The sequence below is a fragment of the Exiguobacterium sp. RM11 genome (assembly GCF_059821525.1).
In genome coordinates, this window is record NZ_CM187558.1 from 2165001 (window position 1) to 2222671 (window position 57671).

General features: G+C 47.5%; 62 protein-coding genes (1 of these 62 only partly in view). 30 read left to right on the forward strand and 32 right to left on the reverse strand.

Annotated features, from left to right (window positions below; all coding sequences use genetic code 11):
* Positions 1-22: the start of a nucleotidyltransferase-like protein gene (locus tag AC5LIL_RS11290; RefSeq protein ID WP_251125700.1), read on the reverse strand. 917 nt of this gene lie to the left of the window's left edge; 22 of the gene's 939 nt are visible here — the first part of the coding sequence; its start codon is at positions 20-22; the stop codon falls past the left edge of the window.
* 103 nt (positions 23-125) lie between these two features.
* On the opposite strand from AC5LIL_RS11290, the gene AC5LIL_RS11295 reads away from it, so the two are divergent.
* Positions 126-485, forward strand: coding sequence for a YgzB family protein (locus tag AC5LIL_RS11295; RefSeq protein WP_015880902.1), 360 nt, complete (start codon positions 126-128; stop codon positions 483-485).
* A 36-nt stretch (positions 486-521) separates the two neighbouring features.
* Here AC5LIL_RS11295 and perR read toward each other — a convergent pair whose 3' ends face one another.
* The gene (gene perR / locus AC5LIL_RS11300) at positions 522-953 is read right to left on the reverse strand and encodes a peroxide-responsive transcriptional repressor PerR (RefSeq protein WP_031421138.1); all 432 of its coding nucleotides are present in this window, start codon (positions 951-953) and stop codon (positions 522-524) included.
* A gap of 191 nt (positions 954-1144) precedes the next feature.
* On the opposite strand from perR, the gene AC5LIL_RS11305 reads away from it, so the two are divergent.
* The 3 genes from AC5LIL_RS11305 (at position 1145) to AC5LIL_RS11315 (ending at position 4243) form a co-directional block, all read left to right on the forward strand.
* Entirely contained in the window at positions 1145-2443 is a 1299-nt protein-coding gene (locus AC5LIL_RS11305; protein WP_214697372.1) for a glutamate-1-semialdehyde 2,1-aminomutase, read from the forward strand.
* A gap of 118 nt (positions 2444-2561) precedes the next feature.
* Entirely contained in the window at positions 2562-3794 is a 1233-nt protein-coding gene (locus AC5LIL_RS11310) for an MFS transporter (protein WP_499824161.1), read from the forward strand.
* A gap of 53 nt (positions 3795-3847) precedes the next feature.
* Positions 3848-4243, forward strand: coding sequence for a thiol-disulfide oxidoreductase DCC family protein (locus tag AC5LIL_RS11315; protein WP_214696299.1), 396 nt, complete (start codon positions 3848-3850; stop codon positions 4241-4243).
* 34 nt (positions 4244-4277) lie between these two features.
* Here AC5LIL_RS11315 and AC5LIL_RS11320 read toward each other — a convergent pair whose 3' ends face one another.
* The 4 genes from AC5LIL_RS11320 to mutY all read right to left on the reverse strand — a co-directional run bounded on the left by AC5LIL_RS11320 (position 4278) and on the right by mutY (position 8144).
* Positions 4278-6026 (reverse strand): ABC transporter ATP-binding protein, encoded by a 1749-nt coding sequence (locus AC5LIL_RS11320; protein WP_499824162.1) that lies wholly within the window; start codon positions 6024-6026, stop codon positions 4278-4280.
* Positions 6027-6065: 39 nt separating this feature from the next.
* The gene (gene ntdP, locus AC5LIL_RS11325) at positions 6066-6608 is read right to left on the reverse strand and encodes a nucleoside tri-diphosphate phosphatase (protein WP_015880896.1); all 543 of its coding nucleotides are present in this window, start codon (positions 6606-6608) and stop codon (positions 6066-6068) included.
* An 89-nt stretch (positions 6609-6697) separates the two neighbouring features.
* Positions 6698-7123: a hypothetical protein gene (locus tag AC5LIL_RS11330; RefSeq protein WP_339963449.1), complete on the reverse strand. Its 426-nt coding sequence runs from the start codon at positions 7121-7123 to the stop codon at positions 6698-6700.
* Positions 7110-8144 (reverse strand): A/G-specific adenine glycosylase, encoded by a 1035-nt coding sequence (gene mutY / locus AC5LIL_RS11335; protein WP_499824163.1) that lies wholly within the window; start codon positions 8142-8144, stop codon positions 7110-7112. The genes AC5LIL_RS11330 and mutY overlap by 14 nt, the downstream gene beginning before the upstream one ends.
* 88 nt (positions 8145-8232) lie before the next feature.
* Between mutY and AC5LIL_RS11340 the strand changes: the two genes are divergently transcribed.
* Positions 8233-9216, forward strand: coding sequence for a metal-dependent hydrolase (locus AC5LIL_RS11340; protein WP_026826711.1), 984 nt, complete (start codon positions 8233-8235; stop codon positions 9214-9216).
* Between the two features lie 26 nt (positions 9217-9242).
* Here AC5LIL_RS11340 and AC5LIL_RS11345 read toward each other — a convergent pair whose 3' ends face one another.
* Positions 9243-9776: a YceI family protein gene (locus tag AC5LIL_RS11345; RefSeq protein WP_214696307.1), complete on the reverse strand. Its 534-nt coding sequence runs from the start codon at positions 9774-9776 to the stop codon at positions 9243-9245.
* Between the two features lie 223 nt (positions 9777-9999).
* On the opposite strand from AC5LIL_RS11345, the gene adh reads away from it, so the two are divergent.
* The 3 genes from adh to AC5LIL_RS11360 all read left to right on the forward strand — a co-directional run bounded on the left by adh (position 10000) and on the right by AC5LIL_RS11360 (position 12730).
* Positions 10000-11520, forward strand: a complete 1521-nt coding sequence (gene adh / locus AC5LIL_RS11350) for an aldehyde dehydrogenase (protein ID WP_214761149.1) — start codon at positions 10000-10002, stop codon at positions 11518-11520.
* A 1-nt stretch (position 11521) separates the two neighbouring features.
* Positions 11522-11884 (forward strand): DUF779 domain-containing protein, encoded by a 363-nt coding sequence (locus AC5LIL_RS11355; RefSeq protein ID WP_214747124.1) that lies wholly within the window; start codon positions 11522-11524, stop codon positions 11882-11884.
* A gap of 120 nt (positions 11885-12004) precedes the next feature.
* Positions 12005-12730, forward strand: coding sequence for a nuclease-related domain-containing protein (locus AC5LIL_RS11360; RefSeq protein WP_224863232.1), 726 nt, complete (start codon positions 12005-12007; stop codon positions 12728-12730).
* Between the two features lie 39 nt (positions 12731-12769).
* Here the strand turns inward: AC5LIL_RS11360 and AC5LIL_RS11365 are convergent, their stop codons facing one another.
* The 12 genes from AC5LIL_RS11365 to recX form a co-directional block, all read right to left on the reverse strand.
* Complete coding sequence (locus AC5LIL_RS11365) at positions 12770-13840, reverse strand: ABC transporter substrate-binding protein (protein WP_499824164.1); 1071 nt, start codon at positions 13838-13840, stop codon at positions 12770-12772.
* Entirely contained in the window at positions 13837-14631 is a 795-nt protein-coding gene (locus tag AC5LIL_RS11370) for an ABC transporter permease (RefSeq protein WP_074033109.1), read from the reverse strand. Before AC5LIL_RS11370 ends, AC5LIL_RS11365 begins: the two co-directional genes overlap by 4 nt.
* A complete protein-coding gene (locus AC5LIL_RS11375) occupies positions 14628-15449 on the reverse strand; it encodes an ABC transporter permease (RefSeq protein ID WP_074033108.1) in 822 nt (273 codons plus the stop codon). Before AC5LIL_RS11375 ends, AC5LIL_RS11370 begins: the two co-directional genes overlap by 4 nt.
* Entirely contained in the window at positions 15436-16542 is a 1107-nt protein-coding gene (locus AC5LIL_RS11380; RefSeq protein WP_214696317.1) for an ABC transporter ATP-binding protein, read from the reverse strand. The genes AC5LIL_RS11375 and AC5LIL_RS11380 overlap by 14 nt, the downstream gene beginning before the upstream one ends.
* 21 nt (positions 16543-16563) lie before the next feature.
* Complete coding sequence (locus AC5LIL_RS11385) at positions 16564-17103, reverse strand: helix-turn-helix domain-containing protein (protein ID WP_074033106.1); 540 nt, start codon at positions 17101-17103, stop codon at positions 16564-16566.
* A gap of 151 nt (positions 17104-17254) precedes the next feature.
* The gene (locus AC5LIL_RS11390; RefSeq protein ID WP_074033105.1) at positions 17255-17524 is read right to left on the reverse strand and encodes a YfhJ family protein; all 270 of its coding nucleotides are present in this window, start codon (positions 17522-17524) and stop codon (positions 17255-17257) included.
* Positions 17521-17835 (reverse strand): YfhH family protein, encoded by a 315-nt coding sequence (locus tag AC5LIL_RS11395; protein ID WP_074033104.1) that lies wholly within the window; start codon positions 17833-17835, stop codon positions 17521-17523. Before AC5LIL_RS11395 ends, AC5LIL_RS11390 begins: the two co-directional genes overlap by 4 nt.
* Before the next feature lie 71 nt (positions 17836-17906).
* Positions 17907-19085: an RtcB family protein gene (locus AC5LIL_RS11400; protein ID WP_499824165.1), complete on the reverse strand. Its 1179-nt coding sequence runs from the start codon at positions 19083-19085 to the stop codon at positions 17907-17909.
* 9 nt (positions 19086-19094) lie between these two features.
* Positions 19095-21140, reverse strand: coding sequence for an ABC transporter ATP-binding protein (locus AC5LIL_RS11405; protein WP_499824166.1), 2046 nt, complete (start codon positions 21138-21140; stop codon positions 19095-19097).
* Positions 21141-21162: 22 nt separating this feature from the next.
* The gene (locus tag AC5LIL_RS11410) at positions 21163-22887 is read right to left on the reverse strand and encodes an ABC transporter ATP-binding protein (RefSeq protein WP_214747145.1); all 1725 of its coding nucleotides are present in this window, start codon (positions 22885-22887) and stop codon (positions 21163-21165) included.
* Positions 22888-23207: 320 nt separating this feature from the next.
* Positions 23208-24848 (reverse strand): L-lactate permease, encoded by a 1641-nt coding sequence (locus AC5LIL_RS11415; RefSeq protein WP_499824167.1) that lies wholly within the window; start codon positions 24846-24848, stop codon positions 23208-23210.
* Between the two features lie 48 nt (positions 24849-24896).
* Positions 24897-25709 carry a recombination regulator RecX gene (gene recX / locus AC5LIL_RS11420; RefSeq protein WP_214785672.1) on the reverse strand — a complete coding sequence of 271 codons (813 nt, stop codon included), beginning with the start codon at positions 25707-25709 and terminating at the stop codon, positions 24897-24899.
* A gap of 145 nt (positions 25710-25854) precedes the next feature.
* On the opposite strand from recX, the gene AC5LIL_RS11425 reads away from it, so the two are divergent.
* From AC5LIL_RS11425 to AC5LIL_RS11445, 5 genes are all read left to right on the forward strand, one after another.
* Complete coding sequence (locus tag AC5LIL_RS11425) at positions 25855-26763, forward strand: TIGR01777 family oxidoreductase (protein ID WP_499824168.1); 909 nt, start codon at positions 25855-25857, stop codon at positions 26761-26763.
* A gap of 12 nt (positions 26764-26775) precedes the next feature.
* Positions 26776-27930 (forward strand): amidohydrolase, encoded by a 1155-nt coding sequence (locus tag AC5LIL_RS11430; RefSeq protein ID WP_214785674.1) that lies wholly within the window; start codon positions 26776-26778, stop codon positions 27928-27930.
* Positions 27931-28106: 176 nt separating this feature from the next.
* Positions 28107-28673 (forward strand): GNAT family N-acetyltransferase, encoded by a 567-nt coding sequence (locus AC5LIL_RS11435; protein ID WP_074033096.1) that lies wholly within the window; start codon positions 28107-28109, stop codon positions 28671-28673.
* Positions 28674-28841: 168 nt separating this feature from the next.
* Entirely contained in the window at positions 28842-29531 is a 690-nt protein-coding gene (locus AC5LIL_RS11440; RefSeq protein ID WP_015880873.1) for a response regulator transcription factor, read from the forward strand.
* The gene (locus AC5LIL_RS11445) at positions 29528-30919 is read left to right on the forward strand and encodes a sensor histidine kinase (protein WP_214747166.1); all 1392 of its coding nucleotides are present in this window, start codon (positions 29528-29530) and stop codon (positions 30917-30919) included. The genes AC5LIL_RS11440 and AC5LIL_RS11445 overlap by 4 nt, the downstream gene beginning before the upstream one ends.
* 23 nt (positions 30920-30942) lie before the next feature.
* Here the strand turns inward: AC5LIL_RS11445 and AC5LIL_RS11450 are convergent, their stop codons facing one another.
* Positions 30943-31230, reverse strand: coding sequence for a hypothetical protein (locus AC5LIL_RS11450; RefSeq protein ID WP_214696335.1), 288 nt, complete (start codon positions 31228-31230; stop codon positions 30943-30945).
* A 118-nt stretch (positions 31231-31348) separates the two neighbouring features.
* Here AC5LIL_RS11450 and AC5LIL_RS11455 point away from each other — a divergent pair, with 118 nt between their 5' ends.
* Complete coding sequence (locus AC5LIL_RS11455) at positions 31349-31555, forward strand: YczO family protein (RefSeq protein ID WP_214785675.1); 207 nt, start codon at positions 31349-31351, stop codon at positions 31553-31555.
* Between the two features lie 29 nt (positions 31556-31584).
* On the opposite strand, the gene AC5LIL_RS11460 is transcribed toward AC5LIL_RS11455, so the two are convergent.
* From AC5LIL_RS11460 to AC5LIL_RS11470, 3 genes are read right to left on the reverse strand one after another with little or no spacing between them, the layout of a single operon-like run.
* Complete coding sequence (locus AC5LIL_RS11460; RefSeq protein ID WP_214747524.1) at positions 31585-32034, reverse strand: cytidine deaminase; 450 nt, start codon at positions 32032-32034, stop codon at positions 31585-31587.
* A gap of 50 nt (positions 32035-32084) precedes the next feature.
* Positions 32085-33461 carry a 23S rRNA (uracil(1939)-C(5))-methyltransferase RlmD gene (rlmD, locus tag AC5LIL_RS11465; protein WP_214785676.1) on the reverse strand — a complete coding sequence of 459 codons (1377 nt, stop codon included), beginning with the start codon at positions 33459-33461 and terminating at the stop codon, positions 32085-32087.
* A complete protein-coding gene (locus AC5LIL_RS11470; RefSeq protein ID WP_015880867.1) occupies positions 33458-33667 on the reverse strand; it encodes a hypothetical protein in 210 nt (69 codons plus the stop codon). The genes rlmD and AC5LIL_RS11470 overlap by 4 nt, the downstream gene beginning before the upstream one ends.
* 85 nt (positions 33668-33752) lie before the next feature.
* On the opposite strand from AC5LIL_RS11470, the gene yfkAB reads away from it, so the two are divergent.
* From yfkAB to AC5LIL_RS11485, 3 genes are read left to right on the forward strand one after another with little or no spacing between them, the layout of a single operon-like run.
* Positions 33753-34859 carry a radical SAM/CxCxxxxC motif protein YfkAB gene (gene yfkAB, locus AC5LIL_RS11475; RefSeq protein WP_499824169.1) on the forward strand — a complete coding sequence of 369 codons (1107 nt, stop codon included), beginning with the start codon at positions 33753-33755 and terminating at the stop codon, positions 34857-34859.
* Positions 34860-34912: 53 nt separating this feature from the next.
* A complete protein-coding gene (locus tag AC5LIL_RS11480) occupies positions 34913-35107 on the forward strand; it encodes a hypothetical protein (RefSeq protein ID WP_074033088.1) in 195 nt (64 codons plus the stop codon).
* 42 nt (positions 35108-35149) lie between these two features.
* Positions 35150-36292 carry an MFS transporter gene (locus tag AC5LIL_RS11485; protein WP_499824170.1) on the forward strand — a complete coding sequence of 381 codons (1143 nt, stop codon included), beginning with the start codon at positions 35150-35152 and terminating at the stop codon, positions 36290-36292.
* A 35-nt stretch (positions 36293-36327) separates the two neighbouring features.
* On the opposite strand, the gene AC5LIL_RS11490 is transcribed toward AC5LIL_RS11485, so the two are convergent.
* Together AC5LIL_RS11490 and AC5LIL_RS11495 are read right to left on the reverse strand one after the other, a co-directional pair.
* Complete coding sequence (locus AC5LIL_RS11490) at positions 36328-36630, reverse strand: hypothetical protein (RefSeq protein ID WP_214696351.1); 303 nt, start codon at positions 36628-36630, stop codon at positions 36328-36330.
* A gap of 133 nt (positions 36631-36763) precedes the next feature.
* Complete coding sequence (locus tag AC5LIL_RS11495) at positions 36764-37708, reverse strand: DMT family transporter (protein WP_499824171.1); 945 nt, start codon at positions 37706-37708, stop codon at positions 36764-36766.
* 199 nt (positions 37709-37907) lie between these two features.
* Here AC5LIL_RS11495 and AC5LIL_RS11500 point away from each other — a divergent pair, with 199 nt between their 5' ends.
* From AC5LIL_RS11500 to AC5LIL_RS11515, 4 genes are all read left to right on the forward strand, one after another.
* Entirely contained in the window at positions 37908-39815 is a 1908-nt protein-coding gene (locus tag AC5LIL_RS11500; RefSeq protein WP_499824172.1) for a heavy metal translocating P-type ATPase, read from the forward strand.
* Positions 39816-39932: 117 nt separating this feature from the next.
* The gene (locus AC5LIL_RS11505) at positions 39933-40859 is read left to right on the forward strand and encodes a carbohydrate kinase family protein (protein WP_074033083.1); all 927 of its coding nucleotides are present in this window, start codon (positions 39933-39935) and stop codon (positions 40857-40859) included.
* A 67-nt stretch (positions 40860-40926) separates the two neighbouring features.
* The gene (locus tag AC5LIL_RS11510; protein WP_214696358.1) at positions 40927-41364 is read left to right on the forward strand and encodes an NUDIX domain-containing protein; all 438 of its coding nucleotides are present in this window, start codon (positions 40927-40929) and stop codon (positions 41362-41364) included.
* Between the two features lie 65 nt (positions 41365-41429).
* The gene (locus AC5LIL_RS11515) at positions 41430-42383 is read left to right on the forward strand and encodes a YihY/virulence factor BrkB family protein (protein ID WP_499824173.1); all 954 of its coding nucleotides are present in this window, start codon (positions 41430-41432) and stop codon (positions 42381-42383) included.
* A gap of 39 nt (positions 42384-42422) precedes the next feature.
* Here the strand turns inward: AC5LIL_RS11515 and AC5LIL_RS11520 are convergent, their stop codons facing one another.
* Positions 42423-42956 carry a beta-class carbonic anhydrase gene (locus AC5LIL_RS11520; protein WP_074033130.1) on the reverse strand — a complete coding sequence of 178 codons (534 nt, stop codon included), beginning with the start codon at positions 42954-42956 and terminating at the stop codon, positions 42423-42425.
* A 37-nt stretch (positions 42957-42993) separates the two neighbouring features.
* Complete coding sequence (locus AC5LIL_RS11525) at positions 42994-43893, reverse strand: 1,4-dihydroxy-2-naphthoate polyprenyltransferase (RefSeq protein WP_214696362.1); 900 nt, start codon at positions 43891-43893, stop codon at positions 42994-42996.
* Positions 43894-44061: 168 nt separating this feature from the next.
* Between AC5LIL_RS11525 and AC5LIL_RS11530 the strand changes: the two genes are divergently transcribed.
* The 7 genes from AC5LIL_RS11530 to AC5LIL_RS11560 are packed head-to-tail and all read left to right on the forward strand — an operon-like array spanning position 44062 to position 51885.
* Positions 44062-45429, forward strand: a complete 1368-nt coding sequence (locus AC5LIL_RS11530; RefSeq protein WP_499824174.1) for an isochorismate synthase — start codon at positions 44062-44064, stop codon at positions 45427-45429.
* 13 nt (positions 45430-45442) lie between these two features.
* The gene (gene menD / locus AC5LIL_RS11535) at positions 45443-47092 is read left to right on the forward strand and encodes a 2-succinyl-5-enolpyruvyl-6-hydroxy-3-cyclohexene-1-carboxylic-acid synthase (RefSeq protein WP_499824175.1); all 1650 of its coding nucleotides are present in this window, start codon (positions 45443-45445) and stop codon (positions 47090-47092) included.
* Positions 47089-47868, forward strand: coding sequence for an alpha/beta fold hydrolase (locus AC5LIL_RS11540; RefSeq protein ID WP_499824176.1), 780 nt, complete (start codon positions 47089-47091; stop codon positions 47866-47868). Before menD ends, AC5LIL_RS11540 begins: the two co-directional genes overlap by 4 nt.
* 1 nt (position 47869) lies before the next feature.
* On the forward strand, positions 47870-48694 hold the full coding sequence (gene menB / locus AC5LIL_RS11545) for a 1,4-dihydroxy-2-naphthoyl-CoA synthase (RefSeq protein WP_214696369.1): 825 nt from the start codon (positions 47870-47872) through the stop codon (positions 48692-48694).
* Between the two features lie 51 nt (positions 48695-48745).
* Positions 48746-50104 (forward strand): o-succinylbenzoate--CoA ligase, encoded by a 1359-nt coding sequence (gene menE, locus AC5LIL_RS11550; protein WP_499824177.1) that lies wholly within the window; start codon positions 48746-48748, stop codon positions 50102-50104.
* Positions 50101-51168, forward strand: a complete 1068-nt coding sequence (gene menC, locus AC5LIL_RS11555; protein ID WP_214696373.1) for an o-succinylbenzoate synthase — start codon at positions 50101-50103, stop codon at positions 51166-51168. Before menE ends, menC begins: the two co-directional genes overlap by 4 nt.
* 21 nt (positions 51169-51189) lie before the next feature.
* Positions 51190-51885, forward strand: coding sequence for an aspartate/glutamate racemase family protein (locus AC5LIL_RS11560; protein ID WP_499824178.1), 696 nt, complete (start codon positions 51190-51192; stop codon positions 51883-51885).
* A 43-nt stretch (positions 51886-51928) separates the two neighbouring features.
* On the opposite strand, the gene map is transcribed toward AC5LIL_RS11560, so the two are convergent.
* The 5 genes from map to AC5LIL_RS11585 form a co-directional block, all read right to left on the reverse strand.
* Positions 51929-52678, reverse strand: coding sequence for a type I methionyl aminopeptidase (map, locus tag AC5LIL_RS11565; RefSeq protein WP_499824179.1), 750 nt, complete (start codon positions 52676-52678; stop codon positions 51929-51931).
* 14 nt (positions 52679-52692) lie between these two features.
* Positions 52693-53877 (reverse strand): EAL-associated domain-containing protein, encoded by a 1185-nt coding sequence (locus tag AC5LIL_RS11570; protein ID WP_499824180.1) that lies wholly within the window; start codon positions 53875-53877, stop codon positions 52693-52695.
* A gap of 40 nt (positions 53878-53917) precedes the next feature.
* Positions 53918-54169: a hypothetical protein gene (locus tag AC5LIL_RS11575; RefSeq protein WP_214747211.1), complete on the reverse strand. Its 252-nt coding sequence runs from the start codon at positions 54167-54169 to the stop codon at positions 53918-53920.
* Between the two features lie 100 nt (positions 54170-54269).
* The gene (cshA, locus tag AC5LIL_RS11580; RefSeq protein WP_224863260.1) at positions 54270-55799 is read right to left on the reverse strand and encodes a degradosome RNA helicase CshA; all 1530 of its coding nucleotides are present in this window, start codon (positions 55797-55799) and stop codon (positions 54270-54272) included.
* A 170-nt stretch (positions 55800-55969) separates the two neighbouring features.
* The gene (locus AC5LIL_RS11585; RefSeq protein WP_499824181.1) at positions 55970-56821 is read right to left on the reverse strand and encodes a CvfB family protein; all 852 of its coding nucleotides are present in this window, start codon (positions 56819-56821) and stop codon (positions 55970-55972) included.
* Between the two features lie 288 nt (positions 56822-57109).
* On the opposite strand from AC5LIL_RS11585, the gene AC5LIL_RS11590 reads away from it, so the two are divergent.
* Complete coding sequence (locus AC5LIL_RS11590) at positions 57110-57262, forward strand: hypothetical protein (RefSeq protein ID WP_015880844.1); 153 nt, start codon at positions 57110-57112, stop codon at positions 57260-57262.
* 129 nt (positions 57263-57391) lie between these two features.
* On the forward strand, positions 57392-57634 hold the full coding sequence (locus AC5LIL_RS11595) for a hypothetical protein (RefSeq protein ID WP_074033069.1): 243 nt from the start codon (positions 57392-57394) through the stop codon (positions 57632-57634).
* Positions 57635-57671: the final 37 nt, after the last annotated feature.

Sequence of the window (57671 nt, forward strand, 5' to 3'; positions counted from 1 at the left end):
TTGTCATTTTCGATACGAACAAGATTCGCCCTCTTTTCAAAAAACTCCTGCCGAAAAAGTGCAGGAACTTCTCACCCGTTTGAAGATGAGCTATGATAGAGACAGACTATTGGAGGGATTCACTTATGAAAAAACGGGGGAACAAAATCAACCGTGCACGTAATATAGCGTTACTCCTGATTTTTGGCGGAATCGGTGTCATGTATCTCGGACTTCTCGCCAAATCCATTACTTGGCTCATGATTATTTTTATGCTCCTTGGATTTATCATGGTGCTCGCAAGCTCTGCCCTTTACTTCATCGTCGGGATGGCCTCGACAAAAGCAATCATCGTCACGTGTCCGAACTGTGAGAAAGAGACGAAAATGCTCGGGCGCGTCGACTTATGTATGCATTGTGATGAACCGCTCACAATTGACCGCTCACTTGAAGGTAAAGAGTTTGATGAAAAATATAACAAGCGTCAGTCGCAACAAACTGACTGATACAAAAAACCACATCCGAATATTCGGATGTGGTTTTTAATGTGTTTGTGATTGCTCAGATTGGCAAGACGGGCACGTTCCGTACACTTCAAGGCGGTGACGATCGACTTTGAACCCAGTCAATTGAGATGCGACCGATTCGATTTCATCTAACACTGGATAGTTGAAGTCGACGACTTTTCCACACGTGTCACAAATGATGTGATAGTGTTTCGACGTCACAAAATCAAAGCGACTAGAGGCGTCCCCATAGTTCATCTCTTGAACGAGACCCACTTCTTTAAAGACGCGCAAGTTGTTATATACAGTGGCCACACTCATGTTTGGAAACCGTGCGGCAAGTGCCTTATAAATGTCATCCGCTGTCGGGTGACTGTGCTCCGTGACGAGGTACTCCAAAATGGCCTGGCGCTGAGGCGTCATTCTGACTCCATGTTCCCGGAGCGACTGAACAGCATGGTCAAGCATTTCGCTTCCCACGTCAATCCCTCATTTCTTCTATAAAATTCATGCGAAATAGTTTTGAACATTAACTTATTTCTTACATAGTAATCTTTATAAATAGTGTACTGATTTCTCAACTACTCGTCAAACACTGAGCTTATGCGGTTGACGGCTATGATACAATAAGTGCGAATTTGAATAAGGAGGCAATACATATGACTACTTCATCAAATCGTCAGTCATCCGATGCATTATACCAAGATGCACTCACTCACATCGTCGGAGGTGTCAACAGTCCATCCCGTTCATTTAAAGCGGTCGGTGGCGGCGCCCCTGTTTATATGGAACGAGGCGAAGGTGCCTATTTTTATGATGTAGACGGCAACCGTTACATCGATTATTTGGCGGCATACGGTCCAATCATTACCGGCCATGCCCATCCACACATTCATGAAGCGCTTATGAACGCTTCTTCAAAGGGTTTATTATACGGAACACCTCACCGTCTCGAGGTCGAGTTTGCCAAGAAACTAAAACAAGCCATCCCTTCTATGGATAAGGTACGATTCACCAACTCTGGAACAGAAGCCGTGATGACGACAGTTCGAGTCGCCCGTGCTTATACCGGTCGTGAACTCGTTGTGAAATTCAGCGGTTGCTACCACGGACATTCGGATCTCATGCTGATTGCAGCAGGTAGTGGTCCAGCAACACTCGGTTCTCCAGACTCAGCAGGTGTGACAAAAGCCACAGCTAAAGAAGTCATCACCGTCCCATTCAACGACATCGAAGCGTATCGCGAGATGATGAAGGAATGGGGAGACCAGGTCGCATGTGTTCTCGTCGAGCCGATTGTCGGGAACTTCGGAATCGTAGAACCGAAGCCAGGTTTCCTCCAGGCTGTTAATGACATCACGCACGAACATGGCGCTCTCGTCATCTATGATGAAGTCATCACAGCATTCCGCTTCACATATGGAAGTGCCCAACAAGTATACGGAATCGAACCGGATATGACGGCACTTGGGAAGATTATTGGTGGTGGTCTACCAATTGGCGCTTATGGCGGAAAAGCCGAAATCATGGAGACGGTCGCACCACTCGGACCTGCGTATCAAGCCGGCACAATGGCAGGAAACCCGGCCTCGATGGCGACAGGAATCGCGTGTCTCGAGGTACTTGAACAACCTGGCGTTTATGAAAAGTTAGACAAGCTCGGTGCACGACTTGAGGCAGGGATCCGTGAAGCGGCAGAGAAACATGACGTGACCATCACGCTCAACCGTTTGAAGGGAGCGCTCACGGTATACTTCACGGATGAAATCGTCACTGATTATGAGGGTGCTGAAAAATCGGACGGTGAGAAGTTCGGACGCTTCTTCAAGTTGATGCTTGAAAACGGCGTGAACTTGGCCCCATCGAAATATGAGGCATGGTTCCTCACAACAGAACATACGGAACAAGATATCGACGAGACAATCGAAGCGGTCAACCGCTCGTTTGCACAGTTGTGAGAAAGAGATGCGTGAGCATCTCTTTTTTATTGCCTAAAAGGGGACACCTTCACCAAAAGTGTCTCTTTTTATTGAGTACCGTCTCCCATTACAGTAGAACCAAGGAGGTGCTCATAATATGAAATTCAAGAATTTTCCATTAAACGTCCGTTTGCGACTCGTTTGTGGATTTTGCATTCGAATCGTCGGCTCTGCCATTTTCCCATTCATGGCGCTCTACTTTTCAGAAGAACTTGGCAAAGTGCCCGCTGGAATTATCATGACGTCATTCGTGATCGTCGGCTACTTGACCGGCCTATTCGGTGGGTACTTCTCCGATCGTTTCAATCGGAAAGTTATCTTACAAATTGGTCAGGTGATTCAAATCATCTGTTTTCTTGGTATGACCGTCGCCATTCACCCATCGAACAACTGGGCACTCGTCGTTGCCATCCTTTACTTCGGGCATGCCGTGTCGAACGGATTGAACTATCCGGCACTCGAGGCGATTGTCATCGATTCCATGGAAGAGTCGAATCGAAAAGCCATCTATGTATATGACTATTGGCTCGTCAATTTGGCCATCGCAGGAGGCGTCATGCTTGGAGGTGCCTTTTATCGAGACCATCGCTTCGCTCTCTTCATCGGCATGACAATCGTTCTTACAATCACGACGATTGTACTTCAACGTTATTTGGTCGATACGTATACTGGGAACCGTTCGACTCCGTCAAATCCGATTCACGGGGTCATCGAAAACTATAAAATCGCGTTGCGCGATCGTCGTTGGATCACCTTCGTCCTCGGAAGTATGCTCGTCTTTTCGACCGAGTTTCATATGGCGAATTACATCGGTGTCCATTTAGCCGAGTCATTTGAAAGTCGACAAATTTTCGGAATACCATTTGACGGAGTACGCATGATGGCTTTTATGCAACTTGAAAACACGTTGCTCGTCGTCGCCATCACGTTCGCCGTCACCGCATTCGTCAAGCGGTTTAAAGAGAAAGCCGTCTTCTTCGTCGGATTATCGTTGTACGTGACGGCCTATGCCGCCATCACATCAATGAATTCCTTCATCGTTCTCGCCGCACTTGCGATCATCTTTACGCTTGGTGAACTTCTTTACTCTCCGATTCGACAAGTGAAACAAGTCGATTTGCTCGACCCTGAGCGACGCGCTTCTTATCTTGCATTCGGTGGCCTGACGTTCCATGGTGCCAAACTCGTCGCGGCAGCCGGTATCGTCGTCGGTGCGTTCATCGGTCCTATCTTCATGAGCGGGTATATCTTTATCTTTGGTGCCCTCGGTGCTTACTTGTATTATGTATCGCTATATAAGATGCAACCCGCTCGCCAACTCGCGGCTTGACGTTTAACATGAAGACAAAACGGTAAAACAGTACGATGAAGGAGGCGAAGCACTTGCCTGCGATTGTGTTATTCGATGGAGACTGTAACTTTTGCGATGCCAGTGTCCAGTTCATTATTCGTCACGACCGACATGCCTCGATTCACTTTGCATCGCTCCAAAGCGAAGTCGGTCATTCGTATCGAGCACGACACCGAATCCCAGAAGCAGTCGACAGTATCGTCTACATTGAAGAAGGTGTTCCTTACTTGAAATCAGACGCAGCGATTCGGATTGCCGAGCACCTTGATGGCCGTTGGCGCCTGCTCCGATTCATCCGATTCGTACCCAAATGGATTCGTGATCGCGGATATGATCTCTTCGCCAAACATCGAACACGTCTATTCGGGAAGAAGGAAGTGTGCACGCTCCCTTCCCCCGATGTGCGTAAACGATTTTTAGACCACTAAAAAAGTCGAGCCCTATACGGACTCGACTTTTTCGTTATTCAACTACGGCTAAATCTTGAATCATATACAAATCATAATAGGCACCACGACGACGCATCAGTTCTTCGTGTGTTCCTGTCTCCATGATTTGTCCGTTCTCGACAACGACGATTTGATCGGCGTCGGTGATCGTCGACAAGCGATGGGCAACGATTAACGTCGTCCGCCCTTTCGTCAGACGAGCAAGCGAGTCTTGAATCATCGCTTCACTCTCTAAGTCGAGCGCACTCGTCGCCTCATCTAGAATCAAAATCGGAGGGTTCTTCAAGAACACACGCGCGATTGCAAGTCGTTGCTTTTGTCCCCCGGAGAGCTTGACACCTTTCTCCCCGACCGGTGTCGCATATCCGTCTTGCAGTTTCGAGATAAACTCATGGGCGTTAGCCGCCTTCGCCGCTGCGATGACTTCTTCATCCGTCGCATCCGGATTCCCCATGCGGATGTTCATCGCGACCGATTCACTGAAGAGGACGGAGTCCTGCATAACCATTCCAATCTGGTCACGGAGCGCACGCAATTTGAAATCACGTACATCGACCCCGTCGATTTTGATACTTCCATCCGTCACGTCATAGAAGCGTGGAATCAGACTGACCAGTGTGGACTTTCCGCCACCGGACATCCCGACGAATGCTACGCGTTCCCCAGAACGAATTTGAAGGTTCACATCGTTCAATGCTCGTGTTCCGTCTTGCTCATATGAAAAGCTCACATGCTCAAGATCGATTTTACCCGCTGTCGACAGTGGGACGAATCCGTTCGGTTTCTCCTCGATATCATATGTCTCATCCAAGAATTCAAAGACACGGTCCATCGAAGCGACCGACTGCGTGAGTGTCGTCGCCGAGTTGACGAGACGTCCGAGCGGCGCATAGAGACGGTCAATATAAGCAATGAACGCAACGAGCGTACCGAGCGTTACCTGTTCTTGAATAACGAGCCACGACGCCGTTGTGAAGATGAGGATCGGCGCGATATCAGTGATGGTTGAAACGACGACATACGTTTTGGCGTTCCAACTCGTATGTTTAAGCGCCGCATTCAAGAAACCGCCGTTCTGTTGTTCGAATGCCTTGTTTTCATAAGGCTCTAGCGCAAAACTCCGAATGACCGCCATCCCGTTCACACGTTCCGTCAAATGCCCCTGCAAATCAGCGAGCGCTGCCGAGCGTTCACGCGTCAAACGACGCAACCGTCCATAGAAATAACGGACCGCAAATGCATAAAACGGAAGTGGTAAGATGGCAATCAGTGTGAGTTGTGGATCAATCGTGTACATGATTCCAATAGCGATGAAAATCGTAATCATATCGAGCCAAATATTCATCAAGCCGGTGATGACGAAGTCTTTCGTCTGTTCGACGTCGTTGATGATCCGCGAAATGATTTGCCCCGTCTTATTGTTTGAATAAAAGCGAAGCGACAACTTCTGGACGTGATCGAACAGTCTGTTCCGCACATCGAACAAGACACGGGTCGCGGCCCACTGTGCCAAATATTGACGCAAGTATTCAATTGGTGGCTTGAAAACTAGGAAGACGAAGAAGACGATACTGAATAACCAGACAAGCGTCGTATAGTCCTGTCTCGGCGCATCGTCACCTAAATAATTATCAATGACATATTTATAAAGTAACGGTAATCCGAGCGGGATGGAAAACTTTAAAATCCCGACGAAAATCGTCAGGGCAATTTGTTTTTTATAAGGCTTAACAAATTGCAGATAACGTTTAATACTACCCATAGTTCCTCCTTCATTAAGAAAAAAAGCGGAGATGAGGAATCATCTCCGGTAACGTGCTTCGTATTCGCGATACCATTCATCGACGAATGTTGGGTTGAACGGCCCTTTCCGTCCTCGAATCCAGTTGATCAGTTCTTGCACGTTCTGCTTCAAGATTCGATCAATCGCTTTCGGATAATTCATCTCGCGACGATGCCGCTCATATTCATCTTCATCTAAAATCGTATACGACATATCCGGGAACACCTTGATGTCCAAATCGTAATCGATGTATTTGATGGCACGTTCATCCCCATCAAATGTAGTCGGCGAACCTAGATTACAGTAGTAGTAAATCCCGTCTTCGCGAATCATACAGATGACATTGAACCAATACTCAGATGAAAAGTAGCAAATTGCCGGCTCACGCGTTCTCCATTGCCGACCGTCTGATTCACTGACCATGATGCGGTCGTTGAATCCGATCATATCCGTTTTTGACGACTGAAGGACGAGCGTTTCTTCCCAAACGCGATGCAAAGTTCCGTTGTGCTTGTAGCTCTGTATCTCGATTTTGCTACCTGCTTTGGGAAATAAGCTCATAAGCTCCTCCTTTCCGCTGTGATGCTATACAATTCTCATATTTAATTATAGCGACTTTCAGAACCAATGAAAAAGGAAATCTCTTATTTTCATGAATTTAGTGTTTTTTGGAAGGCCCGTGCCCGTTCCTGAAACATCGGACGAAGCACGAAATATTCGACGAGTATGTTCGGAACATAGCTATCGAACGTCACTTCGTCAATCATGACCGCCTTTCCGTCACGCGACTCGACTCGGTGCACGTGCGTGAACCGTTTGAACGGAAACGGCAGTGTCTTCCCTTGATCACAGAACGCCCTGTTTCCTGAAATCGTGATGGCACTATTCCAGGGCAATTCTATTGGACCGACCCCTATTAACAACTTCACTTCATTGCCTTCGACCGAGGCACCATCCCCCATTAGACGTACTTTAGGAAACTTTGTCAGCTTCGTCAAAAGCGAAGCATCCTGTAATAGATCCCATAGCGTATCAACCGCCGTATCGTATGTCGACTCTACATCAAATCGTCTCACTTTCACCACCTGCCAATCGTTCTAGTTTTTGTTGAGCCACAGAAACCGTCTTCACCTCGCGCTCTGAGGCGTCTAACCAAACGACATCATCGGTCGGGAGCGTATCGACTCGATATAAATCGATATACCAAACGATATGGGAGAAGACGTGTTTCACTTGCCCGAGATAAGTTCCGTTTACCTGTTCCCCCGTTCCTCGTTCGGTAAGCGGATATTGCCACATCCCAGCGAGCAGTCCTTTTTCTGGTCGTTGTTCATAGGCGACTTTCCCATCTTTTTCGATACATAGCGCGTCATACATTTCGACACGTGCCGCTCCTTTTTTCGTTTTCACCGGCAGCTCATCTTGAACGTGGTGGGCATACGCATAACAGGTGTCTTGGACCGGACAAAGCGAGCACATCGGATTTTTCGGTGTACAGACCGTCGCCCCTAACTCCATGACGCCCTCATTAAAATCGGACGCATATGTCGGGTTCATCAAACGACGAACGACTTGTTCAAACAGTTTACGCGTCTTCGGTACGGCGATATCGTCATAGATCCCGAATTGTCGCGACATGACGCGCATGACGTTCCCATCGACTGCTGGTTCCGGTTGGTTGTAAGCAATCGACAACACCGCTCCCGTCGTATAAGGGCCGACTCCCTTCAATTTTTCGAAACGTTCCTTCTCTTCGGGGACGATGCCATCATAAACAGAAGCGACTTCTTTGACTGCCTCGTGTAAGTTTCGGATGCGTGAGTAATACCCGAGACCTTCCCAATATTTAACGACTTCGTCTATTTCAGCAGAAGCGAGCGCTTCAAGTGTCGGGAAGCGTTCCATGAAACGGTTGTAATACGGAATGACCGTATCGACTCTCGTCTGTTGTAACATGACCTCACTCACCCAAACACGATATGGATTTTTCGCATGACGCCAAGGTAAATCACGCTTTTCACGATTGAACCATGTGACCAATTCCTCATTGAATTGATGAATATTATAATTTGTGAACAATTTATCAAGATTAAGCATTGTGTTTCCCCTCGTTTTAAAAATATTGTATGATAAATAAGAATAGATGACGTTATATTGTGTTTATTGATGGAGGTGCTGAAGCACATTGGATACTGCGACACACATTGGTATGGGACTTGGTTTAAGTGCCATCGCGACGCTCAGCCCGGAAGTGTCAGGTGATGCACAGATGTTTCTGGCCATGACAGCCACGGCTCTCGTCGGCTCGCATGCCCCAGACTTCGACACCGTCTTTAAGTTAAAAGGAAATAGTACGTATTTACGCCAACATCGCGGTCGTTCACATGGAATCACCGCACTGCTTGCTTGGCCGATTATCGTCAGTGCCGTCATCGGTACGGTGCTTGGCGTCAATCCCGCCTCCCTATGGGTAATGGCACAAATCGCTGTGTTGTTACACGTCACGGTCGACTTGTTCAACGCTTACGGGACGCAAGCACTACAGCCATTTTCGAAAAAATGGATCGGCTGGGGTGTCATCGGAACGTTTGATCCGTACTTGTTCTCTGCTTATTACGGTGCATATGCATTATGGATGATTACCGGTGCGACTGTCCCTATTTTTGCATTGCTCATTGCGCTTGTCATTAGTTACTATGCAATTCAGTTTAAATTGCGTAACCGTGCGCTCGCTACTGTAGCAAGACACTTTGCAGGTGCACATGAATTATTCATCTCACCAGGAATCGGTTGGGATGATTGGCACGTCGCCGTCCGTTTCCGCGATGGTCTCGGAGCCGTGAAAGTGAAAAAAGGGAAAGTTATCGAGTGTGGTCGTTTCCGCGACAAACCGATGCCTGGGGAAGAAGATCTGCATTTCGTCGAAGCTCGAAAAAATGCTGATCTGCAGGCGTTCCTCGAGTTTTCAAAAATTCACACATATACCGTGACACGCCATAACGGCATGATCGAGTACCGTTTCACGAATCTACGTTATTTCTCGAAAAATATGTATCCGTTCGTTGCTGTCGTCATCGTAGACGAACAGTCGAACGAAGTATTGTCTTCCTTTACTGGTTGGGTATTCAGTGAAGACAGCCTTCAGAAAAAACTAGTATACGAACAATAAAAAGTCGCTCAGATGAGCGACTTTTCTTATGCTTCAGCTTCAGTGAACTGCAGCTCGAACTCAAATTTGACTTTCTTATCGACGAGGACACCTCCCGCTTCGAGCGCTTGGTTCCATGTCAATCCATAATCTTCTCGGTTGAGAGAACCTTCCCCGGAGAACGCGTGTTTCATGTTCCCCCATGGATCTTTTGCACTTCCCTCATACTCGACTTCGAACGTTTCTTCCCTTGTCGTTCCTCGAATCGTCAAATCCCCTGTCAACTCAAACTCACCGCCGCCTTTCGAGCGGAATGATGTCGATTGAAACACGATATGTGGATATTCTTCTGCATTGAAGAAGTCTCCTGAACGAAGGTGATTGTCTCGATCCGAATTGTTTGTATCCACGGATGCTGCCTGAATCGTAACTTTTACACTCGCATTTGCCAAGTCGTTCGGGTCTCCGTTCGCTTCTATATCAAACTCTTTAAATTCGCCTTTTACCTTTGAAATCATCATATGTTTAACGGTAAAGGTGATGGAACTGTGCGCCGGGTCAACTTGATATGTCTTTGCCATGTTAGTTCACTCCTTATAGGTAATTGAATGATGTACACAATGTACTGATTACCAAAAACCTTGACTTCAAAACGTTTTTACAAAAGATTGACAAATTATTGTCGAAAAATTTTGACTTTTATCACAACATACCGTTACGATAAAAAAAGGGAGTCGTTCGCTTACCTAAAAATGTAAGCGCATACATAACTCCTCTATCTCGTATGAAAAGGGAGGAACGAACATGATTTATGAAGTACCGAACTCAGCAGGAACGAAAGTACAGTTTAAGGACCGTTACGAGAACTTTATTAACGGAAAGTGGACCGCACCGGCTGGTGGGGAATACTTTGAAAACACATCTCCTGTAAATGGGAAAGTATTATGTGAAGTCGCCCGCTCAACGAAAGAGGATATTGAACTCGCATTGGACGCTGCGCATGCAGCAAAAGAGGATTGGGGCAAAACGTCCGTCGCGGAACGTTCTGTCATCTTGAATAAAATTGCTGATCGCATGGAAGAGAATCTCGAGATGCTCGCATATGCAGAAACATGGGAGAATGGTAAAGCAGTTCGGGAAACGCTCAATGCCGACCTTCCGCTCGCCATTGATCACTTCCGTTACTTCGCCGGTGTGATTCGTTCACAGGAAGGCGGAATCAGTGAACTCGACAACGATACAGTCGCCTATCACTTCCATGAACCGCTCGGCGTCGTCGCTCAAATCATTCCGTGGAACTTCCCAATCTTGATGGCGGTATGGAAACTTGCTCCGGCACTCGCAGCTGGAAACTGTGTCGTCTTAAAACCAGCCGAACAAACACCTTCTTCGATCATGGTCCTCATGGAACTCATTGAAGACTTATTGCCACCCGGTGTCGTCAACATCGTAAACGGTTTCGGTCTTGAGGCAGGTAAACCGCTCGCATCGAGTGATCGTGTCGATAAAGTCGCCTTCACAGGAGAAACGACGACGGGACGCTTAATCATGCAGTACGCTTCACAAAACATCATCCCGGTCACACTCGAGCTTGGTGGGAAATCTCCGAACATCTTCTTCGCAGATATCATGGAAGCCGATGATGATTTCTTCGATAAAGCGATTGAAGGCCTCGTCATGTTCGCCTTAAACCAAGGTGAAGTGTGTACGTGTCCGTCTCGTGCATTGATCCAAGAATCCATCTATGACAAATTCATGGAGCGTGTGCTCGAGCGCGTCAAAGCAATTAAACTCGGCAATCCGCTCGATTCGGACGTCATGATGGGTGCACAAGCATCGAACGAACAAATGGAGAAAATCCTCTCTTACCTTGAAATCGGGAAAGAAGAAGGTGCAGAATGTCTCATCGGTGGAGAACGCAACATGATGGATGGAGACCTCGCGGATGGATATTACATTCAACCGACCATCTTCAAAGGTCATAACAAAATGCGCATCTTCCAAGAAGAGATTTTCGGACCGGTCTTATCGGTGACGACGTTCAAAGATGATGCGGAAGCACTCGCCATCGCGAACGATACGCTCTACGGACTTGGGGCAGGCGTGTGGACACGTGACATGAACCGTGCCTACCGGTTCGGTCGTGAAATCCAAGCAGGTCGCGTCTGGATCAACTGCTACCATTCATACCCGGCACATGCTGCTTTCGGTGGGTATAAAATGTCTGGGATTGGTCGCGAGAACCATAAGATGATGCTTAGCCATTATCAACGGACGAAAAACATGCTCGTCAGCTACAGCGAACAGAAGCTCGGGTTCTTCTAAGATGGTGAAACGAGTCGAGGCCACCCCCGCCGCGCTCGAACTGATCGAACGTCTAAAATCGAAACATGGCCCACTTCTATTTCATCAATCGGGAGGATGTTGTGATGGAAGTTCACCCATGTGCTTTCCACGCGACGAGTTCATGGTGGGCGATCACGATGTGCTCCTTGGTGAAATCGGAGACACCCCATTCTATATCCACGAGAAACAATATGATTATTGGAAGCATACACAACTCATTATCGATGTGGTCGATGGTCGAGGTGGTATGTTTTCCCTCGAGGGTGTCGAAGGGAAACGATTTTTAGGACGTTCTCGAGTCTTTACAGAAGAAGAGCGTGACGCGTTAAAACATGAAGCATGACAGAAAGGACCCATTCCGATGGGTCCTTTCTCATTTCAAAAAAACGATTCTCCTCAATTGTAAAAAATATACATATATGATTGATTTCTTATGTATAGTGGAGAAAAAGGGAGGCATTCGATGACTACATTACTCACCGAATTATTAGAGAATATATTTGTGACGTTGCTTGTGATCTTCACCCCGATTTTTCTCGTACTCGCATCCATCATCGTCTATAAGGTTAGACGCTACAAACGAAGTCAATACTATGAACAGACACGGCATTCATATGTCAAAGTCGTTCAAGATACAGGCCTTTATGGTGAATATTTGTGTGTGGCAGACATCGAGTCAACATTCTCTCAACCGCTCATATTGACGAATCTTTATTTGCCTCATCCCTCAAAGAAAGATCGAACAACAGAAATTGATGTCGTCTTCATCAATCAGGCTGGAATCCATGTCATTGAATCCAAAAATTATAGCGGATGGATTTTTGGGCGTGCACGTGACCAATACTGGACGCAGACACTTCCCCGTCGTAGAAAACATCGCTTCTTCAACCCAATCAAACAAAATGAATTACACCTGAAAGCCATTGAGCAAGTTCTCGGACTCGACCGAACACATCTCCATTCATGGATTGTATTCAGCAATCGATCTACACTGAAACAAATTGAGTCATCAGACGTTCCCGTTTTGAATCGTCAACAATGGGCTAAACAGTTGACCACCTACCAAGATTTCGTCTTCGACCAAGATGAACAAATACAATTATATGAGACCTTATTATCTTTCACACAAGTCGACGCAGCTATCATGATGAAACATGTCGAGGACATCGAATCAGCTTATAAGCGGTAAAAAAACATCCCCCACTCGTAATGAGTGAGGGATGTCTTGTCATTTACTCTGCATTTTAAAGCGCAAATACAATTCGTTATAGTAAGCGTTCATCCGCTTCCCTAAGTTTTCATACACTTCAAGTTCTTGCGTCACGTCGCGAGATGGGTAGAACCGCTCATCTGATGTGACTTCTTCATCTAAAAATTCGAGTGCCGCTTCGTTCGGAGTCGAATAGCCGACGTAGTCCGTATTACGGGCTGCAATCTCGGCATCTAGCATGAAGTCGATGAATTGATGCGCACCGTCCACATTTTGTGCCGTACTCGGGATCACGAGGTTATCGAACCAAAGATTCGTCCCCTCTTCTGGAATGACATACGTCAGTTCTTCATTTTCGTACATGATTTCCGATGCATCTCCAGACCACACGACAGCCGCTGCTGCTTCACGGTTTGCCATCAACATTTTAATCTCATCCCCGACGATCGCTTTGATGTTCGGCCAAAGCGTTTCTAACTTTTGTTCCGCTTCAATCAACTCATCTTTGTTCGTCGTATTGAGCGAATAGCCGAGCGAGTTCAAGCCGAAGCCCATCACTTCTCGTGTTCCGTCTGCAAGAAGGATGTCATTTTCAAGCGGCATCTCCCACAAGTCGTTCCACGATGTGATTTCACCATCGACCATTTCGGGATTATAGACAATCCCGACCGTTCCCCAGAAGTAAGGAACCGAGTACTTGTTACCTGGGTCGAACGATTTGTCGAGAAAGCGTGGATCGATGTTATCGAAATTCTCAAGCTTCTCGTAGTCGATTGGAAGCAACAAATCCTCTTCAATCATTTTACTAATCGCATAGTCTGACGGGACGGCTACATCGAACGCCGTACCCCCTTGCTCAATTTTCGTGAGCATCGCCTCGTTCGAATCGAACGTCTGATAGACAACTTTTAGTCCACTCTGTTCTTCGAACTCACCGATCAAATCCTCATCGATATAGTCTCCCCAGTTATAGACGACAAGCGTATTGTCGCCACCAAACCCTTGCGCAGCGTTCAATTGCTGAATCCAAAGAAGGAGACCGAAGCTGACAATCACCGGAACAGCCAGCATGATGATTAATTTTTTCATCGTCTAACCTCCTTTGCTCCTCGTTGCGCCAACACATAATATCCAATGACAAGGATGAGGGTGAAGACGAACAAAATCGCAGATAACGCATTGATTTCAAGCGAGATTCCTTGACGAGCCCGCGAGTAGACTTCTACTGCAAGTGTCGTGAACCCGTTCCCTGTCACGAAGAACGTGACCGCAAAGTCATCTAACGAATACGTGAGTGCTGTGAAGAATCCGGCGAACACACCTGGTGTGATATAAGGGAGAATGACTTTCGTCAACACATCCCATGTACTAGCACCTAAATCACGTGACGCATCGATCAACGTCGGACTCATCTCTTGAAGTTTCGGCAACACCAAGATGACGACAATCGGAACCGAGAACGCAATGTGCGACAAGAGAACCGAATAGAAGCCTAACTGAATCCCGAGCATCGTGAAGAGAATCAAGAATGATGCTCCGATGATAACGTCCGGACTAACAATCAAGACGTTGTTCAAAGACAAGAGGGATGTCTTTGTATACTTTTGTTTCGCCGTATAGATGGCGAGTGCCCCAATAACACCAAGCACGGTCGAAATCGTCGCCGATAGTAGGGCGATGACGATTGTGTTCAAGACGATGACGAGAAGTCTCGTGTCCGTGAAGAGTGACTTATACCACTCAAGGGTGAATCCTTCAAAGTTACTCATCGTCCCGCCACTGTTGAACGAGTAAAAGACCAGGTATAGGATTGGCGCGTATAAAATGAAGAACACGGCCGCCAAGTATAGGTTTGATAGTTTGAATCGTTTACGTTTCATCGACGGACCGCTCCTTTCGCACCCCAGTCACGCGTGATGACCATGACGAGAACCATCGCCAAGATCAAGAAGACGGCAATCGTAGATCCCATCCCCCAGTTTTGCGTAACGAGGAATTGTTGTTCAATCGCCGTACCGAGCGTGATGACACGGTTTCCTGCGATCAGGCGTGTGATCATGAAGAGTGACAACGCCGGAATAAAGACAATTTGAATCCCTGACTTGACGCCGTCAAGCGTCAACGGGAAGATGACACGTCGGAACGTCGTCCAGTTCGATGCACCTAAGTCGCGTGATGCATAGACGAGAGATGGTGGTAATTTTTCAATCGCGTTGTAGATTGGCAAAATCATGAACGGAATGAAAATGTATACCGAGACGAAGACGAAACTGAAGTCCGTGAAAAGAATCTGCTTTGTTCCAATCCCAATCGCCTCTAAAAACTGATTCGTGATGCCGTACGTTCCAAAAATCCCGAGGAACGCGTACGCTTTTAATAGCAAGTTAATCCATGACGGAAGCAAGATGAGCAAGAGCCAAAGCTGTTTATGCTTCGTCTTCGTCAACAAATACGCCGTCGGGTACCCGACGAGTAGCGAGAAGAACGTAATCAGGAACGCGTACCAAAATGATGATAACGTCATCGACAAGTACGTCGAAGAGAAGAACGTCTGATAGTTCTCTAAACTCAAGTTCCCGTCGATATCAAAAAACGAGTAATAGACGACGAGGACGAGTGGCGCGACGACGAATAAGGCAATCCAAATCCAATATGTCGTCAAATATACCGTCTTTGCGGTCTGGTTAGTTTGATTCATGAGGGACCTCCTCATAGGATTCGAGACGACGGTCGAACTCTTCTTCTGTCTCTCCTAATCGCATGACGTGAATCGCTTCCTCGTCAAACGTCAATCCGATTTTTGATCCGACGGTCGACTTCTTCGTCGAGTGAACGAGCCACTCGTTCCCTTCTTGGTCGTAACAGCAAATCTCATAGTGAACGCCGCGGAACAGTTGTGAATCAACATCGACAATCAGTTTCGCAGAATCGATGGATGTCATCTCCAAGTCTTCCGGACGAATGATAACCTCGACTTTTTCGTTACGGTCAAACCCTTGGTCGACGCAATCGAACGTTTTGCCAGCGAACGTGACGACATTGTCTTCTGGCATGACACCCGGTACGATATTCGATTCTCCGATGAAGTCCGCGACGAAGCGGTTAATCGGTTCGTCGTAAATATCAGTCGGCGTCCCACTCTGAACAATCTTCCCGTTGTTCATGACGAAAATCTCATCGGACATCGCGAGCGCCTCTTCTTGGTCGTGTGTGACGAAGATGAAGGTGATGCCGAGACGTTGTTGCAACTCACGTAATTCATATTGCATTTCTGTACGAAGTTTCAAATCTAAGGCAGACAACGGTTCATCGAGGAGGATGACCTCTGGCTCGTTCACGATTGCGCGGGCGATCGCGACACGTTGACGTTGTCCACCTGACATCTCATCGATTTCGCGCGAGCCGTATCCTTCTAAGTTAACAAACTTGAGAGCCTGCTCCACTTTTGCTTTGATGTCTGCTTCTTTTAACTTTTTAATACGAAGACCGAACGCGACATTTTCAAATACGTTCAAATGAGGAAACAGCGCATAATCTTGAAACACGGTGTTTACTTGTCGTTTGTTGGCGGGTACATCGTTGATTCGCTTCCCACTGAAGTGAAGATCACCTTCAGTCGCGTCGGTAAATCCAGCGATGAGACGTAGGATTGTCGTCTTCCCACATCCCGATGGACCGAGAAGCGTATAAAACTTCCCACGCTCAATCTCAAAACTGATATCTTCTAGGACGACGGTGTCGTCGTAACGCTTTGACACGTGGTCAAAACGAATAATTGTCTCTGCATTCATGCTGTTTCCTCCTCTATTGACTTATAAATATGAATGAGTCGCTACGATGAGACATTCACTTTCGCCATCGTGATCGTTGACGAGTTGGTGTGAGTCCGAGGCGACATAATACATCGTTTCTCCCGCCTTGGCAAAGTAGGTGTGATGACCTAACTTCAAAGCCACTTTTCCGGACAAGACATATACCAATGTCTCTGAGCGGGACGGTTCATATTGTTTGAATTCTCCATTCTTGCAAAACGTGACGAGAATTGGCTCCATTTCTTTCTCATTCGATTCCGGAATAAGCCACTCCGTTCGATATTTTCGTTCCTCATCCGTATACGTGGTGCGATCATCGACGGTGTATACGACTTTTTGATTCAAGTCTTCATCGAAGAACTCTTTTGGTGAACTTCCAAGGACGCTCAACAAATCAAATAACGTCTCTAATGAAGGAGAGCTTAAATCACGTTCGATTTGAGAGATGTATCCTTTACTCAAATCCGTACGCTCCGCTAACTCCTCTTGGGTCAATCCTTTTTTAATCCGGAGTCGCTTAATGTTTTGACCTACTTCCAACGACTGAACGCCTCCTTCTAGTTTAGTGAAACATGAGTTCAACTAAAGAAAGTTTATCTATACTATACTTACAAGCAAACTATTAGCGACCTTCATTATAACGAACTGAATGAGAATTGCAAATAAAAAATCACGCCACAACGGACGTGATTCAGTGTAAATTTCGTTTTGACATCAAGTGCTTAAACTTCTCGTTCTTCGTTTGGAACAAATGGAGCTGTGCGCCGTATGCATCAATCTGTTGAATGACGTATTGAAACGCTTTCGCTTCTCCTGGATACGGTTCGCCTGCCTTGGCGAGCGACGTCTCAAAGTCTTCCCATAGCACTTCGACCCATGTGATGGCTTCCGAATCGTTTAGCACGTCGTTCTTCTCTTTTAGAATGGCCGCGAGTCGCTCGTATTGTTCGTTTCGGTTCATCGTTTCACCTCCGACAGTTCAGAGAGCGGGATGGCCCGTTCTGTCATGTCCCCTTCAAACGTACCCCAACCCATGACACCGTTGACGAATTTTAAGCGGAACGGCTGGTCGTTGTAGTTGACGACATATGTTTCACCTGGACGAAACGAAGTCGGGTCGACCAAATAGCTTTCGGCAATCGCAATCCGTCGAAGGACAACTTCGATTTCGCTGACCATGCCCATCTGTTCAGCCTTCCGTTTTCTCTCATGCAAGGCTTGAATCTCCTGCTCTAACTCATATTTCGATAAATCACTTAACCGCTTTTCCATTTCGTTCACCTCGATGTAAGCGTATCAGATTTTGCGAAAAAAAGAAAAAGACGAGACTGAGTGAAATCCACTCAGTTCGCCTTGAAGTTGTACAACGGTTTGATGACTTGGTCGATGCTGACCGCCGGTTCGATATAACGGACGATCTCGTTCATCGATTTGTAGACGAATGGTGACTCATCCACTGTAGACGGTCGAACCGAAGTCGACCAAACGCCTTCCATCGTACGTTTAAATTCTTTGAAGTCGACGCGTTTGCGCGCGGCTGAACGGGACATGATCCGACCTGCTCCGTGAGGACCAGAGAAGTTCCAGTCTGGGTTCCCTTTCCCCGTACAGATGAGCGAACCGTCTCGCATATTCATCGGAATGATGACACGCTCTCCTTCTTGCGCGGAGATGGCTCCTTTACGAAGAATCATCGCGTCATGGTCGATATAGTTGTGAACGGTGTCGAATTGATCGACGACGTTCCACTTCATCGCTTCCACAATCACATCTGTCATCGCTCGACGGTTCGCTGCTGCGTATTGTTGGGCGATTCGCACGTCGTGCATGTAATCGTCCATGTCCTCCCCTTCGACATAAGCCAGGTCACGGAATGGTTTCCGCGCTTCACGTTCCGCTTCCAGATACGTCGAGATCTCTCCCTGCCGTCCAGCATCCTTCAATCGTTCGATTGCTTCTTTTACATCTCTCGTTTCCATCATGTGTTGAATCGCGCGCTCTTGATAATGATCGGCAATCTGTACCCCGAGATGGCGCGAACCCGAATGAATGACGAGAAACGTACGTCCCTGACCATCCCGGTTCACTTCAATGAAATGGTTCCCCGAGCCGAGTGACCCGACCGAGCGCAAGGCACGGTCGAGTTTATACGGCGCTCGAACCGCTTCAAGTGGAAGTTCAGACGCGTACGGATGAACCGTCTCGCGAATGTTCATCCCGCTCGGTACGAGTTCGCGGATCACGTCATCGAGTCGCTGAAAGTCGATTCGTTTTGCTTTGATTTCAGTACAAAGCATCCCACATCCTAAATCGACACCGACCAAGTTCGGTACGACTTTATCGTGAATCGTCATCGTCGTGCCAACGACTGACCCTTTCCCGGCGTGCATATCCGGCATGATGCGAATCGATGCTCCTTCTGTGAACGGTTGGTCAAGAAGGGTTTGAATCTGATTCCGCGTCATGTCATCGATTCGTTCATTGAATACTTTAGCGCGGTTATATTTCCCCGTGATTTCCATGTGACCTCCTTAACTGATCGCTTGTTGCTTACTTTGTAATTCGTGCATTCGAGCATAGACACCACCGAATTCGATGAGCGACTGATGATTCCCACGCTCGATGATTCGACCATGGTCGAGAACGAGGATTTGGTCCGCTTCCCGAATCGTCGAGAGTCGGTGCGCGATGACAAACGTCGTTCGACCGTACGTGAGTGTTTTGAGTGCCTCTTGAATCAGCGCCTCGGTCTCCGAGTCGACACTCGCTGTCGCCTCATCGAGGACGAGGATGGCCGGGTCAAAGACGAGGGCGCGAGCGAAACTGATCAACTGTCGTTCCCCACTCGAAAGGGAAGCACCACGTTCAATCACCGGTTCATCGATTCCTTTTGGCAACTGCTTCACAAAACGGTCCGCTCCTACGGCTGTCAGTGCTTTCCATACTTGGTCATCTGTAATGGATTCATCTCCAAGTGTGATGTTTGTTCGAATCGTTCCAGTGAACAGGAACGGGTCTTGTAAGACGATTCCGAGATGGTCTCGTACTGCCTGAGTCGGCAGTTTCGTCACGTCCATTCCATCGATGCGGAGAACGCCTTTCGATGGGTCATAAAAACGCATAAGCAAGTTCATGATCGAACTCTTCCCACTGCCCGTATGTCCAACAAGGGCAATCGTCTCGCCTGGAGCCGCGTGTAGTTCAATCTGTTGTAACACTGGTTTCCCAGCTTCATAACTGAATGTCACGTCATCAAACACAACTTCCCCTTTAAATCGTGGAATGCGTTCCGATGAGACCGGCTCTCCTTTTTCATCGAGCAACTGGAACATCCGGTCGGCCGATACGAGCGCTTGTTGAAGCGGTGATAACTGGTTCATGATTTGTGTCACCGGCTCAAAAATCCGTGAGACGTAATCGATATAGGCATACAAGATCCCGAGTGTCAGGATGCTTCCCCCACCGAGTGTTTGCGCCCCGACGAACCAGATGAGTAAGGCGAGCGCCATGTTTCGGAAGAAGTTGACCAAGTTATGACTCATCAATGCATCCAACTTCAACAGTTTTCGTCTCGTTTGGAAGTTGTCACTGTTCTTCTCGTTGAACTCGTCATAGACGAGGTCTTCGCGGACGTACGATTGAATGATCGGCATCGTCTGAATGCTTTCATTCAACTGTGCATTCATATCTGCGACGAGCGCACGGACGCGGAAGTTATTTTTCGTCGAGAAGCGCTGGAACAATTTGATCCAGACGATGACGACCGGGATGATGATGAGTGAGACGAAGCCTAGACGTACGTCTAGGAAGAACATCGCAATCAGTACCCCAATCATCATGACGACGCTTTGGAAGACACGGGCAAGTACTCCTAAATACAGGTCCCGAATCGTTTCCGTGTCGTTTGTGACACGACTGACAATCTTCCCGATCGGCGTCTGGTCAAAATAACGTACCGGGATTGTTTGCAAATGCTTCATCACGTCGAGACGCATCGTCTTCACGATACTGTGCGCCGAACGTTGTAAAAGCATCTGTTGTCCCCAGTTCAATCCAGCTGCGAGTAGCAATAGGACGACATAGAGACCAGAAAGCATGAGCACTGCTCGTAAATCTGTCTGATAAAACTGGAACACGTCAGTCGATGAGAGTGAAACGATATTGTCATATGTCGCCGTCTCATCACCTCGTGTAATTGTCAGCACGTCTCCTTCGACATCTCGAATCCCCCCGCTCATCACAGCATCAGGGACGAGATAGTATCCGTCCGTCGTTTGCACGATGGAGACAGGCTGAACCACGTCTTGCCCGTCAAGCCTTGTTTCTTTCTCGTACGAGTTCCCATCAAAGGAAACGCTACCGCCAGACTCGACTTGAACCCAATCACGTTCAATGGCAACGATATGCTCATCGATAATGATTTTGGCGATATACGGTCCGGCAAGTTCTGCACCGACCGCTAAAAAGAGTAATGTCAATCCGAGGAAGATCGAGCGTTTCACTTGTTTGGCGTACCCAACGAGTGAACGAATCGTTTTCTTCCGACGAACTGGATCTAATTCATATTGATCGATCATGAGAGATTCCCCCTTTCTCGGATTACTCCGACTCTCCTTGTCGAATAAATTGTTCATAGTACCAACCGTGGCGCTCCATCAGTTGGTCATGTGTGCCACGTTCTGTGACACGCCCGTCTTGAAGGACGAGGATCTGATCAGCGTGCGCCACCGCAGAAAGACGGTGTGCGACGATAAATGTCGTTTTCGCTTCGCGGCTCGTACGAACGGAATCGATGATGCGTGATTCTGTCTTCGCATCGACCGCTGAGAGCGAATCGTCAAGGAGTAAAATCTCAGGATTCTTCAACAACGCTCGTGCAATCGATAGACGTTGTTTCTGTCCGCCTGACAGCATGACACCCTGCTCACCGACAACCGTATCTAAACCGTTCTCTAAATGTTCGATATCTGTATCAAACGCCGCGAGATGAATTGCCGTCTCTAGCGCCTCATCCGAGACATCATCCACTCCGAAACGAATGTTATCGCGAACCGTTTTCGAGAAGAGAAGATGTTCTTGTGACACATAACCACTCCAGCCACGAACGGTTTCGAGTTTGATGTCCGAAATCGGCACGCCGTTCACGAGAAGTGAATCATCAATCGGATACTCCCGAAGTAACTGACGGAGTAACGTCGTCTTCCCGGCCCCAGTCGGTCCGACGACCCCAATCGTCTCACCACGCGAAACGTGCAGGACGATGTCCTCTAACGAATCACGATTCGCATTCGGATAACGGAATGAGAGCGATTTAAATGTGATTTTCTCCGGAACGTCGATCTGGACCGTCCCCGTAGAGGCAACGTCTGGAGCTTCGTTCATTGTCGATTCGATTCGTTCCAAACTCGCCGTTCCCCGTTGTACGACGTTGATCAGTTCACCGAACGCATACATCGGCCAAATGAGCATTCCTAAATAAATGTTGAACGAGACGAGTTGACCGAGCGTGATGTCGTTCGTAAAGACGAGATACGTCCCGAACGAGAGCCCAATCAAATAACTGAGTCCGACAAGAAGTTTGATGACTGGTTCAAACAATACATCGATTTTAGCGACGTGCATGTTTTTTGCCATGACATCGTCTGTGATGTCATCAAACTTTTTCGTGTCCGCCTCTTCTTGAACGAATGAACGGACGACCCGAAGACCTGAGATTGACTCGACGACTTGGTCGTTCATTACCCCAAATGAATCCTGGGCTGCTGTGAAGCGTGTATGGATTTGGCTTCCGAGTTTATTCATCGACCAAGCGAGAATCGGCATCGGTAAAAGTGCAGCAAGTGTCAACTTCCAATCGATGAATACACCCATGATTGTCAACGCGATGAGCGTCATGTTGAACGAGTCGACCAATGTCATAACCCCAAATCCCGCTGTCCGCTCAACCGCTTTCAAGTCATTTGTCGCGAGTGCCATCAAATCACCCGTACGATGTTGTTGATAAAAGCGTGGCGTTTGTTTGAGGAGGTGACCGAAAAAACGACCTCTCAATTTCTTTTCAAGTAAAAAGGCTGTCCCGAATAGTCGGGCGATCCACAAGTACGACATCACATAAGACAACACCATGATGCCTAAAAGTGATGACACAATGAGGATCAATCGTTCTGTCGTCAAACTTCCTTCACGAATCGCATCGATTGCCTGTCCAATAATCCACGGTGGCAACATATCTACAACTCCCGTGATGATGAGTAAGATGATGGCAATCAAATACGTCCGTTTCTGTCTTTTAATAAACCAATCTAATTGTTTAATCAGCTTCATGACTGATTTCCCCCTTCCGTCCAATCCACCTAAGCACGCAAAAAAGCGCACTCCACCTGATTGTGCAACCAATCAAATGAAGCGCGCTTGAAGTAGTCTTCAATCTTTTGCATGGTCAGGGAAAGGACACTACCCCTATCCAGCTGCCAAAGTCACGCAGTTAAATACGAGTAGCCATATGATGTTTTGAGTGTGTTTGTGAGTGCAATGTTGTTCATCATTCTGGCTCCTCTCGTTTCATAGTTTTAAAATCTACTCAAACCTTAGCAGACTGTTCTGAAAATTGTCAATATTATTTTGTAAAAAAATTGTAACTTGATTCAGTTTAAGAAAAACATGCCCAAAATGAGACCAATGACCCCTGTTGCCGTGACGTAATAAATCATCGGCATGAGCGTGTATCGAATGATGGTCCCTTCTTTACCGAGTAGTCCCGCAACGGAAGCAACCGCTACGACGTTCAACACACAGATCATGTTCCCTGCGTTCGCTCCTGCCATCTGCATCGACAAGGCGAGCGTCTCGTTGATTCCGACAGACTCGGCTACGTTTGTCGTTAAACTTGAAAACATCATGTTTGAGAAGGTCGCCGAGCCCGAAACGAATGCGCCGAGGGCCCCGATCCACGGTGCGACAAGTGGCCATACCCCGCCGAACGTGTCAGCAGCTGCCGTCGCAAGTTCGACCGGCATCGATGCAAGTCCAGCTCCCCCATTTTCAGAGTGGATGAAAATACGGACCATTGGAACAGAAGCTGCTAACGTGATGACTGTCCCGACGATTCCAAACGTCGTCGCTTTAAAGACCGACGTCACTTGCGACCAACTCATATTGTGCAAGAAGAATGTTGCGATGATCGTCAAGATGAACATGAATCCCGGTGAATAGAACGGCTCCCAAGACGTCGAGATTCCTTCTACGCCCAAAATGTTCGGCAGGTTGATCCGAACGCTCCGAGATAGTTCATTCAAGAACGGAACCGTACGGGTGAGGACTAAGAATATCGTCAAGATGAGATAAGGTGCCCACGCTTTCCACTGCGGTAGTTCACGCTTGTTCGATGTTACCTTTACTTTTTCGGTAGATGGTTCCAATTCATCCATATATCCATCGAACGTCCATACGCGCTTCGGCATGAGAATCCCTTTGCGCGCCATGGCTACGAGAATGACGAGACCTGTTAGTCCACCAAGCATTCCACCAAATTCAAATCCGAGGACAAGTGTCCAAATGTAGGCTGGTACGCTATATAACAGCGCAGCCACGATCGCAATCGGAAATACTTCGAGGGCTGGTTTGATTGACTTCTCCTTACTGAAGAAGCGTGTCAGCATCAAAATCAAAATGAATGGGATGAATAGACCGACGACCATATCAATCAATACGGTTTGCAAGACGACTTCCGTCAAAAAGGCAATCGACTCAGGTTGGTTCACGTCTAGCGAAAGGCCATTCCCGATCCCGATGAGTGCCGGTGTCCCAACCGCACCGAACGTGACGGCTGATACGTCCGCAGACAACGCAATCACGACAGCAGCAATCGGTGGAAAACCGAGCGCAATTAAAAGCGGTGCCGCAACCGTCGCCGGTGTACCAAATCCTGAAGCCCCTTCAATGAATGAGACGAACAACCAACCGACAATCAGAACTTGAATACGCGGATCGGGTGTGATGTTGACGAATCCAGAGCGAATCGCATTCATTCCGCCGCCTTCTTTCATCGTATTCATCATCCCGATCGCACCATAGACGATCCATACGGTCGTGACGGCGATGACGAGTCCTTGTAATGTCGCCGCCATGATTCGAGTCGCATCCAATTGCCAAACGAAGAACGCTAAAATCGCCGTCGTCACGAGTGACAAGGGCATGGCTACTGATGCAGGTAAACGCATAATTACCAATAAGATGAGCACGGCCACAATCGGCGTCAGTGCTGTAATCCATTCTAAAATCGTCAATGTAGACCCACCTTTTCGTGTTTTCCCCTACCGTAAACAGATGTCCCATCACGATTCTTCTTCAACGAGTCTCTCTAACGTACGTTCAATCACATCATACGGAAATCCTTTGCGCCGAAGCTGCATCTTCATGCGCTGCTTGCGCTCGAACGCATCATACCCGCTGAACTTCCGATTCAACTTTTCAGCCTGCTTCAGACATGCCGCAATCTCGACATCTTCGTCCTCTTCTTCCCAAAAAGTTTGAATCGCCTCTGAAATAATATCAAAGGTAAACCCCCTTTGCATCAGGGTTTGTTGAATTCTTTGTTGCACTTCTGTGGCAGAACGACGATTTGTTTCCAATTGTTTCCGTTTTACGAACTTTCCGGCCTTTTCGACGAGTTCTTCGTGTGTGATTGATGCTAATACGGATTCAACAACGTCCGGTGGAATGCGGAGCTGTTCGAGCTCACGTTTGATTTTGATCGGTCCACTTGGACTCGTATTGAATTTGGTTTGGACATAAGCTTTCGCAAATTCCGCATCATTCAAGTAACGCTGCTCTTTCAGTCGCGTGATGGCATGTTTGATGGCAGTTTCGCTTAACTCCTTCTTCATGAGATAGTCCTGCACCTCTGAAATCGCACGCATTCGGTACGATAAATAATTGACGGCTAGTTTATAGGCTTTCTGTGCCTCTTCCGCCTCGAGCACATCTTGCACAAAGTCGTCTTCGAGCTCCATCCCTTTTGTGAGCCCGTACTTGATGAACACGTCAACATCGATGGCGAATGCGAACTCTTCTTTCCCTTCGCGTTCGATGAAGACGTTCAATCGATCTTTATTCTTTTGTTGGGTCGTGAACTTCGCAATTTTCACAACGACTCCCCTCCATTTCATGTTTCTAACATATCACGTTCAGGAATCGGAAAGGATTTTTGATAAGTTAGAAGAAAGGGTATTCATCTGGATATACTGACTTATACCCATTTTAGAAACAACACATGATATCGGAGGGAATTTCATGAAAATCGCAATCACCGGTGGAACCGGGTTGATCGGTCAACCGCTCGTCCGCGCACTGGCTGACGCCGGTCACCATGTCGTCGTCTTGACAAGACATCCACGTCCCCGCCATCGCGGGGTGTCGTTCATCGAATGGCTAACGCCAACTAGCAAGCCAGAAGAAGAACTCGAAGGAACAGACGCGTTCATCCATTTGGCAGGCGCGTCCATCAACGACGGACGCTGGACCCATAAACAGAAGCAAGCCATCCTCCAAAGTCGAATCGAAGGGACAAAGGAAGTCGTCCGGATCATTCAACAGTTAAAACATAAACCTCAAGTCGTCATCAGCGGCTCGGCAATCGGCATATACGGGGAAGACCGTTCCATCACGTATTCAGAAGAAACCCCATTACCGACACGAACCAATTTCCTCGGGAATGTTTGTGTCCTCTGGGAACAAGAAGCTGAACCGATTCGCGATTTGGGCGTTCGTCTCGTGACAATGCGTACAGGCGTCGTCTTATCCAATGATGGCGGTGCGTTCCCATTAATGAAACTCCCCTATCAATTCGGAGTCGGTGGTAAAATCGGATCCGGAAAGCAGTGGGTTCCATGGATTCATTTAGATGATCTCGTGCGGTTGTTCGTGCATATCATCGAAACGGATACAATCGAAGGTCCTGTAAACGGAACCGCCCCTTCACCGGTGACGATGAATGAGTTCGGGAAGACGATCGCGAAGGTGATGCATCGTCCTCACTGGATCCCGGCACCCGCCCCAATGATGAAACTCGCACTCGGTGAAAAGAGTGTCATCGTTTTAGAAGGAGCAAAAGTCGTACCGACCAAAGCGCTCCAACATGGCTTTGATTTCCGATATGACACATTAGAACCCGCATTAAAAAACCTATTACAAGATGCTTAAGGAGAATGAATCGTGAGTCACTTACTTATTCGAAACGCCCATATTTATCCGATTACCGCCCCCCATTTTTACGGAGACGTCCGTGTCCGTGATGGAAAGATTGTCGAAATGGCCGAATTGCTCGAACCGATGGATGGCGAGAATGTCATCGAAGCAGAAGGAAACTTTTTATTCCCTGGTTTTATCGATGCGCATACTCACCTTGGTTTATATGACGAGGGGACAGGCTCTGTTGGGAACGACGCCAACGAAACGGTCGAAGCGATGACGCCTCATGCTCGTGCCATCGACGGTGTCTACCCACTCGATGAAGGGTTCCAGGAAGCATTGATGGCTGGCGTGACCGCTGTCCAGGTTATGCCCGGGAGTATGAACGTCATCGGTGGTGTGACAAGTGTCATCAAAACGCACGGCCGCTATATTGATGATATGATTGTCCGCCGTCATGCGGGGTTGAAGATGGCACTCGGCGAAAACCCGAAACGAATTCATAGTATGGGGAAAACGGGCGACCTGACGCGGATGGGAATCATGGGCTTGCTCCGTGAAGCATTTCGTACGGTCGGTTCAACGAAAACGATCGGCACGTTCGGGAGTCAGATGATCCAACTCGCCCTAGACCGCGACATGCCGATTCGCGTGCATGCGCACCGTGCAGACGATATTCTTTCGGTCGTCCGTTTTGCAAAAGAGTTCGACCTCGACTACCGCATCGAACATTGTACGGAAGGTCACCTCGTCGCAGAAAAGTTACAAGAGCTCGGTGTGAAACATGTCACCGTCGGACCGACCTTTACGCGAAAGTCGAAAATCGAACTTCAAAATAAGACGTGGGAAACGTATCGCATACTCCATGAGCATGACATGATTGTTTCCATCACGACCGATCATCCGTACACGCCGGTGCAGTATTTAAATTTATGTGCTGGTCTTGCTGCACGTGAAGGGTTACCTGTCGATATTGCGCTACGAGGGATCACAATCAACCCTGCTGAATCACTCGGTGTTGACGACCGCATCGGCTCACTAGAAGTCGGAAAAGACGCCGATCTCGTGCTCTGGAATCACTTCCCGCTCGACTATTTAGCGAAGCCGATTATGACGATTGTTAATGGTGAAGTTGTCTATAAAACAGACCGTGCGGAAACGCATCATGAGGTCGAATAATTTTCATTATTTTTCATAAGCATTTTACGCACAATTTACTTGCTTTTTTAAAAATACTATATAAAATTATCTTGTAACTTCATAAAGCAGCCAAGGCGGTTCGAACAGCGAAGCCAGAAGTATGCTTTCGTTACGACTATTCTTCAGCGGTCTGAAATAGGAGGAGGAATGTAAAGGTGCTCAAATTTCGTGAGCTCACCGACTGCGCGGAGTTGTTCGAACTGATGCAACACCCAGATGTCTTTCCGTATGTCCGTCAAAAGACGGTCCACTTTGACGAGTTTTTATTTAGCACGAAGCAAATCATCGAGCTAGAAGAGCAAGGAAATATCATCTCACGTACCATCACGAACGAGTATGGCACCCCGATTGGGACGATCAGCTTGTTCGATGTCGAATCCGGCTATGGATTCCTCGGCACGTGGCTTGGCAAGCCGTATCACGGCAAAGGTTATAATCAAGTTGCGAAAGAGGCGTTCTTCTCAGAACTGTTCTTCGAGCTTGATATTGAAAGTGTGTTCTTAAAGATTCGTAAGTCGAATGAACGATCGATTGCTGCAGCAGAGAAACTCCCGTACGCATTTTGCGCGAATGAGCTTCGTTCTGAACTGCTCGCTGAGATCAACCAAGGTGATGTGGAATATGTATTATACGAAGTATCCAAGTCGAGCTTCCAACTTTACTTGCACGCTCTTCACATCCCGGAATACGAAGTCCCTTACGAGGCACAACTCGAAGCATGAGCCAATTCTGTCAAAGAATTGGCTTTTTTGTGGCGTTTTTGTGTGGATTTGATGGAGGTAACTTGTCGGAGCCGAATAAATCTGTTCTAATTCGAAGAGATAGGTATGATAAAGGTATGAGGGATTCATCACAACTCTCGTTAACCGTTTCGTAAAGGAGAATGACATATGTCAGAATCAATGTTTCGTATCCTCGTAACTGATGACGAAGAACAAATGCGAGATTTACTTGTATCAAATTTAGAAAAAGAAGGGTATGAGACGGTCACCGCCTCAAACGGTCTCGAAGCGATTGAACGCTTAAAAGAAGAAACGTTCCATCTCGTCTTACTCGACGTGATGATGCCGGAACTCGATGGATTGACGGCTTGCATGCGTATCCGTGAGTTTTCGAACGTTCCAATCATCCTCTTGACGGCGCGCTCTGAAGAACTCGACCGTATTCATGGACTAAAAATCGGGGCCGATGACTACATCACGAAACCGTTTAGCCCGCGCGAGCTACTCGCTCGTATCGAAGCGACACTCCGTCGCACACACAGTTTTTCAAAAGAACAAGAAGCGACGTTTGATGTCGGCATTCTCTCCATCGATATCGAAGGTCGCGCCGTCAGCGTGAAAGGGAAAACGGTCAACCTGACACGAAAAGAGTTCGACTTACTTTACCTGTTCATCACGAACGATGAAAAAGTATTCTCTCGTGAACAGTTGCTCGACCAAATTTGGGGAACCGAATACCACGGCAACCTCCGTACGGTCGACACACACATCAAGACGTTACGCCTGAAGCTCGGGGAGGCTGGAGGTTACATTCAAACCGTTTGGGGCATCGGATATAAATTCGAGGCAAACGGATGAAGCGATACACGATCCGGAAGCGGATTTGGATTACCATCTGGACAGCCAGCCTCTTCTCAGCGTTCGTGTTTCTAATCATGACGTTCTATTTGTACGACAAATTCTATATCCAAACGCAAGAAGAACTGCTCATCAACCGCGGAGAGAAACTCGTCACAATCTATAAGGCCGACGGTTTCTCTGACGCGTTTGCTGACAGTATGACGTATACGAACGAACTGACCGAAACGAAAGTATTCCTTTCCTCCGTTCGAGAAGATACACTCGGCTCCGGTAAGACGTTCCTACGGCAACAAGACCTCGAACGTCTCCAAGACGGGTATGCCATTTCTGTTACGCGAAAGCATCCGACCGAGGACGTTGATATATTAATGACCGCTTTTCCGCTCATACGTGACGGGGAACTCGATAATGCGCTCATCCTCTATATGGAACTCAGTAAAATCAGCGAACCGTTCCAACCGATTCGGCTCATGATCACGTTCTTACTCGTCCTCATGATCGTGAACTTGCTCCTTTTCGGTAAACAGATCATCGATACGATCATTCAGCCGCTCATCCAGATGAAGCGTGCCTCACAAGTGTATGCGCAAGGCGATTTCTCACACCGCATCCCGATTGTGTATGATGATGAAATCGGCGAGTTGGCGGACACGCTCAACTCGATGGCGGAGTCACTCGGACTCGTCGAAGAACAGCGAAAAGAGTTTCTCGCGAACGTCAGTCACGAACTCCGTACCCCACTTTCCTACATTCGTGGGTACACGGAGATGCTTCAAGATGACACGTTGGATGAAAAAACACGGGCGCAATATTACGACATCATCGAAAACGAGACGAATCGTCTTCAACGTCTCGTCACGGACTTACTCGACCTCGCACAGCTAGAGCGCGATTCGTATCCGATGACAAAAGAACCCGTCGTGTATTCGCAAGTGCTTGAAGATGTCCTTTATCGACTCGAACCGATTGCCCGGGCAAAAGGAGTGACAATCGAATCCGATTTAGACTTCGACTTGATCATTCTTGGCGACCATGACCGACTCGAACAAGTCATCGGTAACCTTCTCGATAATGCACTCCGCTACACCGAGGCGGGCAAAACGATTTATGTGAAGACATTCGCCGAGACAAACTATGCGATCACAGAAATACGCGATGAAGGTCGAGGTATCCCGAAAGAAGATCTGGATAAATTGACGGAGCGTTTCTATCGTGTCAATAAATCACGGACACGAAAAGATGGCGGCACCGGTCTCGGGCTCGCCATCGCGAAGCATATTATCGAACGACATGAAGGATCGCTTCACTTCAGCTCAGAAGTTGGGCAAGGGACGACGGTTACGGTCGGCTTACCTCTCTTACCAGAAGAAGCGTTCGATATGTAAAAAGGCAGCCTCGCGGCTGCCTTTTAAATGTCTTTCCCTTTATATTGATCGACCGACTCTTGTTCGAGTCGCTCTCGCTCTGCATGCGTCTGCGGGTATCCGTTCGCTTGCCATTCGGCACGGTGACTCGAATCAAGTTGCGTGAGACCTTGCTCCGCTTCATCCTGATCCGCATCGACACTCTCCCGCTCGTCCATCTTCTGCCACGTGTCTTCTTCCTCACGTTGCGAAAGCAGTGCCGCCACTTTCGGTGCAACGAGTGCTGCGCCTGCGACACCGAGTACAATCCCCATCAATACTTTACGATCCATCCTGTCCCCTCCTTCACTATGAAATCTTCATTCCACCATTTGATCATCTTAAAACCCAAACCGAAAACGTTTACAACTTTTCAAGGAGTGGAATCTGTAGTGAGAAGGAGGCGATTGGATGGAAAAGAAACGACCTACGTCGAAACGTCCGTTTGATAACCCAGACGCTGTCGACACGGACAAAGAGAGTATTTTTGACGAGGACGGCATGCAAACCGTCGACCCGATTCCCGTCGAGGAATTGAATGAACGGGTGAAGGATGAGAAGAACAAACGTCACTCCAAAAATGAATCGGCGAGTGAAAAGAAATATAAAGACGAATAAACAAGCTGCGGACAATCGTCCGCAGCTTGTTACGTTAAGTCCTTCGGTGAAAATCCGTAAGGCAACATTTCTTCTTTTGTCATCACTTTTGTGTCACCGTTCAAGTTCGCAAGGATTAAGGTAAAATCCTCTCCTGCGAATTCGGCGATGACTTGACGGCACGCTCCACACGGTGAAATCGGACCTTCTGTATCGCCGACAACAACGACCGTCTCAATCGAGTCACTACCTTCCGAGACAGCTTTAAAGATGGCTGTCCGTTCGGCACACATCGAAAGTCCGTACGAAGCGTTCTCTACGTTACATCCCGTAATCTCTTTACCAGATGCATCGATGACGACGGCTCCGACGTTAAATTTTGAATACGGTGTATAGGCGCGTTTGCGCGCTTCAATGGCTTTATGCACGAGTTCTTGTACGCGTTCTTGTGAAATCATTGGATGTTCCTCCACTTCTAAATTTGAGAAGAAGTCTGACATCTGAACTATAACGTGAAAACGCTTACTCATCAAGTGTTTTCACGGACTCGTCAATATTTTTTCTTTTTCTTTTTCTCGAACACGACGACCGATTCAACGTGAGACGTCTGCGGGAACATATCATACGGTTGCACGTAATTGACCTTGTATCCCGCTTTCATCAACTGATCGGCATCTCGCGCGAGCGTTTGCGGGTTACATGATACGTAAACGATTCGTTTCGTCTTCGATGAAATAATCGAGTTGATTAATTGATGATCCATCCCTGTTCGTGGCGGATCGACGACCACGACATCTGGAATCCAGCCATCTTTCACCCAACGTGGGATCCAGTGCTCGGCACGTCCTTCGACATACGTGACATGGTTATAGCCATTTTCACGCATATGATCATTCGCATCTTCGACCGCTTCCGGTACGACTTCCATCCCGCGAATTTCTTTTGCATAAGGTGCCAACCAAAGACCGATTGAACCGACACCTGCATAGGCATCGATGACACGTTCTTCACCTGTTAACCCTGCCGCTTCAACGACTTCACGATACATTTTTTCAGTTTGTGCCGGATTCAATTGGAAGAATGCACGTGGTGATAGATGATAATGCACATCATCAAGTTGTTCATCCATCTTCTCTTGTCCTGCGATATGAACCGTCCGATAACCAAAAATCACACCTGAACGATTCGCGTTGATGTTGATATGGAATGAGACGACGTTTGGCAATTCCATGATTCGGTCACTTAATTCATCTAAATCCGGAACATCTTCATGTCCGACGACCAAAACGACTTGTACATCATTCGTTTTGTAACCTGAGCGAACGACGACCGTCCGAGCATAACCTGTGTCACGACGTGCATCGTAGACGGGAATGTCGAGTTCGTTTAAAATACGGACAATCGCATTGTTGATGTTTGTCGTGTCACGTTGTTGAACCATACAGTGCTCGATTGGTACGAGATGGTTCGAATTCGGCTTGTAAAGACCGGACACGATTTCCCCACGGCGTGTACCGAGCGGGAACTGTGATTTATTGCGGTAATACCACGGATCATCCATACCGATTGTCGGACGGATATCCGATTTTTCCACGTTGAGTTTTGTCTTTTGACGGAAAGCGTTTCGAACGATTTCTTCCTTATACTCCATCTGCAGACGTGAACTCATATGTTGGATTTGACATCCACCACACTCATCGTAAATCGGACAAGGTGCTTTAACGCGATCTTTTGAGTCATTATCGCGTTTGACGACACGTGCCTCCGCGTAGTTTTTTTCGACACGCGTGATTTCAACTTTTGCTCGTTCTCCCGGCAATAAGTTCGGAATGAAGATAACCATGCGATTGATTGTCGCAATGCCTTCTCCATTGATGCCAAGTCGTTCGACTGTGACATCTTTAAAATCTCCTGTAATTAATTTCAATCTGATTCATCCTTTCGAGACGATTGTTCTAGGTCTTTGGCGTAACGCACAACTTTGGCGCGCAACGAATCAATGTCGGCTAACAGGCGATGTAAATCTTCAGGTGTCGTATGCTCATCTAGCGTATTGACCGATAGACATAGCAATTCCGTTCTCGATTTTAGGACGTTCATCTTTCCGGCGGTATCTGTACGTGATTTACCCATCTTGTAATCGCTCCTTTGGTTCGTGACAAAGAGTTGCTATTATAGCATACTATTTCGTGTAACTTGATGAAAAGGTGGAATCCACATGCAAAACATCTCCCCAACCTTCGACCCTTGGGAAGCCTATCTCGACCAAGTCGAACATGGTCGACTCGTCTTATCCAACGTCGAAGTAACCACAACAAAATTGTGTAACATGCGCTGCGAGCATTGTGCGGTCGGTTATATGCTCGACCAAACGGAAGAACCGGAAGTGCCGCTCGAGCTGTTGATTCAACGGTTAGACGAAATCGAACATTTACGCGCTTTCTCCATCACAGGTGGCGAACCGATGTTATCGATGAAATCAGTCCGCAACTATGTCGTCCCGCTGTTACGTTATGCGAAAGAACGTGGGGCACGTACGCAAATCAACTCGAACTTGACGTTACCGTTATCTCGCTATCATCTTATTACCCCTTACTTAGACGTTTTGCACATTTCGCATAACTGGGGCACCGATGCCGATTTCCTTGAAGGTGGATTCGCGATGATGGACCGGAAACCGAGTGAAGAGGCCCGGTTAAAAATGCTCCAGACTATGAAAGATAACGCACGCGCGCTCACGGCCGAAGGCGTCATTGTGTCGGCAGAAACGATGATTAACAAACGAACGATTCCTCATTTGAAAGAAATCCATGAAGAAATTGTATCGCTCGGTTGCCAAAGGCATGAGGTTCACCCAATGTACCCCGCAGATTTCGCTAGCGCACTCGAATCTGCGTCACTCGCGGATACGCGACAGGCGATTCACGACTTGCTCGATGTCCGAGACGAGAACGTCTGGATGTTGTTCGGCACGTTACCATTCTATGCATGTTCTGATTTGCCGGAAGATCGCGCTTTATTGAAACGACTTCATGAATCAAAAAACGTAACGGTCCGAAACGATCCGGACGGCCGTTCACGCCTTAACACGAATATCTTTGATGGTCAGATCATTGTGACCGATTTTGGTGACGAGCTCGGTACACTCGGTACCGTATATGACACCCCATTCCAGGAAGCGTACGATACATGGATGAACAGTCAGTTGAATGCTACGCTTTCTTGTCATTGTCCCGCCGTGAAATGTCTTGGACCAAACGCACTCGTCAAGCAAGCTTATTATCCGACTGTCGATTTCCAATCTCGTAAAGCTACCTCGTTTTAATTATTTCGATTCGGGAAATGTTCTGTATATTAACTGAATCGAGGTGTGTATAGATGACAGCGATTTATGTATTGATGATCACTGTAATGGCCATTATTATTTTTGGTGGTGTGCTTAGCATCTTATTGACAGCCGCATTCGTTTCAGACAAAGTAGAGCATGATGAAATGTTTAGTCAAGGCAGTTGGGATGATGAATTGCTTCACTTGAATCACTCTCCACAACCGATTGACGACACAAAAAGCTGAGAACCTTCTCGGCTTTTTACTTTGACTTCATGAGGTGAATCCATGCTCCGCTTTCGTTTTATGATTTTACTATTGATCGTCTTTATATCCGGCTTGATTCAAGGTGCACTCATTCCCCTCCTCTCCACGTTGATTGAACGTGACGGGGCTCCGGCTTGGGTGAACGGATTGAATGCGACGATGCTCTATGTCGGGGTAATCGTCTCTGCGCCGCTCCTTGAGCGCTTCGTCCGAAAGTACGGATTTCGTCCAACGATCGTCTTAGGCATTGTGTTAACCGCAGTCGCGACTTTCGCTTTGCCCATCTGGCCGTCTTTACTCGTGTGGGCGATGATGCGTTTCTTTATCGGATTTGGTGACTCTGCCCTCCACTACGGTTCACAAGTGTGGGTGACATCTTCTACGGATAAGCGTAGTCTCGGTCGCGCGATGGCGTACTATGGGATGTCGTTCAGTCTAGGTTTTGCTGTCGGACCTTTACTCGCACCACTTGTCGATCTATGGTTTTGGTTACCGTTTTTGATCATCGTCTTTTTCTGTCTTGCCTCATTGATGCTTGTTTTTAAAGTCGAGAATGAGTTCCCTGAAGTCGAGAAAGTGAAGACGGATTCGAAGGGACGCATCCGACTGATCTTAGTCGGTGCGGGATACACGCTTCTTCCTGCGTTTACATACGGATTCCTGGAAGCGAGCTTAAATGCCAACTTCCCAATCTTTACGTCACGGAACGGGATGAGCCTGACAGAGACAAGCACGCTGATTACGACGTTCATCGTCATGTCGATTGTCGTTCAACTGCCTCTCGGTCGACTCGCTGACTTGTATGGGAAGAAACGAATTTTGCAAATCGTTTTGGCGTTCGGTACACTCGTCTTCGCTTTAGCGAATGTTGTCGTCGATCACTATGTCGGTCTCCTCGTGTTGTTCGCTCTTGCCGGCGCAGGGTTAGGGTCGACGTATTCACTTGGTCTAGCACATATGACAGAGGTGCTCCCTCGTTCCCTCCTCCCGACTGGCAACATGCTGTATAGCATCTCATTCAGTATCGGCTCGATTTCAGGACCGATGATTGGTGCCTATTGGTTGTCGCTTCCGAAAGAGGTTTACTTCTTCATGTATACGTTGATTTTAGGCATTCTCGCCTTGCGACTCTTCACCTCTAAATCAAAACCGATCAATATATAAAGAGGCAGATGGTTCCCATGAACCATCTGCCTCTTTCATTCTACAACTCGATCCATCTCTTCATCGTTTAACTGCAACGCCTGGATGAACACTTCATCTAGTGCGAACGGCTCCGTGTCCAGCGAGGCGAGGACTTCCGATTTCAACGTCACCTCTACGACACGGTCTTCGAACTGCCATCTCGTCTGAATGTCATCCCCTTGTCTCGTCGCGCGGGTCGCCACAGGACCGTGACGTTCTTTTAAACTCTGACTCACGCACTTCATCACGTACTTGACGTACTCATCTTTCGGTTGACGCGAGATGAGGATATTACGGACGATCCGATTTCTAGTCATTGTTTTTCCTCCTTCCTTTGAATGATTGCGTACGCAAGTCTTTACAAACGAAGACCGATTTCCGAGCTTAAAATTCAGAATTTTTAATTTATTTTGTCATGGGATTTTAATTCCGTCAACTCCGTCTCTTTTTTCAATGACTCACGCTTCGTTTTTTCACGCGCTTCCCTTGAAAATAAGTAGACAAATAAATCCCTACGATAACGAAAATGAGTCCGACAATCGCGTTCCACGGTATGGTCTCCCCGAGTAAAATACCTGACAACATGACACCAAATAAGGGAACTAGGAAGATATAAAGTGAAATCCGACTGACTGGATTATGTTTCATCAACGTATTCCAGAGTGTAAATCCAATCGCTGACAACATCGCTAAGTAGAACAGGAACGCAATCGTCTGTCCTGTGTATGGCATCGAGATCCCACTTGGGTCTAACAAGTAGCCGATGACGAGCAATCCAATCGAACCGATCACCATCGCCCAAGCTGTCATCGGGGCAACATCATATTCTTTCGAATAATCCTTCGCAATCAAATTTCCAAACGCACCCGAGACCATCGCTAAAATCAGTAAGATCTCACCCAATCCAAAACCGACCTCCGTACCAGTCGCCGGCCAGTTCGCAATCACGATTCCAGAAAAGCCAAACGTCAAAGCAAGTCCTTTCAAACGATTCAATTTATCATCGTCATAGCGGATATGTGCAAGCGCCATTTGGAAGAACGATGTCGATCCGGCAATGATCGACCCTTGAACTCCAGTCGAAATCGAGAGTCCGACATAAAAGAACAAATATTGAAGGAACGTCAAAAAAGAACCGAGATGCGCATACGCTTTAAACTTCTTAGGCGTCAATCGAATCGAACGTTTCAATACCGTCTGACTGATGATGAGCAGAAGGATCCCAGCAAGCAAGAAGCGCTCGCCTGCGAACAACAACTGTTGACCATATTCGTTCGACTGAATATCCAACTTCTCATAACTCAGTTTGATGAACGGGAAGGCACTGCCCCATAACAACGTATTAAAAATCGCCAAAAACGCCACTGTCCATGGGCGTTGAAATATATTTTGCATGACACAAAAACTCCTTAATCTTTTTATTTGTGAGTCACTGATGAGCGTGTTAAAATGAACCTAGATAATAATTATTATAAATAAAGGGATTGAGCCAATTAAAGACTAAAACCTTGTATTAAGCCAATTGAAGATGATAATCATCATCAATCATTATCATTTAATCGAGATTTATTCTCAATTAGAAAGAAGGGATTCTATGAACGTCCAATCGGTTACACACGAAAAAAGCCACGTTTTCAAACGGGCTAGCTGGTACGAACATATCGAATTGATCATGGCGCTCATTAGCGGTGTATTGATTGTACTCGCTTATATCGCCGAAACACAAGAAGGAGCTCCTTGGATTCATGTCACGCTTTACTTATCTGCTTTTTTCATCGGAGGATACGCAAAAGCGAAAGAAGGAATCACAGACACGATCGAGACAAAATCCTTGAACGTAGAGCTACTCATGATTATCGCCGCTATCGGTGCCGCATCCATCGGCTATTGGATGGAAGGTGCGATTTTAATCTTTATTTTTGCTCTATCTGGTGCCCTCGAAACGTATACGATGAATAAAAATGAGCGCGCACTCGAATCATTGATGGAATTACAACCTGAACAAGCAACTCGTTTAACCGCTTCTGATGAACTTGAAGTTGTGCACATTGACGACTTGAAAGTCGGTGATCGCATTTACGTCCGCCCAGGCGAACGCATCCCTGTCGACGGACGAATCATGAAAGGAAGCGCATCTGTCGAAGAAGCCGCTATCACAGGAGAGTCTGTCCCGGTTGACCGACAAGTCGGAGATGACGTGTTCGGCTCAAGCGTCAACTTAAACGGTGTCTTGACGATTGAAGTGACTAAGCTTGCGACCGAGACGTTGTTCCAAAAAATCATTCAAATGGTCCAGCAAGCGCAGGAAGAAAAGTCGCCTTCTGCGCAGTTCATTGACCGCTACGAAGGGCGATATGTACAAGTTGTTCTTCTATCCGTCGCAGCCATCATCCTGCTCGGTCCCTTCTTCACGTCATGGTCTCTCGAAACGAGCATTTATCGCGGAATGATTTTACTTGTCGTCGCTTCTCCTTGTGCCCTTGTTGCCGCCATCACGCCTGCTGCCCTAGCAGCCATCGCCTCATCCGCGAAACACGGGATCCTGTTCAAAGGTGGTGCTCATATCGAGAACATGGGACGGTTGAAAGCAATCGCATTTGATAAAACCGGAACGCTCACGATCGGGAAACCAATCGTCCAAGAAGCGCTCATCTCACCTGATTTACAGGAAGTCGAAGTCAACCGAATCGTCAGTTTGATTGAAGAACATTCGATGCATCCGCTCGCAGAGGCCCTTGTCTCTTATACCGGAAAACATATCGGAGAGATGACGCACTTTAAAGACATCACCGGTTCCGGAATCGAGGCGACAATTGACGGGACGACATATCGCGTCGGTAAACAGAAGTTCGCTGACCGAAGTGGTGACTTCTTCAAAGAAGATGTAGAGCGGTTGAAAGAAGCCGGTCACACACTCGTCTTTATAAGTGATGATTCTCGTACAATCGGCGCCTATGCTCTCCGAGACACGTTGCGGGCCGAGGCTAAAGTAGCAATCAAGCGTCTGAATGACCTCGGAATCGCGACAATCATGATTACGGGAGATAATGAAGCGACTGCTCGTGCCATCGCAAACGAAGCTGGATTGACACGTTATATTGCCGAATGTTTACCAGAAGAAAAAGTTTCACAAATCAAAGCGTTACGTGAAGAGTACGGTTCAATTGGAATGATAGGCGACGGCATCAATGACGCACCTGCCCTCGCGACCGCTGATGTCGGAATCGCGATGGGTGAAGGAACCGATGCCGCTCTTGAAACAGCCGACGTCGTCTTGATGAAAAACGACCTCATGCGTTTGAGCGACGCTATTCGTCAATCACGCAAGCTGAACCGAATCGTCCTACAAAACGTCGTCTTTGCGCTCGGTGTCATTCTCGTCCTTATTGCCACAAACATTTTCGAACTGCTCATCATGCCGTTTGCGGTCGTCGGACACGAGGGTTCTACCATTCTAGTCATTTTGAATGGACTTCGTCTTCTCACCTCTTCATGGGAATAACCGATTCGACAAAATCGAATCGATGATTGAAACGATATGTCGATTTCGTTATAATTGAAACAATGTGTCTAAATAGACTGAAACAGATCGAAAGATTGGCTAAAGGTGGTACATGATATGAATACGATTGCAGTCATCGGCAAAGTGTTTGTCGATATTAAAGGAACATCTTTCGCACCGCTTCATAAAGATGCGAAAAATGTCGGCGACATCACTTTCTCTAATGGCGGAACAGGTCGGAACGTTGCTCAAAACTTAGGTGTACTCGGTAATGACGTTCGCTTCGTCTCAACTGTCACGAACGACCAAATCGGGGTCGGCGTCCTCGAGGAGTTACGTGGTTTACAGGTCAATGTCGATGGTGTCGATATGCTCGACGATAACGGAATGGGAATGTGGCTCGCCGTCATGGATAACAATGGCGACCTTCAAACATCAATTTCGAAACAACCTGACGAAGCGCGGATGGAAGAAGCGATTTTACGTCGAATCGACACAGTCTTTAAAGAGAGCGATGCGGTCGCAATCGACTTAGACTTGTCTGTTAACGTCTTAAACGAAACGATTGAACTTTGCCGTGAGATGGACTTGCCACTATACGGTGTGTGTGGCCACCTTTCTGTCATCGAACGGAACCGTCATTTACTTCAAGGCTTCACTGGTTTCATCTGTAGCCGCGAAGAAGCGGAAATCTTGTCCGATATGTCAATCGTCACGGTGGACGACGCACTACGCGTCGCCGAAGTACTCGCCATGAAAGGTGCACCCCTCACAATCGTTACGATGAGCGAGCTCGGGGCTGTTTATGTCGACCTTCGTACGAATGAACAAGGTCACGTCCCAACAACGAAAGTAAAAGTGGCCGACTCTACCGGGGCCGGTGACTCATTCTTCTCCGCTGTCATCTCAGAACTGATGAAACAGCATCCAATCGAAGATGCGCTTCGTCTCGGGATGCGTGTCGCAGGAAAAGTCATCGCGTCACACGAGAACGGATTGACGCAAGACATGTATGATTCATTAGAACAACCTACGCAAAAATGAGTTGAACGCATCGGCGAATCGTCGATGCGTTTTGTGCAAAATTATAGGAATGAAAGGAACGATCTCAGTGGTTCGAACGAAATTAAGAAGTGCGATCATTCTCATGAATGACCAAGATGAAGTGGCTTTGATTCGCCGCGAAAAAGAAGATGTCTTGTATTATGTATTCCCTGGAGGGGGAGTAGAATATGGGCATACGACTGAAGAAACAGCCGTTCGTGAAGCGTTTGAAGAACTCGGCGTTCATGTCGAGTTAGAAGGGGTTGCTGCCTATGTTGCCTTTAACAACGAGTTAAACCCTTACTATTGGGCGAAGATGACGGGTGGCGAATTCGGGACCGGAACGGGTGAAGAATTCCAAGAAGAACAGACAAACGGATCGTACACCCCGATGTGGATCAAGCGATCGGCGTTACCCCATCTTCCGGTGCGTCCTCCATCGCTCGCTGAAAAACTCGCCTCGCATGAGTCACGTTTTTACGATTTGACGTTATCTGAGGATTAATCATGTGTATCCTCAACCGAATTCGGGAAACATTTTTTTAATGACCGAGTAAGGAGGGTTTCATGATGGCAATGACAGAAGTAAAGGAAAAAAAGAATTGGTTCGGGTTTGGAAAAGAGTTATTCCGACGCTTTCAGGAGCATGATGTACAAGATTACGGGGCCACGCTCGCATTCTTTTGGTTTTTATCGATTTTCCCCGGAATCATCTTCATTTTGGCACTCTTATCATTTTTTGATATCTCACAAGATTCGTTTCAAAATCAATTGAACGACTTGGCACCAGGATCCGCTGCTTCCGGGTTTTTGACGGGTATCTTTGACGCAATCGGGGAACCCCGAGGCGGTCTCTTATCGCTCGGTGCGATTTTAGCCATTTGGTCTGCCGCAAAAGGGGTCGATCGACTCATCACGACTTCCCTACACGCGTATGGCGAGGACAATGAACGAAATTTCTTTGTCAAAAAAGGATTAGCGCTTGGTTTGACGATTCTACTCGGGATCGGGATGCTGCTTCTCATTCTCTCTAACGTGTTTGGGGCGCAAATCATCTCGTTCGTCACCGAATATTTACCCGTCAACATTACCGGGGCAGAAGAGATGATGATTAATGTGTTCCGCTACGTCTTGACGACAGTCGTCTTGATTTTGACGCTTTCGATTTTTTATAAAGTCTCACCGCAGCAACACGTATTCTGGAAGAGCACGATACCAGGAGCCATCTTCGGTGTCATCGGTTGGCAGCTCGTATCTTTTGGGTTCAGCTTATACGTCTCAAACTTCGGAAGTTACGACTCGACCTATGGATCGCTCGGTGGAATCATCGTCACGTTGCTTTGGTTACAATTGACGGGAGTGATCATCCTCATCGGGTCTGAAATTAACGCAACGTGGATGCGTTTCTTTAAATCGCCAAGTGAACAAGAATATGAACGTGACTTCAAGAAGAACAAAAAGAAAGCGAAACAAAAACAAGAAGAGGATGACTATGAAGACATCCCAACAAATACGTACGGCTAATACAAAAAGGAGCACGTTCGAGTTGAACGCGCTCCTTCCTTATGCCTCTACTGGGTCAAGACGTCCTGTCGCCGGGTCAATCACGAACCCGTGGACATTCGTGCCTGGTGGTAATAATGGATGATTGTTGATTAAGTTGATTGAATGAACGACATTCTCTTCGACCGAATCAAATCCATGTAGCCATTGCTCCAAATCCATCCCTGACGATTTCAACGTCTTCAACGTCTGAGGATCGATTCCTCGTCGTTCCATCTCTTCAATCACAACAGACGGCTCGATTGCCGCCATCCCACAATCGTAATGACCGACCACGACAACTTCCTCCGCGCCTAGCGCATAAAGCGCGACTAAAATCGAACGCATGGCTGAACCAAATGGATGCGACAATACAGCCCCCGCATTTTTGATGATTTTAGCGTCTCCGTTCTTAAGTCCTAGCGCTTGAGGTAACAGTTCCGTCAAACGTGTATCCATACACGTCAAAATCACGATTTTCTTATCCGGAAATTTATCAGATACGAACGGCTCGTACTGTTTTTCCTCTACGAAACGTTTGTTAAATTCAAGCATTTCTTTTACGACTGACACATTAACGCCTCCCCTTTTCTCACATCACAAATCTTGAAACAATGAGTCCGACGACCATCCATGCCCCGAACAACGTATTCACCTTCGCCGTCATCGCCATCGCAGGCATCAATTCGGCCGGTTCAGCCTTTTGCCAAAACCGTTGAATCGCTCGAACCATGACCGGCACGGTGAATAGTGATAGCAAGACCCATGGTGTGACTCCATAATACACGACGGCGACGATGATGCCGACTAATGCGGCGATAAAGAATGCCGCGAGCACATATACGGCACGTCGATGACCGACTAGACACGCGATTGTTTTTCGCCCGTTCTCTTTATCGTTATCTAAGTCTCGAATATTGTTCGCAAGTAAGATTGCCCCAATCAACAAGGCCATCGGGAACGACACGAGCAACAATTCCGTCGTTACCGTATTGATTTGAATATAGCCAGCGATTCCAATGATGACATATCCCATGAAGAGACCGGCAACAATCTCACCAAACGGCGTATACGCAATCGGTAACGGGCCTCCCGTGTACAAGTATCCAACGAGCATGGATAACGCACCGACCCAAAGCAGGTGCCAACTCGTTGACGCTGCGATATAAAGTCCGAGTATCGCCGAGACAGCATACATGCCAAGGGCGATTGACAGGATTTGATTTGGCGTAAACCCGTCGCGCACGATGGACCCACCAATCCCGATCGATCCTTCATGATCTAATCCTCGCTTATAGTCATAGTACTCGTTAAATAAGTTCGTTGCGATTTGAATGAGGACTGACGCGACTAACATCGCAAGAAAGAGCCCCCACTTCAGTTCGGTTTGATCGAGGACGATGAACGTCCCGAGCAAGACCGGAATAAAACTTGCTGTCAGGGTATGCGGGCGAATCATTCGCCAATATGCCCCTTTTGATTTCTGTTTCATTTCGTTCCCTCCCTTCGTTAGTTTACGTCTCGATGAAAAAATCTGTCAACGTCAGCCATCCATCTCATGATTCTTACAATTTCTCGAGCATTTCATAGACAAGTGAATTGCGAACTCATGATACACTAAAGAGTGAGAATTCTATCGGATTGAGGAGGCTTTTCTTTCATGCCAGATACTCAAACACATATAAAACAACGAATCGAGCAAGCTCACAAACGGGCGCGAGCTTGGCAACGTCCTGTCCTCGCATCCTACACGTGGGAAATTTCGGCGTTCGATGCGTTTCAAATCATTCAAAACACGGATACGTCCCATTATTACTTCATGACACCGGACCGTACGCTTGAAATGCTCGGTTGCGGAGATGCGCTCGTCTTGAGTGCCTCAGGCCCCGAACGATTTCAGCGACTCCAGTACGATTGGAGTCTCCATCGGCGAGATGTCGACGCAACCGTCCATGCGTTTGCTGGCTTTTCGTTCGATACGTTCATGCGTCCACAAAAGAGCATGTGGGATGCCTTTGGGGAGGCATCACTCGTCGTTCCAAGATTTTTATACCGTCGTTATAAAGACCAACATACATTGACAGTCGCGACTCTTGTCTCTTCGAAACAATCGGTCGAGCAGTATTTAATTCAATTAGCCGATCAATTGGCACAATTCAGTTCACTTCGCCCGACCGAGGAATCAACACCGTCCTATTCGAAAGTAAAAGACGGTGTGGAACATTACAAATCAAGCTTTCAGCAAGCCAAGCAGTTAATCGAGGAAGAGCGAGTCGAAAAAATCGTCATCGCGCGAGAAGAGATTTATCAACGTTCTGACGATGCCTTTCCATTCGCGAAGAGTTTGAAGCATTTGGCGGAACATCAAGAGTCGAGCTATATCTACTTATATCAACCTAAACGTGACATCGGCTTCTTCGGAGCGACACCTGAACGATTGATTCAAAAAGAAGGGATGCGACTGAATACAGCTGCCATCGCCGGAACCATCAAGCGCCCTCAGACTGAAATCGAAAGCGACCTTGCGAAGGAACAACTGTTACATGATGCGAAAAATCGTGAAGAACATCAAATCGTCGTAAAAGATATTAAGCAAGCTTTGACACCTTATACCGCGCCGATTCACACGAGCGAGACACCGCAAATTCTTGCGAATCGGTCGGTGTTTCACCTGCACACTCCAATCCAGGCGACACTCGAAACAAACGCTTCCTTGTTGTCGTTAGCGGAAGCACTCCATCCAACCCCAGCCCTTGGTGGCTCACCGAAGCGGACATCGGTCCGATTACTTCGTGAAATCGAGCGGTTCGACCGTGGATGGTACGGTTCTCCATTTGGCTGGGTCGATAACGATGGGGATGGCGAGTTTGTCGTCGCCATCCGCTCGGCACTCGTCCAGCATCAGTTTGTCGCACTTTACGCAGGAGGCGGGATTGTCAAAGACTCTGTTCTCGAGCAAGAGCTTGAAGAAACCGAAATGAAAATGAGTCCAATCAAACAAGCTTTACAGTTTGATTCGCACGACTAAGGAGGCACCCTACATGAATAAGATGTTGACCGACTGGGTAGCATCCATGGTGAATCGACTTGTTGAATCTGGCGTGACCGACGTGGTCATCAGTCCGGGTTCTCGTTCGACCCCACTCGCGATAGCGGCATATTTACACCCGCAAATCCGCCATCACATCATCGTCGATGAGCGTTCCGCTGCATTTTATGCTCTCGGATTGACTCGATCGACGGAGATGATTCGCCCTGTCGCACTCATTTGCACGAGCGGTACGGCTGCGACAAATTACTACTCGGCAGTGACGGAGGCATTCATTTCGCAATTGCCGCTCATCGTCTTGACGACCGATCGACCACATGAACTTCGGAACGTCGGGGCACCACAAGCGATCAATCAAGTTCGATTATACGGTGAACAAGTAAAGACGAGTCTCGACTTACCTGTACCTGAAGAAGCAACGCTGCCGTTCATGCAGCAGACAGTCACTCGCTTCACGAATCTTGCCATGCAGGCACCAATGGGACCCGTTCACTTGAATGTCCCGTTCCGAGAACCGTTACTCCCAGACCTTGAACAGTTGAAGCTGATGCTGAGAGGTGAACCCGCTATACCGGAAAGACAGCGTGTTCGCCCGACAAACATCGATCGGGAAATCTTTTTGGAACGTACGAGTCAGAAGCAACTTGCATTCGTTGTCGGCCCTTACACACCGATGTCATGGCAAAAAGCCATTTACAAATCAGCGACCGAGCATAATATCCCGATCTTTGCGGATCCACTCAGCGGCATGCGTCGTTTCGACGATGTCTTGACGAACTACGACACGTGGCTCGCAAGTGAACATAAAGCCGACTGGTTACCGGAAGTGTTCATCCGATTCGGTGCCGCACCCGTTTCAAAACGACTCAATCAGTGGATGACTGCGACGGAGCTAGTTGTGATTGAAGAGCCGGGCTCTTATCGTGACCCAAGTAGCCGTGCGACCATCTGTTACGGAGACGCACTCGACTTTTTACCACTTATAGAATCAACAAATGATTCACGTTACGTCGAACGACTACGTTTCTTCGAGAATGTCACGGAAACGGCGAAGCCTTCACTCCAGGGAGAAGCCGAATTGACGAAACGGTTGCTCGATACGTCAATCGAACGTCTCTTCGTCAGTAACAGTATGCCGATTCGTGATGTCGATACGACATTATCCGCCGGAAAGAGCGTGCAAATTCTTGCAAATCGGGGCGCCAACGGGATTGACGGTGTTCTTTCGAGCGCACTCGGGAGCTGTTTTGACACGTCGCATGCCGCTCTACTAATTGGTGATTTGGCATTCTACCATGATAGCAATGCCCTACAACTGTTAAAACATCATCCTGGGAAGTTTTCAGTCGTGATTTCGAATAATAATGGTGGAGGGATTTTCTCCTTTTTACCGCAAGCTTCCGTCGATACCCAACTTTTCGAAGATTTGTTTGGGACACCGCTTAATTTGAACATTCGTGGGTTTGCCGAGACTTACGGGTTGTCCTATCGTCTGATTGAGCAACCACAGGAGATTCAAGAAGCGATTGAAGACGGCATTCATTTGATTGAGTTCCCATCGGATCGGGAGCAAAACGTGACGACTCACCGAGGATGGACGCAGTCTGTCTGCGCTCGTCTCGTCACGGAGAATGAGGCATGATCGTCGAGTTGCGAGGTGTCGACTATGAAGTATGCATTCGAGGAGAAGGAAAACCAGTATTATTTTTACACGGGTTCACGGGAAATGCTCAATGGGTCGATTCATTCCCTAGCTTACCGGTTCGACTCGTGTCACCTTCATTATTGCAACATGGCGCAACGGAACGCCCTCCCGTCACTCGTTCGACGATGAGTCAACAAGTGAAGGATCTTTCACGCCTACTCGATTTAGACGATCGTCCTTGGACAGTCGTCGGTTATTCACTCGGCGGTCGAATCGGATTGACACTCGCCGCGTGCGAGAAACGCGTCGAACATGTCATCGGGGTCAGCACGACACCCGGTCTCCGATCTTCTAAAGAACGGACAGCTCGTCGACGTCAAGACGAAGAACTTGCCCGATTCATCGAAACCGAAGGACTCTCCGCATTCGTCAAGCGATGGGAGAACCTTCCACTTTGGCGACAAACTGAAGAGATGAAACAATCACTTAGGAAGGACCGACTCGCACAACATCCGACTGCTCTTGCGAACAGTTTGCGCGCCATCGGTACAGGTCATATGCCTTCGCTCTGGGGTGCATTGCACCGCCTTCCCCACGTCGATTTGATTGTCGGGGCAGAAGATTCTAAGTTCAAAGCGATTGCACGAGACATGCAGAAAGAACGGTCTGATATTAAAATCTATGAAATTTCAGATGCGGGGCATGCTCCTCATATCGAGAATGCACCAGAGTTTGGTACAATAATAAAGAAATTGATTTTAGGGGGTATTTAAAATGGAATCAGTAGCGAACTGGACATCGGTCCGTACGTATGAAGACATTAAATATGAAACATGGAATGGGATTGCTAAAATCACCATCAACCGTCCAGAGGTACGCAACGCGTTCCGTCCGTTGACGGTCAATGAATTGATTGATGCATTCGCACGCGCACGCGACGATAAAGAAGTCGGCGTCATCATCTTGACGGGTGAAGGCGAAAAGGCATTCTGTTCAGGTGGAGACCAAAAAGTTCGTGGGCATGGCGGATACGTCGGGGAAGATGAAATCCCGCGCTTGAACGTCCTCGACCTTCAACGCCTCATTCGCGTCATTCCAAAACCGGTCATCGCCATGGTCGCAGGTTTTGCAATCGGCGGAGGACATGTCCTTCACGTCGTATGTGACTTAACGATTGCAGCGGACAACGCTCGCTTCGGACAAACAGGTCCTAAAGTCGGTTCGTTCGATGCAGGATACGGCTCTGGTTACTTAGCACGCATCATCGGTCATAAGAAAGCTCGTGAAATCTGGTACCTTTGCCGCCAGTACGATGCACAAGAAGCACTCGAAATGGGACTCGTCAACACAGTCGTCCCTCTCGATCAACTTGAAGCAGAAACAGTCAAGTGGTGCCAAGAAATCTTACAGCACTCACCGACTGCACTTCGCTTCTTGAAAGCAGCAATGAACGCGGACACAGACGGTCTTGCCGGACTTCAGCAACTCGCTGGAGACGCAACGCTTCTCTACTACACAACCGATGAAGCGAAAGAAGGACGCGATGCGTTCAAAGAAAAACGTGACCCTGACTTCGGTCAATTCCCACGTTTCCCTTAATTTTGTTGAGAGAGTAGCGATTCCGCTACTCTTTTTTTGGAGGTTATAGACATGTATGAATGGATTGAACAACATCCGGCATCACAGATCGCACTCGTGACACGCGAGGAAAGACTGACGTGGGAAGCGTTACGTACCGAGAGCCTACAACTTGCCCAATACATCCATGAACAGGCACCCACTGCCGAAAAGATTGGCATATTCGCTAAAAACAGCAAAGACTATATCATCGCCGTCCATGCGGTGCACCTGCTCGGCAAAGTACTCGTTCCAATCAACACACGATTGACCGAAGAGGAAGTGCGCACTCAGTTAAACACTGCAAGAGTCGATTTGCTCCTCGTCGATGACGAGATCGATTTGCCGGTCACACAACTTTTCGTGACACGTCGGGCGCGTTCATGTTTCACTGTGACACATGAGTGGAAAGAAAATGACACGATGTCTCTCATGTTTACGTCCGGTACGACGGGGCGGGCCAAGGCTGTACAACAGACGTATGGGAATCATCTCGCAAGCGCACGTGCTTCCGAAGCGCATCTAGACTATCACCCATCCGACCGCATGCTTACCGTGACGCCACTCTTTCACATGAGCGGACTTTCTCAAGTGTATCGGAGTGCAATCATCGGTTCGACGCTTTATGTTGAGCCACGTTTTGATGTCGACCGCACCCTTTATTTAATTGAAACTGAAGGCATTACTCAGTTGTCACTCGTCTCTATCATGCTTCAGCGACTGCTGGATGCCGGGCTAGAAAAACACAGTCTTCGCACCTTGCTCGTCGGAGGTGGGCCTGTCCCTCGTCCGTTACTAGAAGAAGCAGAGCGACGACAGTTACCGGTCGCTCAAACATATGGGATGACCGAAACGTGTTCTCAAGTCGCCACGCTACTTCCAAGCGAAGCGCTCTCACATATCGGTTCGAGCGGGAGATCCATCGCACCGACCGTGATCCGAATCAGTCAGGACGGGGAGATTGAGGTAAAAGGACCAACTGTGACGAGTGGGTACTTCGAACAACCCGAATCAGACGCCTGGACACCAGACGGTTACTGGAAAACGGGTGATCTCGGAACGATGAAAGACGGGTATTTATATGTACACGATCGCCGAAGCGACCTCATTATTTCTGGTGGTGAAAACGTATACCCTGCTGAAATCGAGGCTGCGATGTTACGATGTGCCGGTGTCCGAGATGTTGGGGTTACGAAACAAGCACACCCGACCTGGGGAGAAGTCCCGCTCGCCTTCGTCGTCGGATCATATGACCCGACGGAGATGCAGGCAATCCTCGATTGCCAGTTAGCCAAGTATAAACATCCGCTTGCGATTCATCACGTAGAGGACCTACCTCGAAACGCGAACGGAAAATTAATGCGTCATCGCTTAAAGGAGCTACTGCCATGATCAAACGTGCTGACCTTTCGATTGTCCCTTTAACATTTAAACACCCCATCGTAACGGCGCACGCCGTCTTGTCGGTGAGACGAACACTCATCCTTCGACTTGAAACCGTAGATGGTGTCGTTGGATATGGCGAAGGTGTCGCCTTCGAGACACCTTGGTACACGGAAGAAACGACCCAGTCCATGATTGATACATCAAAATTGATTCTTCATCTATTAAAGGGCATGACGGTCACGACGGACGTGTTTCCGACCCTCGTCTCATCGATAATCGGTCAACGAATGGCAAAAGCGATGTGGGAAAGTGCATTATGGGAGATTGAAGCAGCACGCGCGAACATGTCACTTAAGTCGTATATGAAGGCTGGGGATACCGTCTCCTGCGGTAGAACGATCGGGATTGGGCTACTCCATCAGACGATGAACTCGATTGAAGCGGCGCTAGCCGATGGTTTCGAGCGAATCAAATTGAAAGCCTCCCCTAATGAATTACTCCCGGCACTACGCGAAATCCGAGCCGTCTTTCCAGATGCGCCGCTCATGATTGACTTAAACGGTAGCGCGTCCGATCAACCGATAGAATGGTTCGAACAAATCGACGCCCATCGGTTATTGATGATTGAACAACCGTATCCGAGCCGCCAGTTCGCCAAATCGGCGACTCTTCAACAAAAACTCAAGACACCAATCTGCCTCGATGAGTCGATTACGTCTTACGACGATGTGGAGACGATGACGCAACTCGGCGCGGGTAAAATCGTCAATATTAAGCCTGCACGTGTCGGTGGTTTCAGTGAGGCGTTACACATTCGGAAACACGGAACACCGTACTGGGTCGGTGGGATGTATGAATCCGGAATCGGAAGGTATCATACCCTATTATTCGCTTCGCTCAGCGGCGCGAGCTTTCCGGCGGATATGTCGGGGACGAGCGCTTACTTCGAACAAGATTTGCTCGATACACCGCTTGAGGTCGAGAATGGGAAATTGACGCTTCCGGACTCAGTACAACCAGACTGGGATGTGATTGAACAGCTGAGAGAAACAAATATCTCGCTAGCTTAGGCGTTTTTTAAAGGAGTCATTATGAAGAAAATCGGAATGTTAGGCGGAATGAGTTGGGAGTCCTCACTCGAGTATTACCGAATGATGAACGAAGAAGTGAAAACGATATTAGGTGGGACACATTCTGCCAACTGTCTGTTGTACTCGTTTGATTTCCAACAGATTGAACGATTACAGCACGAAGGAAAATGGGATGAATTGACGCGTATCATGGTAGAAGAGGCTATGAACCTTAAAAAGGCAGGAGCCAATCTCATTGTGATTTGTACGAACACGATGCATCTTGTAGCGCCTTCCATTGAAGCCGCCACTTCCCTGCCCGTCTTGCATATCGCAGATGTCACGGGACATGCCATCAAACAGGAAAATCTAAAAAAAGTGGCGCTTCTCGGTACACGATTCACAATGGAAAGTTCATTCTACCGCGACTTGCTGAAAGAGCGGTATGAAATCGAACTAATGATTCCAAATGAAGAAGATCGCCAATGCATACACGACATCATTTATGATGAGCTGATTTTCGGAATCATAACAGAAGCAAGTCGTCTCGCTTATACGCGCATCATTGAATCGCTGCAAGCCGATGGAGCAGAAGGTGTCATTCTCGGATGTACGGAAATCCCCCTGTTGATTCAGCAACAACATGTGTCCATCCCACTCTTTGATACAACGTATCTTCACGCGACAGCAGCCGTGCGCAAAGCTCTCGAACAATGAATACAGAAAAGGTGCGGTTCACGAGAACCACACCTTCTTTACATTAACGGAACGATCCCGTTAACACTTCATATCCATCTTCTGTGACGATGACTGTATGTTCGAACTGTGAGACAAGGCTCTTATTCGGTGTGAAGAGTGTCCATCCGTCTTCTTCTGACTGATAGACGATTTCGTCTTTCGTCGAGATGAATGTTTCGACCGCAATCACTTGCCCAGCTTTTAAGAGCTGATTCTCTTCGCGGCTGTAGTAGTTTGAAATCGTCTCCGGCTCTCCGTGTAACGTCCGACCGAGTCCGTGTCCGGCCAAGTTACGGATGACCGTGAATCCATTCTTTCTCGCGTCCGAATAAATGGCTTTCCCGATTTGGTTGACTTTCACGCCCGCTTTGACTTTGCTGAGACCGGCTTCGAGCGACGTCAACGACACTTCGACCAATCGTTCATGTTGAGGTGATTTTGATGCGCCAGCAATGACCGTACGACCTGTATCGGCATAATAGCCATCCTTCACAGCCGAGACGTCAACGTTGACGATATCGCCTTCTTGAATGACTTCTTCTCCAGGAATCCCGTGGGCGGCGACGTCATTGAGTGAGATACACGTGTACCCTGGGAACTCATACATCGTAATCGGTGCAGAAGCCGCACCCTCTTCTTCTAAAACACGTTGCCCAATCGCATCCAATTCTTTTGTCGTCATGCCCGGTTTGACGGCTTTCGCCATCTCATCTCGTGCAAGTGCGACGATTCGACCGATTTCGCGTAACGCATCGTAATCATAATCTAACATCATAACTCTTCCTTTCAGTCTAATAATCGATTTTGGTACAGATATTCTTCGGATATGTCGGCGAATAAGAACATGCCGTCGGGTAACGGATAACTGAACGTACGCGTCACTTCGTTTGAACTGAAATCACGATAGTCTCCAGATAAATAGCCACGTCCTCGAACGTCCATGGCCGCCATCGTTTGAATGAAATGTGGACGGAAACTCCAGTTGTAACCCCGATACGTATTATCGACACGCCATTCTCCGTTCACACAGTAGACGTTTGCACTCGTCTGAAACCCTGTCTTATCCGTCAAATAGTAACGGACAAACACTTCCTCGAGCTTTGGTGCGATGTATTGAATCCACTCGTCTTTCTTATCTCTCGACCATTTCCCGGATTGAACGAGTTCTCCGATTCGACGATGTAACTCAAACTCAAGTTCGTATAAACGATTCAATCGCTTCTGGTCATGTAAAAAGAAAGAAGGCACTTCTTGCGCCAAGACACCCATTCCTTTGATTTCTCGTTGTGGAAGCTCGTCTTCTAGACCAAGCAAGCCACCCATGTAATAGCGACCGCCGTGTTGCCAAGCATAACGAAGCTGTCCGATATGGTTGATCGATTTGTACAGAAGCGGTGCACCGAGCTTCGAAGCGATATATTCCATCGTTTGAAGCATGTTCGGATAGGTGACCGACAACGTCTTTTTCTCCACCATCGTACCAAGATCGACAAGCAACAATTCTGGCGCGAGTGTCATAATGTCCTCAATGCTCGTCGACTCCGCGAAGTCTAGTGCGATTTTCAGCCCGTACGACCGATAGTACTGAATGACACGCGATAGGCGAGGAACATCAACCAGATCCGTTCCTTGAAGCGTCACATAAATGCGATGTAACGGGAAGTTCAATTCGCGAAGCGGAGCTAAAAAAGCTTCTCCCCCTTCTTCAAGAATCCATTCCGACCGACATCTGAATGTGACAAATGGCTTGGCATCTCGAAGTTGTGCTGCTGCCAATTGCTCCATCCGTTGGGCGATGTCTAACTGATACTCGAGCGGAACGTCATCATCATAAAAAAATGGCGTCAACGATTCTCCTCGGAATCGCCCATGTACCATATAGCCTTCCACTTGAAACGTAGCCGCTCCAAGGATTGGTTCATACGTCACCATCACTTCTTCGGGATGGACCATCACTTCTACCGCATCCATAACTCATCACCTCTTCGTTAAATGCGAAAACGAGCTACAATCAGCTCGTTCGCGTGTGTACATACATATAGGCACCGAAACAAGCAATAAAATAGGCGATACTCATTACGCCATATGCAATGCCCATCTTTCCGCCTACTCCAATGGCTAACACTAAAAAAATCATCGCTCCAAATAACAATGTCGCCACGGGGATATAACGAAAGTTAGGACGGTCTGTCTTTGACACGATTGGTTTGAGTGCGAGCACACAACCAAGTAGCACAAGGAGACCGAAACTTAATTCCACCATCCGTTGACACCTCATCCTTCTATCTCTACTCAACTAGTGTAGCACGACACAATAAAAAAAGCCGCAAATCCACTTAAGGAAATGCGGCATTTCACAATGATTAGTCACGCGGACGGCGTGGGCCACGGTCATCCGAGCGACGACGATCGTCACCACGGTATGATCCTTTACGGTCTCCGCTACGTCCATCACGACGTTCGCCACCGCGTCCACCACGACGATCGCCACCACGGCCACCGCCACCGCCACGACGGTCGTTACGACCACGGTATCCACCGCGATCGCCACCACGGCCACCTTGACGTTTGACACGAACTGGTTCAGCGTACGAGATTTCAACAGGTGTTGAATCTGGCTCTTTCGTCAATCCACGAAGGGCTGCAGCGAGAATTTCAACTGCTTCATACTCTTCAAGAAGTTCAGTCGCAAGTTGCGTGTACGCTTTGAAGTCGCCCGCTTGAACGCGTTCGATCAACTCTTCAGCTGCTTGCTTTTGGTTTCCTTCAAGTACTTCCGCGATTGTCGGTACGTGACGACGGTTCATGCGTTTGTTCGTTACACGTTCGATTGCTTTTACTTGTCCAAACTCACGTGGTGTGATGAATGTGAGGGCAGTACCTGTTTTACCAGCGCGACCTGTACGACCGATACGGTGTACGTAGCTCTCTGGGTCTTGTGGTACATCGAAGTTGTAAACGTGCGTGACACCTGAAATATCAAGTCCACGTGCAGCAACGTCAGTCGCTACTAAGATATCGATCGTTCCGTTTTTGAAACGACGAATCACTTGGTCACGTTTTGATTGCGTCAAGTCTCCGTGAAGACCATCTGCTGTATATCCGCGCTTGATAAGTGCTTCTGTCACTTCATCAACACGTTTCTTCGTACGAGCGAAGATGATGCTGAGTTCTGGTGAGTCGATGTCGATCAAACGGCAAAGCGTATCGAATTTTTGACCTTCGCGCAATTCGATGAACTGTTGGTTGATGTTCTCAACTGTCATTTCTTTCGCTTTGACTTTGATGATTGTCGGCGACTTCATGAAACGCTCTGCAATCTTTTTGATTTGTGGTGGCATCGTCGCTGAGAAAAGAAGCGTTTGGCGCTCTTCAGGAAGACCTGCCAAAATCGTTTCGATATCTTCAACGAAGCCCATGTTAAGCATTTCGTCTGCTTCATCCAAGATGACTGTTTGAATGTCATCAAGTTTGATTGTTTTACGTTTCATGTGGTCCATGAGACGTCCTGGTGTTGCAACAACGATTTGTGGGTTCTTTTTCAAACCACGGATTTGACGGTCGATTTGCTGACCACCGTAAACAGGAAGTGCGTATACGCGCTTTGTTTCTCCGATTTTGTTTAATTCTTCTGCAACTTGAATCGCAAGTTCACGTGTCGGTGCAAGAACGAGTGCTTGGACTTGACGTGCCTTTGAATCGATTCGCTCAATTGTCGGAATACCGAAAGCTGCTGTTTTCCCTGTACCTGTTTGTGCTTGTCCTAATACGTCCACTCCTGTGAGTGCGACAGGAATTGTCTCAGCTTGGATCGGTGTAGCTTCCTCGAAGCCCATTTTGTGTACACCTTTTACTAACGCTTCACTTAATTGTAAATCTTGGAATTTTGTCAAATTATATTCTCCTTTGTTCATACAAAAAACGTCTGAGTTCAGTTTGACAGATCTACAGACGTTTTCTCAATGTTTCCTCATAGTCAACTTTATTAACTATAACGTATTTATTCCTAAAATGAAAGAAATACATTTTCAAACTTTTTCATGTCATCCGAACATGAGTTATCTTATTTCAATTTGTAGCCGTTGTCGAGCTTTTCAACTTGCTTTTCTTTTAGTAGTTTTCCGAGCGCCCGTTTAAACGCGGCTTTGCTCATCCCGAACTCACGGTCAATGACGTCAGGGGCTGTCTTGTCGCCGTAAGGCATTTGACCACCACGTTCCTCGATATAAGAGAGGACGCTCGCCGCATCGCCGTCAATCGCCTCATAGGCACGTGGTTTCATAGAAACGAGAACCGTTCCATCTTGTTTCACTTGGGTCACTCGAACCGTCAATTGTTCACCGAGACGTGGCCAACGTGTCATTTCTGCTTCGTGTAAGAAACCGAGTGATTCTCCTTCGACCCATACGTTGACGCCAACTTCACGTTTATTGACGACAGTCGCTTGAATATCTTGGTTGTTCCATTCTTCTTTCGATGGACGTGCCAACAAGTTCAAGTATGCGTAAGGTGCCGGATCCCCAAGCAAACGTCCTTTTTGGTCATACTTCAAACGAATGCACAATTGGTCTCCCGCTTGCGGCCAGTATGACCGGTTCTCTGGTAAGTCGTCCATCGAGACGAGAACATCTTTTTGAATCCCGATATTGACGAAGACACCTGTGTTATATCGAACGCCAGTCACTTCACACCATTCATACTCATCGAAAGAGACCGTTGGAATCGTCATCGTTGATGCGAGACGCCCTTCTGAGTCATGATATAAAAAGACACGAACCGTTTGACCGACCGTCACTTCTTCCGTCTGTTCTTTTCGATGAAGGAGTACCTCTTCGCGACCGTTACTAATGAATACTCCAAAATCAGCAGAACGTTCCGCGACCAAGTCTACTACTTCTCCTGCGCGCAATGCCATTACACCCACATCCTTTTCTAATCTATTACTGTCAGTATACCTATCTACACACGTTCCTAATCATATCATGTTCTCTTTCAACATTTTGCATAAATGTGACGAAATTGTGAATGCAAAGAAGAAAGGGAAAAACGTCACAACAAATGGAAGGTAGATGATTTATTAAAATTTTGTGACAATTTTGTGAACGTCTTTTTTTCTTCTAGTATCCTATTTTTGAAAACGTTATTATATAGGAAGTGTCCAGTATAGATAAGGTTTCATTTAGGATTGATCGGGGGATAATAAATGTTTGATATACAGTCTCGTTCGTTTGCAAAACGTTTTACAAAAGGGCTACTCGTCGCCTTTTTCGCATTACTCGCATCACTCAGCTTCATTTTTTCAAACGGTGTGGATACAAACGTATCGTCATCATCGACTTATATGACGCAAGAGTAAACGTCTTCCGTGCTACTGGAGGCGTTTTTTCTTTGCCAAACGCAAACAGGAATTTCCTACAAAAGGTCGAATACGGTTAAAAGACCTTGCCTTTTTCTTTACTACCACATAAGAAAAGGAGACTCCGCTATGATTTTCTATTTTCTTACGACCATCTTATCGACTGCAGGCCTCGCTTTCTTGTTCCAGTCCGAACTGTATAAAGATCCGATTGGGACTTTTCTATTTGCTGTTTTAATTGCGATGGGACTGTCTTCCTTCAAACAACTCTTTATGCAAGCGAGCGAGTTCTTTGTGGAACGGCGGAACCAGAAACGAATCAAACGCGTCGTGGCCAGAATGCATTCGACGACACGGAAACGCTCTACATAACGCTCGTCTTCCCTCTCCACATTTGGTATTCTATGAA

Excerpts from the sequence above, each read along its gene's own strand:
- AC5LIL_RS11295 (WP_015880902.1), top strand. The coding sequence starts at position 126 with ATGAAAAAACGGGGGAACAAAATCAACCGTGCACGTAATATAGCGTTA.
- perR (WP_031421138.1), bottom strand. The coding sequence starts at position 953 with ATGCTTGACCATGCTGTTCAGTCGCTCCGGGAACATGGAGTCAGAATG.
- AC5LIL_RS11305 (WP_214697372.1), top strand. The coding sequence starts at position 1,145 with ATGACTACTTCATCAAATCGTCAGTCATCCGATGCATTATACCAAGAT.
- AC5LIL_RS11310 (WP_499824161.1), top strand. The coding sequence starts at position 2,562 with ATGAAATTCAAGAATTTTCCATTAAACGTCCGTTTGCGACTCGTTTGT.
- AC5LIL_RS11320 (WP_499824162.1), bottom strand. The coding sequence starts at position 6,026 with ATGGGTAGTATTAAACGTTATCTGCAATTTGTTAAGCCTTATAAAAAA.
- ntdP (WP_015880896.1), bottom strand. The coding sequence starts at position 6,608 with ATGAGCTTATTTCCCAAAGCAGGTAGCAAAATCGAGATACAGAGCTAC.
- mutY (WP_499824163.1), bottom strand. The coding sequence starts at position 8,144 with ATGCTTAATCTTGATAAATTGTTCACAAATTATAATATTCATCAATTC.
- AC5LIL_RS11345 (WP_214696307.1), bottom strand. The coding sequence starts at position 9,776 with ATGGCAAAGACATATCAAGTTGACCCGGCGCACAGTTCCATCACCTTT.
- adh (WP_214761149.1), top strand. The coding sequence starts at position 10,000 with ATGATTTATGAAGTACCGAACTCAGCAGGAACGAAAGTACAGTTTAAG.
- AC5LIL_RS11355 (WP_214747124.1), top strand. The coding sequence starts at position 11,522 with ATGGTGAAACGAGTCGAGGCCACCCCCGCCGCGCTCGAACTGATCGAA.
- AC5LIL_RS11360 (WP_224863232.1), top strand. The coding sequence starts at position 12,005 with ATGACTACATTACTCACCGAATTATTAGAGAATATATTTGTGACGTTG.
- AC5LIL_RS11365 (WP_499824164.1), bottom strand. The coding sequence starts at position 13,840 with ATGAAAAAATTAATCATCATGCTGGCTGTTCCGGTGATTGTCAGCTTC.
- AC5LIL_RS11370 (WP_074033109.1), bottom strand. The coding sequence starts at position 14,631 with ATGAAACGTAAACGATTCAAACTATCAAACCTATACTTGGCGGCCGTG.
- AC5LIL_RS11375 (WP_074033108.1), bottom strand. The coding sequence starts at position 15,449 with ATGAATCAAACTAACCAGACCGCAAAGACGGTATATTTGACGACATAT.
- AC5LIL_RS11380 (WP_214696317.1), bottom strand. The coding sequence starts at position 16,542 with ATGAATGCAGAGACAATTATTCGTTTTGACCACGTGTCAAAGCGTTAC.
- AC5LIL_RS11390 (WP_074033105.1), bottom strand. The coding sequence starts at position 17,524 with ATGAACCGAAACGAACAATACGAGCGACTCGCGGCCATTCTAAAAGAG.
- AC5LIL_RS11395 (WP_074033104.1), bottom strand. The coding sequence starts at position 17,835 with ATGGAAAAGCGGTTAAGTGATTTATCGAAATATGAGTTAGAGCAGGAG.
- AC5LIL_RS11400 (WP_499824165.1), bottom strand. The coding sequence starts at position 19,085 with ATGGAAATCACGGGGAAATATAACCGCGCTAAAGTATTCAATGAACGA.
- AC5LIL_RS11405 (WP_499824166.1), bottom strand. The coding sequence starts at position 21,140 with ATGATCGATCAATATGAATTAGATCCAGTTCGTCGGAAGAAAACGATT.
- AC5LIL_RS11410 (WP_214747145.1), bottom strand. The coding sequence starts at position 22,887 with ATGAAGCTGATTAAACAATTAGATTGGTTTATTAAAAGACAGAAACGG.
- AC5LIL_RS11425 (WP_499824168.1), top strand. The coding sequence starts at position 25,855 with ATGAAAATCGCAATCACCGGTGGAACCGGGTTGATCGGTCAACCGCTC.
- AC5LIL_RS11440 (WP_015880873.1), top strand. The coding sequence starts at position 28,842 with ATGTCAGAATCAATGTTTCGTATCCTCGTAACTGATGACGAAGAACAA.
- AC5LIL_RS11445 (WP_214747166.1), top strand. The coding sequence starts at position 29,528 with ATGAAGCGATACACGATCCGGAAGCGGATTTGGATTACCATCTGGACA.
- AC5LIL_RS11450 (WP_214696335.1), bottom strand. The coding sequence starts at position 31,230 with ATGGATCGTAAAGTATTGATGGGGATTGTACTCGGTGTCGCAGGCGCA.
- AC5LIL_RS11455 (WP_214785675.1), top strand. The coding sequence starts at position 31,349 with ATGGAAAAGAAACGACCTACGTCGAAACGTCCGTTTGATAACCCAGAC.
- AC5LIL_RS11460 (WP_214747524.1), bottom strand. The coding sequence starts at position 32,034 with ATGTCAGACTTCTTCTCAAATTTAGAAGTGGAGGAACATCCAATGATT.
- AC5LIL_RS11470 (WP_015880867.1), bottom strand. The coding sequence starts at position 33,667 with ATGGGTAAATCACGTACAGATACCGCCGGAAAGATGAACGTCCTAAAA.
- yfkAB (WP_499824169.1), top strand. The coding sequence starts at position 33,753 with ATGCAAAACATCTCCCCAACCTTCGACCCTTGGGAAGCCTATCTCGAC.
- AC5LIL_RS11480 (WP_074033088.1), top strand. The coding sequence starts at position 34,913 with ATGACAGCGATTTATGTATTGATGATCACTGTAATGGCCATTATTATT.
- AC5LIL_RS11485 (WP_499824170.1), top strand. The coding sequence starts at position 35,150 with ATGCTCCGCTTTCGTTTTATGATTTTACTATTGATCGTCTTTATATCC.
- AC5LIL_RS11490 (WP_214696351.1), bottom strand. The coding sequence starts at position 36,630 with ATGACTAGAAATCGGATCGTCCGTAATATCCTCATCTCGCGTCAACCG.
- AC5LIL_RS11495 (WP_499824171.1), bottom strand. The coding sequence starts at position 37,708 with ATGCAAAATATATTTCAACGCCCATGGACAGTGGCGTTTTTGGCGATT.
- AC5LIL_RS11500 (WP_499824172.1), top strand. The coding sequence starts at position 37,908 with ATGAACGTCCAATCGGTTACACACGAAAAAAGCCACGTTTTCAAACGG.
- AC5LIL_RS11505 (WP_074033083.1), top strand. The coding sequence starts at position 39,933 with ATGAATACGATTGCAGTCATCGGCAAAGTGTTTGTCGATATTAAAGGA.
- AC5LIL_RS11515 (WP_499824173.1), top strand. The coding sequence starts at position 41,430 with ATGGCAATGACAGAAGTAAAGGAAAAAAAGAATTGGTTCGGGTTTGGA.
- AC5LIL_RS11520 (WP_074033130.1), bottom strand. The coding sequence starts at position 42,956 with ATGCTTGAATTTAACAAACGTTTCGTAGAGGAAAAACAGTACGAGCCG.
- AC5LIL_RS11525 (WP_214696362.1), bottom strand. The coding sequence starts at position 43,893 with ATGAAACAGAAATCAAAAGGGGCATATTGGCGAATGATTCGCCCGCAT.
- AC5LIL_RS11530 (WP_499824174.1), top strand. The coding sequence starts at position 44,062 with ATGCCAGATACTCAAACACATATAAAACAACGAATCGAGCAAGCTCAC.
- menD (WP_499824175.1), top strand. The coding sequence starts at position 45,443 with ATGAATAAGATGTTGACCGACTGGGTAGCATCCATGGTGAATCGACTT.
- AC5LIL_RS11540 (WP_499824176.1), top strand. The coding sequence starts at position 47,089 with ATGATCGTCGAGTTGCGAGGTGTCGACTATGAAGTATGCATTCGAGGA.
- menB (WP_214696369.1), top strand. The coding sequence starts at position 47,870 with ATGGAATCAGTAGCGAACTGGACATCGGTCCGTACGTATGAAGACATT.
- menE (WP_499824177.1), top strand. The coding sequence starts at position 48,746 with ATGTATGAATGGATTGAACAACATCCGGCATCACAGATCGCACTCGTG.
- menC (WP_214696373.1), top strand. The coding sequence starts at position 50,101 with ATGATCAAACGTGCTGACCTTTCGATTGTCCCTTTAACATTTAAACAC.
- AC5LIL_RS11560 (WP_499824178.1), top strand. The coding sequence starts at position 51,190 with ATGAAGAAAATCGGAATGTTAGGCGGAATGAGTTGGGAGTCCTCACTC.
- map (WP_499824179.1), bottom strand. The coding sequence starts at position 52,678 with ATGTTAGATTATGATTACGATGCGTTACGCGAAATCGGTCGAATCGTC.
- AC5LIL_RS11570 (WP_499824180.1), bottom strand. The coding sequence starts at position 53,877 with ATGGATGCGGTAGAAGTGATGGTCCATCCCGAAGAAGTGATGGTGACG.
- AC5LIL_RS11575 (WP_214747211.1), bottom strand. The coding sequence starts at position 54,169 with ATGGTGGAATTAAGTTTCGGTCTCCTTGTGCTACTTGGTTGTGTGCTC.
- AC5LIL_RS11585 (WP_499824181.1), bottom strand. The coding sequence starts at position 56,821 with ATGGCATTGCGCGCAGGAGAAGTAGTAGACTTGGTCGCGGAACGTTCT.
- AC5LIL_RS11590 (WP_015880844.1), top strand. The coding sequence starts at position 57,110 with ATGTTTGATATACAGTCTCGTTCGTTTGCAAAACGTTTTACAAAAGGG.
- AC5LIL_RS11595 (WP_074033069.1), top strand. The coding sequence starts at position 57,392 with ATGATTTTCTATTTTCTTACGACCATCTTATCGACTGCAGGCCTCGCT.